Below are 57,671 nucleotides of genomic sequence, written 5' to 3'. Positions count from 1 at the left end.
GGCGGCCGTCTGGTGCGCAACAATTTCAATCTGCGGCTGCGCGGGGAGCATGGCGAGGGCAATCTCTACGGCTTTTATCACGGCGCGGGCGGGCAATTGATCGACAACCACACGCGCATCGATCACCTGATGCCGAACTGCCCGAGCAACGAGCATTACAAGGGTATTCTGACGGACCGGGCCCACGGCGTGTTCAACGGCAAGGTGATGGTGCACAGGGCTGCGCAAAAGACCAACGCCTACCAGCAGAACCAGTGCCTGCTGCTCTCCGACGAGGCAGTGATCGACACCAAGCCGCAATTGGAGATTTTTGCAGACGATGTCAAATGCAGTCACGGCGCCAGCGTCGGTCAGCTCGATGACGACGCTGTCTTCTACCTGCGCAGCCGCGGCATCGGCGCGGAGGAGGCCCAATCGCTGCTGCGCTTTGCCTATGCCAGTGAAATTCTCAACCGCATCCAATCCGAGCCGGTGCGGGCGCACGCCGAGAATCTGGTCAATACCTGTCTGCGCACCGACCACAGCATGTGAGCATGGCATGGCCGCCCATACTTTGGAAGCCCGCATGAGCCCGCATTCAACCGCCGCCGCGCGTCTCGAGGTGGAGCGCATCCGCCGCGATTTCCCGATTTTGCAGAGCCGGGTGCGCGGCAAACCGCTGGTCTATCTCGACAATGCCGCCACCTCGCAAAAACCGCAGGTCGTGATCGACGCGCTGGTGTACTATTACTGCACGCAAAACGCCAATGTGCACCGCGGCGTGTACTATCTCAGCGAAGCCGCCACCCGGGCCTACGAGGGCGGCCGCGAGACCGTGCGCCGCTTTCTCAATGCCGCCTCCACACGCGAGATCATTTTTGTGCGCGGCGCCACCGAGGGCATCAATCTCGTCGCGCACGGCTACGGCCGCCGGCATCTACGCGCGGGTGATGAGATCATCATCACCGCGATGGAACATCACTCCAACATCGTGCCGTGGCAGTTGCTGTGTGAGGCAACCGGCGCGAAGCTGCGCGTGATCCCCATCAATGGCGACGGGGAGTGGATTTGGGAGGAGGCAGTCAAGCTCTTCAATCCCAAAACCAAATTTGTCGCGGCGGTGCACATCTCCAACTCCCTGGGCACCATCAACCCCATCGCACGCCTGATTCGACTCGCGCACGAATGGCAGGTGCCGGTGCTGGTGGACGGTGCGCAGGCGGTGCCGCATCAGCCCGTGGACGTCGCCGCGCTTGATTGCGACTTCTACACTTTCTCCGGCCACAAGGCCTTTGGGCCGACGGGCATTGGCGTGCTTTACGGCAAGGAGACACTGCTGGAGAAGATGGCGCCCTACCAGGCCGGCGGCGACATGATCAAGTCCGTCACCTTCGCCAAAACCACCTACAATGATTTGCCCTATCGCTTCGAAGCCGGCACGCCGAACATTGCCGGCGTCGTCGGGCTGGCGAAAGCGCTGGAATATCTTCGCAACGTGGGCTATGACAAAATCGCCGCGCATGAGCAGGAGCTGCTGGACTATGCCACCGCCGCCCTGGCCACCCTCAAGCCACTGCGCATCATCGGCACCGCCCGCACCAAGGCAAGTGTGGTCTCCTTCGTGCTCGACGGCATTCATCCCCATGATGTCGGCACCATTCTCGACCGCGACGGCATCGCCATCCGCACCGGCCACCACTGCACCCAGCCGGTGATGGAGTTCTTTAATGTTCCGGCGACCTCCCGCGCCTCTTTCGCCTTCTACAACACCACCCGCGAGATCGATGCGCTGGTCGAGGGCCTGCACAAGGTGATCAAGATCATGGCGGCCTGAGGCTCGACTCCGGCCGGCCGAGGAAGAATCCATGGACGAGCTGCGCGAACTCTATCAACAAGTCATACTCGACCACAACAAAAACCCGCGCAACTTCGGCGAGCTGGCAAACGCCAGCCATCATGCCGAGGGCTACAATCCCCTGTGCGGCGACCGGATTCATCTGTTTCTGCGCGTCGCCGACAACATCATTCAGGACATCCGCTTCACCGGCCAGGGCTGTGCGATTTCCAAGGCCTCGGCCTCGATCATGACTTCGCTAGTGAAAGGGAAATCCACCACGCAGGCACAGGAGCTGTTCGACAAATTTCTCCAGCTCATCACCAGCGACCCGACGCAACCCGTCGAGGTCAGCGGCTTGGACCGCCTGGTGGTGTTTGCCGGCGTGCGCGAGTTTCCCCTGCGCGTCAAGTGCGCCAGCCTGGCCTGGCACACCCTCAAGTCCGCGCTCAGTGAAAGCGGCGCGGTGGTCACCACGGAATAATGGTGGAAAGCATCAGCATGGACAATGGCACCGAAAAAGCCCGGCTGCGGGAGGAAATCATCAAGGTTCTCGAGACCTGCTACGATCCCGAAATTCCGGTGAATATTTATCAACTGGGTTTGGTCTACAATATCGACATCAATGATGCCCACGAGGTCGACATCCAAATGACGCTGACCTCCCCGATGTGTCCGGTGGCCGGCTCTCTCCCGATCGATGTTGAAAACAAAGTCAAAACGATTCCCGGCGTGAAGGACGCCCGCGTGCAAGTGGTATGGGAGCCGCAGTGGCATCCCGGCATGATGAGCGACGTCGCAAAGTTTGAGCTCGGCTTCTTGTGAAACAAGTGCGCGCCTCCCCGCTTTCCTGACGATCCCCGCCTCGCGTTCTCCCTGCCCCTTTCCTGATCAAAACCGCCACAAAAGATTGGACCACCGCGGTGCGCAAGACGGCCCGGCAATCACACCGGTGTTTTGTTGCGGCGCTGCGCCGCAGTGGCGTGCCGGTGGTTTGGTCCTGAATTTGGCATGCGGGCTTGTTGTTGCCCGCGAGAAATGACTCGTTCACCAAACTCCGTCAGTTATTCTGTTCGAAGTCAAGCAAAACCTTTTTCGAATGTGCAGCAGCGCTGACTGCGAAATAGGCCCATTTGCCGAATGGCGTCACGGCTTTTCTCTCACGAAAATGCGCTCTCACGAAATGTTTTTTTCGGCGGGAGTTCTGCTTGGGTGGCCCGCATATAACCACCGGTGCCGGCGAAGATTTCCGGCAAACGACCGGCGAAACAGGACGCGCGTGCTCCAGGCAGCGCAGGCGGCAAGCTCGCTACAACAGCCGGGGATGACGGATGCTAAAGCTGCAAACGATTGCCGAAATGATAGAGGCGTAAAAACTCCAGGGGTTTTGCCAGCGGCGGGGAAATATGGGAGAGCAGATCGATGGGCGACAGGCCGATACCCACGAAGTATTGCGGGGTGACTTGTGGCCGGAAGGGGCGGCGCACGCCATAACCAAAACCGAGATGAAACGGCAGGCCGAGCTTGCGGTTGAAATCGTAGGTGAGCCAGTGGGTCATGCGCTCGTAGCGCTTGACTGTCTTGTGGCGGAAGGGATCTGCCGGCGTGAGATAGCTGAAGCGCAAATCGAAGTCGCGCAGGAAACCGACGCGCGCCTTCGCCAGCGCGAAGCCGATGCCGGCAAAGTTGGCCACGAGATCGGAATAACTGGCTTCGTCATGCAGTCGACGGCCATCGACATACTCGAGTGCGGTCATGACCACTGCTGCTGTGCCGGCACCGATCCAGTCGGCGGTGGCCGGTGGCACGCCCGCCCAGTTGTAAATCCCGGCGACCGCCTGGGTGATGCGATAGCCGCCCTGAAAATGCAACAGCTCATCGAAGAGCAGCGTGTGATCCTTGGTCAAATCGTTGCCGATTTTGAACGGCTGCCCGACGCGGCCGAACAGGCCGTTGTATTTCACAAAGCCATAACCGCCAATTCCCAGCGTGGCGGTTTGCACCAGGGCCAGACGCTCCCATCGAATGCCGGGCATGGCATCGGGGCGTGTGTGTTTGAGCGGGGAGAAAGGTTCGCGAGCGTGCGCTGTTGGCGGTTGCAGCAGGCGCTGTGGCGTGTACGCAGAAGTGGCCGTGCCGTGGCGAAATTGTGCCAGGCCGGAGGGAATCTCGAGGTCACGCGTGAACTGGCGCGGCGGCTCAGCCTGCCGGAATGCGGGCAAAGCCGGCGCGGACGCGGGCACTTTTGCATCGGAGGCGACGGGCGCAGCCGCCGGTGGTGCCACTTCCGTTGCCGGAGTCGCAGCCGGTGGTGGCGGCACCGGCACCTCATGAATGCCGGCAACCAGCAGCAAGAGCCACAGCAATACCTGTCGTGGCACAGACACAGCCAGGCGCCGCAGGTGCGATGTGCCTATGGACTGTGACGCCAGGCAAAGTGTGCCTGATGTGCAGCGCTGTTGTTTCCTGTGCCTTGGTTGCTGCCGCGAGAGGGCTGCCCGTGCGTGGCGCGGCGTAAAACGCCGGCGGCGTGAAGGCCGCCGCCGCGCGGCGCGCTTTCTTCGTCGGGCGGAAGGTGCCATGGCAAGACGGGTCATGCTGGACAGCGGGCAACTTGTGATTGATGCGGGCGGCGAAATGAACCGGCTTCGGTATGGGAGGTGATCAGAACGGAGGTGATCGCACGGCGGTTGTCCCCCAGCACAGGAGTGGTACCAAATATAGACGGGCGTCACTCAGATGCAAGGCTTTCTTTGGGAGAATTTGACGGGGGTGGGGTATTTTTGCACGGACAACAAAATTGGAAGACCGTCACACCTGCATTCCCAACGCCTTCATTTTTTTGTAGAGATGACTGCGTTCCAGGCCCAGCAGTTGTGCGGCGCGGGTGACATTGCCATCCACAGCTTGCAGGCAGGCCGCAATATAGTCGCGTTCGGCCTGTTTGCGCACTTCCTCCAGCGAGGTGCCGAGCGGCGCTGCCGGCCGCAGGCTGCTGTGTGGCATTTGCAGCGAAAGCGGCACATCTGCCGCGGTGATGGTCTCCTGCGGCGTCATAATCACCAGCCGCTCGATGGCATTCTTCAACTCGCGGATATTGCCGGGCCAGGAGTAGTCCATGAGTTTTTTGATGGCGTCCGGTTCCAGACGTTTGCGCTTGAAGCCGTTTTCCTGGCAGAAACGTGCGACGAAATGCTCGATGAGCAGGGGAATGTCGCTGCGCCGCTCCCGCAGGGGCGGCATCACAATGGGCACAACGTTCAAGCGATACCACAAATCTTCGCGAAACCGGCCGTGCCGCACCTCCTGCTCGAGGTTCTTGTTGGTGGCGGTAATCACCCGCACGTCAACGCGCCGCGTTTGGGAACCGCCCACCCGCTCGAATTCGCCTTCCTGCAAAACCCGTAAAACCTTGGCCTGCACTTTCAGGCTCATGTCGCCCACTTCATCGAGGAAGAGCGTGCCGCGATCGGCGAGCTCGAATTTGCCTTCGCGGGCGGCGGTGGCGCCGGTGAAGGCGCCCTTTTCATGACCGAACAATTCGCTCTCGATCAAATCCTCGGGGATCGCCGCGCAATTGACCTTGACAAAGGCGGCGCGGCTGCGCTCACTCGCGGCGTGAATGGCGCGCGCGGCCAGTTCCTTGCCGGTGCCGCTCTCGCCCAGAATCAGAACACGCGTATTGACCGGCGCCACCCGTGCAATTTGTTCACGCACCTGCTGCAGTGCGGGACTGTCCCCCAACATCTCAAAGCCGGCGGCAAGTTCACGACGCAGGCGGGCATTTTCCTCCAACAACCGGCGCTGCGTCAGCGCATTGTTGACCGCCAGCAGCAGTTTCTCCTTCGCAATCGGCTTTTCCAGGAAGTCATACGCGCCCTCGCGCGTGGCAGCCACCGCATTTTGAATCGTGGCATTGCCGGAAATCATCACCACCACCGGCCGGTGCGGCAGCCCTTTGAGTGACTGCAGAAACTGCATCCCGTCGCGATCAGGCATGACGATGTCGAGCAACATCACCTCATATTGCCGCTCGCTGAGAAATTTTTCCGCCTCGGCAGCCGAGGCCGCCAGGGTGACGGCATAGCCGGCGCTTTGCAAAATCATTTCCAGGGAGCGGCGCAGGTTGGGCTCGTCATCGACGACCAGGATGTGGGTGACATGCATGTGTGGCTCGCAATCAATTGCCCCGCTCAGGGCACTTGAAATCCCAGAATTGGCCACAAGAAGTGGATAAAGAGATTGAAGACGATCCAGCCCACGAAGTTGAGCATCAGGCCAGTGCGAACAGTGTCACTCACGCGCAGGAAACCCGAGGAGAAGGCTATGGCGGTGGCGGGAGTGCCCATCGGCAGCATGAAGGCCAGCCCGCTGGGGATGGCAACCACCATGGTCATCACGCGTGGATCAATGCCAAGATCGCGGCCCATACTCAGGGCCACCGGCATGAACAGGGCCACCACCGCGGAATTGCTGATGACTTCGGTGAGCAGGATGGAGAACAGGGAAATGGCGGCCATCAGCATCACCGGTGAATGCACAAAGCTGCCAAACGTGTGGTGTGCCAGCCACGCCGCGCCGCCGGTTTTTTCCATGGCATAGCCCAGACAAATGGCGCCGCCGTACATCAAGAAGATGCCCCAGTTCACGTCTTCCTCCACTTCCCGCCATTCCGTCAATTTGAACACGAACGCCAGCACTACGGCGATGATGGCGATGTTGGCCAGGCCGAAGTCCCGGCCCACGCTCATCCAACAGAGAATGGTCCCTAGCACCAGCAGGCCGACCGTCAGCTCCCGACGCTTCAGCGGGCCAAGCTGCTGACGGCGCTGCGCCAGCAGTTCCTGTACTTCTTCGACACTTTCCACCTCGGGCGGATAAAACACCACCAAAACAGAATAGGCGGCCACCAGCAACAGCAGCATCGTCGGCAGCGCCGCCAGCGCCCACGGCAGGAAATCCACGGTCAGGCCGGTGGTTTCCTTCAAAATGCCGACAGCCAGCGGCGCGCGACCGCCGCCCAGGAAAGTGGTGATGCCGCCGATGATGCAACCGTATGCCATCGCCAGAAAAAGCGCTTTGCCGAAACGGCTGGTTTGCGGCGTCAACTTCAGGCAATCGCCGATCTCCAGCACGATGGGAAAAATCATGGCGGCCACGGCATGCTCCGACATCCAACAGGAGAGAAACGCCGGGAAGACCAGCACCCCGAGCAGCAGACGGCGCGGCGAGGTACCAAAGCGCTGCAGCACGGCCAGTGCGATGCGGCGCGACAAACCACTGCGCACGAAGGGGGAAGCCAAAATAAACGCCCCGAGAATGAAAAACACCACCGGGTTGCCGAACAGCGCGAAGGTGGTTTGGGAATCGAGCACGCCGGCAAGCGGAAACAAAATCACCGCCAGCAGGCTGGTGATCATCAGCGGGATGACGTTGGTGACATAGAAGAGAATGCAAACGGTGAAGATGCCCACGGCTTTCAGGGCCTGCGGCTGCAAATTCGCCGGCACCGGCAGGGAGGAAATCGACCAGTAAGCCAGCGCCGCCACAACAAAGACGGCTGACCGGTAAAGCCGGTTTGTCCAGACACTGCCGGGCGAGTCTGTGGGAATGGGTTTCATGCTTCACCCGCTGCCATTACGTTGCATGACCGACCTGCCCTTCAGGTGCTGTTGCCGGCCGCCGCCCCACGCAAGGCTCGCTGCCACGCCGGGTTGCTGTCACAGTCCATAATACCACGGGATCAGGTATTCCAGAAAACCGGCCATACAGAGGGCACTCATGAAATTCAGCGCCAAACCGGCGCCTGCCATCACCCCCAACGAGACATTTCTCACCCCGCCATAGAGCAGCGCGTTCACCGGCGTGCCGAGTGGCAACATAAAGGCATTGGTGGAGGCCAGACCAACCGCCATAAGTGCGACCATCGGATTCAAACCCAGGTGCACCGCCAGGCTGTGCACCAGGGGAAAGAGCACTACCGCAATGGCGGTGTTACTGAACGCTTCGGTGGACATGGTGGTAATGAAACACAGCAAGAAGTACAAAACAAAGGGCGACAGCCCTGCCGGAATGAGTTTCACCAGATGGCTGGCCAGCCATTCCGGTACGTCGCAAGACATCAATGCGCCACTGACCGCCAGGATGGCAGCCACAAAGGCAAAGGCACGGAGCGGCAGCTCATGCAAGATGTCGGCGAAGCGCAGCAGTGATTCGCGCGGCTGGTGGGGATTGCGAAACAAAGGAGCGAACAGCAGCACGAGGAAGGCCAGGGTAAAAATCGCAGCGAGCTTGTCCCACGAACTCCAGCTCAGTTCGAAATTCATGACGGTGATACGCCAGCCGGGCAGGGGCAGCATGAGCTGCAGGATCGAATGCAGTGCCCAGAAGACGAACCAAATGGCGATCGTCAACCCGGCGAGGCGCACCCTGCCACCCTGTGGCGGCCGGAGGGGAAATTCGGGGAGGTCGAGGCCTTCTCTGCGCTGCGCCTTCGGCACGAACAAATATACGCTCTGCGCCCAGGCCAAAAAAATCATGATCACCACCAGCGGCAGACTCCACCCGAACCAGGAAAGAAAGTTGATTTTTTCGCGGCCGGCTACTTTGAAAAGTTCCAGCGCACCCAGCATGAGTGCATTGGCCGGGCTGCCGACCAGCGACCCCATGCCGCCGATGTTGCAGCCGTACATTACCGCACACACCATGATGGTGGTCAGCCGGCGTGCCAGGCGGGCGTCGTGATGCTTTGCTAAACTCCCGGCCAGGGTGTTGAGCATGGGCAGCAGTGTGAGGGCGGTGAGGAAGTTGGGCGTGAGCATCGACACCACGGTGGCGGCAATCATCAAATACAGCAGAAATCGCTTGAAGGAATCACGGCGCGCCTTGAACAGCCGGGCAAAAAAGTGCTCAATCAAATGGTAGCGCACACTCATGCGCGAAATGAGGAAACCGGTGAGAAAAAGAAACAGATAAGACATGTCCACCTTTCGAGTCAGCGGGCGTGGCAACGTGGGACAACAGACGGAGGACTGCCAGCCGTGACACTACAATGTTCCGGCTGTTGTTCGTGCAAGCATGCCGGCACGACGCAAGACGCCCAACCAGTGCCACAGGCAATTGCCAAACACGATGACGGCGGACAGCATGATCACCGCGGTCAACACCGAATCGACATAACCCTGCAGCGCCCTGGCCGGCGTGTGCGTCAACGGCCAAAAGTTGTCGGTGATGTTTTGCCAGCCCGCCACCAGCGTGGTCGTGCCGACAAAGGTCAGTGGCATCAGGGTGACTCAGGCATAGCGCGCGCGGCCGGTATTGATGATGACGGTGGTGCCGACCGCCAGAGCGATGGCGGCCAGCAGTTGATTGGCCACCCCGAACCTCGGTCAGATTTGACTGATGCTGCCGGTGAAGATGAAGCAGGTCCAGGCGGCACACACCAGGGCGCTGGAGAGAATCGTGCCCGGCATCCAGTCGGTGCGCTCCAGCGGTTTGTAGAACTTGCCCAAAAATCCCTGCACCAGGAAGCGGGCCACGCGCGTGCCGGTGTCGATGGTGGTGAGAATGAACAGCGCCTCGAACATGATGGCGAAGTGATACCAGTAGGCCAGCAAATGTTTCATGCCGGGCAGGGCGGTGAAAATTTGCGTCATGCCCACCGCCAGGGAAACGGCGCCACCGGTGCGCCCCTGCACCGCCTCGCCCACTTGCTGCTCGAGCCCGGGCAGATTCACCACGCTCATGCCCAGGCTGGCAAATTTCTCGACCGGCACATTGATGGCGAAATAATCGGCGGGATGCAGGGCGCTGGCGGCAAGCAGCGCGGTCACGCCCACCAGACTTTCGATCAACATCGCGCCGTAGCCGATGGGGCGGGCATGCGTTTCCTTGTCCAGCATCTTCGGCGTCGTGCCCGAGCCGATCAGCGCGTGAAAGCCGGAGATCGCGCCGCAGGCGATGGTGATGAACACAAAGGGGTAGAGCTTGCCCGGCACGATGGGGCCGCCACCGGCGATGAAAGAGGTGAGCGCCGGCATTTTCAAATCCGGATGCACCACGAAGATACCGATCACTAGAAAAGCGATGGTGCCGATTTTCATGTAGGAACTCAAATAGTCGCGCGGGCAGAGCAGCATCCATACCGGTAAAATGGAGGCGCTGAAGCCGTAGACGGCAATCGCCAGCGTGATTTCATGCTTGGGCAGGGTGAAAAACGGGGCGAGCGCGGAGTCGGAGACGTGGCGGCCCGCCACCACGGCCACAATCAGCAGGATCACGCCGAGGGCGGAGGCCTCCGCGATTTTGCCCTTGCGCAGACGGTACATGTAAAGCCCCATCGTCAGCGCGATCGGGATGGTCGTGGCAATGGTGAACGTGCCCCATGCGCTGTCGTGCAGGGCATTGACCACCGCCAGGCCGAGGCCGGCCAGCGCCATGATGATGAAGAGAATGGCTATGGCAGTAACAGTGCCGGTGACCGGGCCGATTTCCGTGCGGGCCATCTCCGTCAGCGACTTGCCCTCGTGGCGGACGGAAGAGGCGAGAATGATGAAATCATGCACGGCACCACCAAGACACACGCCGACCACCAGCCACAGGAAACCGGGCAGATAGCCAAACTGGGCGGCAAGCACCGGACCGATGAGCAGGCCGGCGCCGGTGATCGCCGCGAAATGATGGCCGAACAAAACCCATTTGTTGGTGGGGACATAATTCTGCCCGTCGTACAGGCGATGAGCGGGAGTAAGGCGTTGATCGTCAAGCGTGAGAATCTTGGCTGCAATGAAGGTGCTGTAGTAACGGTAGGCAATGGCGTACATGCCGAGCGCGAGCAGAATGATGGGGAGAGCATTCATTTTTCATTTCCAAACACATGCGCAAAGCCGGTGATCATCTCGTGAGAATTCGCATGCGCAGCATCGCGTTCCGGCCGGCTCGAAACCGGCATGGCGGTTACGGGAAAACGGCAAACCACGACCGGCAACAACTGATCGTGGTTTGCGCCGCCTTTCCGGCCTCAGTCTTTGCGCTGCGGCGTGGTCAGCACTTTGATGAAAAAGTTAATCGAGAAAAAACCGATGATGCTCCAGGCCATGAGCATCGTGATCAAACCGGAAGTTGACATGCCGGGTCTCCTTATGCGTTGCGGCTGCGGCGCTGCCAGGCCTTGCGGACGGCCAGCGCGATGCCGGCAAAAACGATTAACAGCAGCGTGCGGGTCATATCGACGATGAAGACGCGGGTCGGCTTGCCATTTTTGAACCAACTGGTGTCATCAAAACCGATGTGCAGGATTTTACCGAGCAGACTGCCGGCATCCAGCGGCCAGCCTTCGCCGCGCAGGAGTTTGCCGAATGCCCCCGGCCAATCACCGCCTGCCGGGCTGATCAGGGAGCCGACAAACACCGCGGTAATAAACACTGGCGTGATGTATTTGATGACGAACTTGAAAAACAGCGGCACCTTGATGTCGGCGCCGCGGTTGATCTCCGCCCAGCCCTTGTCGATGCCGAATACCCAGGCAAAGGCGATGATCTCGAACATCGCGAAAATGACGAGCGAGTAGCTGCCGACCCAGTCATCATATTCGCCGAACGCACCATAGCCGAAGAAGAAGATCGTCGGCAGCGCGAGCAGGAAGGTGAAGAAGCCGAAAAACAGTGCAGAACGTTTGCGCGTGTACTTGAATTCGTCCTGCATGAACGCCATCACCGGCTGGCCCATGGCCAGCGAACTGGTGATGCCGGCAAAGAACAACAGGCCAAACCAGGCCAGCCCGGAAAGCGCGGCGAAAAACGGGCCCCAGTTTTGGAAAAGATTGGGCATGGTGCGGAATGCCATGGTCAGGCCGACATTGCCCGGGGTTTGAATCCATTCCAGGCTGAAGTAGGCCACGGCGATCGGGATGACAATGGAGCCGCCCAGCACCACTTCGACAAACTCGTTCATCCAGCCTGCGGAGGAGGCGTTGAGGGCGATGTCGTCCTTCTCGCGCAGGTAGGCGGCGTAGCAGTGAATCGAGCCCATGCCCACTGAAAGCGTGAAAAAGATCTGACCGGCGGCTTCGATCCACACCCGTGGGTTCGCCAGCGAACCGAACTGGGGCGTCCACAGGTAATTCAGACCGATGATGGCATCGTTGACCGCGCCGTGCTCCCCAGCATCGAGCGTGAGGGCACGAATGGCGAGAAAAATGGCGAACACGATCAACATCGGCATGCCGATCTTCGCGGCGATTTCGACGCCCTTGCTCAGCCCGCGCGAGAGAATCCAGACATTCAATCCGAGCGTGATTAGAAAGAAAAAGATCGCCGTCGGTGGAAAGTTGAAAAACGACCCGTTGGTGGTGCCCACATAGTTGTTGAAGAAGGCCGACACTTCCCCCGGCTGCAAACCGGAAAAAGCGCCGGTGAGCGAGTACCACACATAGCCCAGCGTCCAGGATTCCAGATAGGAGTAGTAGGCCGCCACCACCAGATTGGTGAAAATGCCGAAGACGCCGGTGTACTTCCACCACCAGCCGCCGCCCAGGGCGTCCATCATGCCGGGCGCGCTGTGATGGCCATACTTGCCGCCGTGTCTTCCGATCGCCCACTCGACCCACAGCAGGGGCACCCCCATCAGCAGAAACGAAACGAGGTAGGGGATGATGAAGGCCCCGCCGCCATTGTCCACGGCGCGCGCGGGAAAGCGCAAGAAGTTGCCGAGACCAACAGCGTTGCCCGCCATCGCGAGCACGAGACCGACGCGTGATCCCCAACTTTCTTTAAAGCTCACTGGCTTCCTCCCTTGGGTTAATGGTTAGAGTGAATGGCCTGAGAGGCGCTGCCTGTGCGCGGCGGCGGGCGTGATCACCTGCCGCCGGAAAACGGGCGCGGGCGCCGACCGGTGTTCGAAATGGCGATAGAATAACGAATTGCACCGATGCAACAAAGCGAAAAATAACGACGCCCGCCAAGCGCGCCCGGCGTCAAACCGTCAGCTTCCATTCCCGCAGGCGCTCGAGATACTCGTAGTTCGTGAGATCGAAGTGAATCGGCGTAATCGAAACCAGATTCTGCCGCACGGCGCCTTCATCGAATTCGATGCCCTCGTTGGCTTCGATTTTGGAGCCGGTGAGCCAGTAATAGACACGGTTGTGCGGGTCGACACGGCGGTCATAGTTGTCATTGTAGGTCGAATTGCCCATGCGCGTGATGGCGATGCCGCGGATTTCACTCTCCGGCACGTTGGGGACGTTGACGTTCAGCAGGGTATCCCTGGGCAGGCCTTCCGCCAGCACCTTCTCCGCCAGACGGACGCCCAGTTTGGCAGCATAGGTGAAATCGGCATCCTTGTAGGTGGTGAGGGAAATGGCGATCGAGGGTATGCCGAGCAGCATGCCCTCGGTGGCGGCGGAAACCGTGCCGGAATAGATGATGTTGATGCCGGTGTTGGAGCCATAATTGATGCCGGAGATCACCAAGTCCGGCTTGCGCGCGAGCAGGGCGTAATAGGCGATTTTGACACAATCCGCCGGCGTGCCCTTGACGGCATGGCCGAAGAACCCGCCGAATTTTTCGAACTGCGAAACGCGCAGAGGATCGGAGAGCGTAATGGCGTGGCCGACCGCGCTTTTTTCACTGTCCGGTGCCACCACCGAAACCTCGGCAATGTGCTTCAGGGTTTGATACAAAGCGTACAGGCCGGGCGCAAAGATGCCATCATCATTGGTCAGGAGAATGTGGGGTTTCATCGTCGTCACCGATGGCCGCGCAGGCCGGACGAAACCGGCTCACCTCCCGGGTGATAACCCGGCCCGCTGACGGCGGATGAACAACTGCGGGATTGGTCCAACGACTGTTGCCGGGATCAGGCAGTTTGCAGGCCGGCGGGCCTGGCATTGACCTCTGCCCAACGCACAGTGCCGTCTTTGGTGGCATCCGCGGATTCATTCACCATGACGCGCAGCAACTTGGTGAGGTTGTCGCGCAGTGTGGGCCGGGGACAAATCAAATCGACAAAACCGTGCTGGAGCAGAAACTCGGCGGTCTGAAAACCCTCCGGCAAATCCTGGCCGATGGTTTGCTTGATCACGCGCGGCCCGGCGAAGCCGATGAGCGCGCCCGGCTCGGCAATGATGACATCGCCCAGCATCGCAAAACTGGCGGTCACGCCGCCGGTGGTGGGATGAGTGAGAATGGAAATAAATGGCACGCGCGCGTCCGCCAGCCGCGCCAGCCGCGCGGACGTTTTGGCCATTTGCATCAGGGAAAGCGCACCTTCCATCATGCGGGCCCCGCCGGAGGCGCAGACGATGATGAGCGGCTGCCGCCGGTGGAGCGATTCATCCGCAGCCAGCGCGATTTTCTCGCCCACCACCGAACCCATGCTGCCACCAATGAAGCTGAAATCCATCACCGCCAGCACCAGCCGCTGGCCCGACAGCCGGCCATAACCGGTGATCACCGCATCCAAAACCCCGCTCTTGCGCGCGGCCTCCTTGAGCTGCTCGCTGTATTTCTTGATGCCCTTGAATTTCAGCACATCGACCGGTGCAATATTGGCGTTGAATTCCTCGAAGCTGCCCTCGTCCAGCAACAGGCGCAAGTAGGTGCGGGCGGTGGCGCGAAAATGATACCCGCACTTGGCGCAGACAAAAAAATTCTTCTCCAGATCCGGCTTGTAAATGATCTCGTCGCAGGACGGACACTTGGCCCACAGGTCGGGCATGTCCTTCTTTTGTTGCGAAACCAACCCTTTGCTCTCACGCTTGAACCATGCCACCGCGATCCTCCTCTCTCAGAGAGGTTCATTCTCTCTGCAAGTTCTTCCGCATGACCACCGCATCTTCGCCATCGCGAACATAATAGCCCGGCCGCACACCCTGCACCACAAAACCCAGGCTGGCATACAGCCGCTGCGCCGCCAGATTGGAACGGCGGACTTCGAGATAGGCTGCGGTGCACTGATGTTGCCGTGCCTGCTGCAAGGCGTAATCAAGCAGCAGCCGCCCAAAGCCACGGCGGCGGAGGCCTTCTTTGATGGTGACATTGGCAATCTCGCACTCATCTGCCACCAGCCAAAAGACGATAAACCCGGCGATTTCTCCGGCACATTCCAGCACGATGGCATGTGAGACGGCCGATCCCAATTCGGCCCGGAAAGACGCTTCCGGCCACGGCTCGGTGAAACTGTGCGCCGCAATCGCGGCGACTTGAGGCACATCCTCGCTGCACATCGCACGCAGAACGATTTCGCCTTCCCGGCTGTGCGGCAAGGCCGCACCAGACGCGCGTGCGAGCGTGCGCAACTTCATATTCGAGGATTCCAACCTGCGGTCTCGAAAAAGAAAACTGACGGTGCCGTAATCACCCGCAAACGCAGCCGTTTCCACCTCCGGCAGTCTGCCGGTGAAGTCCTTTTTTCGCCGGCAAGGCGAGTGGCGGCAGCCCTCACCATTCGAAACTCTGCACGACGATCACGCCCTTTTCCCGGGCGAGTTCGAGAAATTTCCCGGTGGCGTAGTGAGTAACCAACACCTTCACGACCTCGCACGGGCCATATTCCGCCAGGACGGCCTGGACTTTTTCATCCAATTCGTCGAAGACATCCGGCTTGCGGCCCTCCCGCCGTTCGTCGAGGCGCACCTTGGCCTCGCCAACAAGCAGAACTTCCCGGCCTTCCTTTTCGCCACGGCTCAAGAGATTGATTTCTTTGCCACCCACCTCCGCCCGGATAATTTTGTCCTTGACTGTAATGCCATGGTCGCGCAACAAAACGGAGGGTAACATCCGAAAGGCCTCATTTTCGAAGGCATACCCGAAGCTGCGCGCCAAACCGCCAAGCTCATTGCGTGTTTCGTTCAGTCCAACCGCAAGTTTTCTGACTTCGATCTCGGTTTGCCTTTGCGCCTCCGCAAGCTGCTCCAGCCGCCGCTCCGTCCGTTGTTGCGCCTCCGCAAGCTGCTCAACTCTGCGATCAGTGTTTCTCTGGGCTTCGGTGAGTTGTTCGAGTCTCTCTTCCGTCCGTTTCTGGGCAGCAGCAAGATCCCGGACAATTTCTTTTAATTCGCTGAAATCTTCCCGGGTGACGTGCGCTTCCCGGATGCGTGTATCAATAAGCTGGACGATTTCCTGCTTGACGGCAGAGGTCAATACGAGTTTTTTGGATTTGGATGTCTGCATGTTCATCTCAGAAGGCCGGTGGCTTTGCTCCCTGGTTTTCAGGGATGACCACAAGCGTGCGGCGCAGGGCGCAATTTAGCACATCACGAAGTGGATTGCAATTTCAATCTTGAATTGCTGCTGCCGGGGCAGTGGGCATGCCCGCGATCATCTGCCAATAACCAGCCTGAAAGTTGATATTCCAACCGGTTGCAGCCGTGCGTCCTTTAATGAATTTCAACAAGAGGAAGGAACAGCGGTGGCGCGCACGCCTGGAATAAACTCCTGAACATACATTGGCTCCAACTCCCCGGCGGAAACGGTTTCACCCAACGCCAGTTTCATCTGCCCCAGCCAGGCAATGACACCACCGCCGAGGCGCGCGCTGCCCTCCGGCAGGGCGATCCAATCCGTGCGGGCTTGCAGCAGGCCGGCATCGCGCAACATCGGCACGCCGTCACCACACAGCAGGGCAGCATCCTGCAGAAACGCGGGGAAATTCGCGACCACCATCACGTGGTCAGGCACCAGACGCTCCGGCAGGCCCGCCGTCCAGCAAAACTTGGCAGTATAGATTTCGCTCTTGCGCGAGCGGGTCACCGGCACGATGATCTCTCCCGGCCGGCGGACAGCAGCGCGCGCGGCAAACGCCTGGGCCTGCAGCGTGCTCACAGCGATCATTGGCTTTTGCTCCGCGAACGCCAGGCCCTTGGCCACTGCAATGCCGATACGCAAACCGGTGAATGAACCCGGACCGGCCGACACCGCAATGGCAGCGATCTGTTCAAGCGGCCGGTTCGCCTGCCGGGTGAGATGGCGAATACTTTCGCTGAGCACCCGATCGTGATGGTGTCCGAGGTCGAACCAAATTTCTGCGAGGAGACGATCCGCCTCCGCCAGGCCCACGCTGCAAATCGTGCCGGCTGTCTCGATTCCCAGGACCGTCATCGTGCCTGCTCCTCGCGCGTGGCGCGCTCGATCACAATCAATCGTCTTTCCGGCTGACTGGCAAAATCCGGCATCTCGAAACGCACTGCCAGCGGTTTGTCAGGCAGCAGCGGCCAGGCGAGTTGCGGCCATTCAATCAGGGATATGCCCCTGCCCTCCCAGTATTCTTCGAGCCCGAGCGCGGCAATCTCCGCCGTGGTGTGCATGCGATAGAAATCGAAGTGATAGATGGGCCAGCGGCCGCCCTGGTAGATGTGCATGAGCGTGAAAGTGGGGCTGGTCGCCTTTACCGGCACACCGAGTGCGGCACAGAAACCCTGCACGAAGGTGGTTTTGCCACTGCCCAGGTTGCCCACCAGCAGGATTACTTCACCCGGCGCCGCCAGGCCGGCCAGGAGTGCGGCAAGCCCGCAGGTCTCGGCAGGCGAGTTCGATTCGAGTCGCAGGGCACGCTCGCCGGCGAGCACTGCTGACAACTCCAGCGCGGAAACTTGCAGGGCATTCATTGAAACCGGCTTGTCCTTTGAGAGTGCTTGTGCACGTTTAGCGGGAGACTGGCGGCCTGGCTTGCGTCGACCGCGCGGGCGCCATCAACGCATCGCCAGCGGTTCCAGGCGCACAACCGGCAGGATCATCTCTTCCATGGAAACACCGCCGTGCTGCAGGCTGTCACGATAGTAATTGAGATAATGATGGTAGTTGGTCGGATAAACAAAATAGTAGTCTTCCTTGGCGAACAGGAAGTTGGTGGTCATGCTCAGGCTCGGCAGTTGGTAGGTTTCCGGCTTGTGCACGATGATGGCTTGTTTGGGATCGGCCTTGAGACTGCGCCCGAATTTGTAGCGCAGATTGGTGGAGGTTTCGCGGTCGCCGATGACCTTGGCACCCCGCATGCCGCGAATACTGCCGTGATCGGAGGTGATGATCACCGTGTTGCCACGCTGCGCCAGCTCGCGCAGAATGCGGTAAAGCGGGGAATGCTCGAACCAGGATTTGGTCAACGAGCGGTAGGCCGCCTCGTCCGGGGTGATTTCACGCAGTACTTCGGAGTCACTGCGGCTGTGGGCGAGAATGTCCACAAAATTGACCACCAGCGCCAGCAATGGCAATTCGGCATAGGAGGCCATCTGCTTTTCCACCGCCCGCGCCTCGCTTTGCTCGAGAATCTTGATGTATTTCAGCGGCGGCTTAAGGCTGACGTTGAGGCGGTGGAGCTGGGCTTCCAGAAAAGCATGCTCGTGGCGGTTGAGGCTGCTGTCGTCGTCCCTGTCGAAAGCCCAGAGCTCGGGATGGGCGCGCTGAATCTCGCGCGGAAACAGACCGGCAAAAATGGCATTGCGCGCATAAGGCGTGGCGGTCGGCAAAATGGCGAGATAGTGCGTCCGGCTGACGGTGAACAACTCGCGCAGCAGCGGCTCGATGGTGAGCCATTGATCCAGGCGGAGATTGTCGATGACCACAAAGGTCACGCGCCGGCCCTCCCGCACGGGCGGAATCACGTGCTTTTTGACAACATCGATCGAAAGCGGCGGTCGCTCCCGGCCCGCGGCCCATGCCGGATAATTCTTCTCGATGTACTTGCCGAATTCCGCGTTGCATTCCCGCTTTTGATCGGCCAGCGTTTGCCGCAGACCGAGATCGTCGTGCCGGTCAAGCTCGACCTCCCACTCGCACAACTGCACATAAATGTCGATCCAGTTTTCCCAGGTGAGCGGGCCGAGCAGGCGCTGTGAAATCGTGTTGAATTCCGCGATGTATTCCCGCGAGACGCGCGCGCCCGTGATTTTGCGCCGGTCGAGAATCTTCTTGCAGGTCGACAGGATCTGGCTGGGATTGACGGGCTTGGTGAGATAATCGTCTATGCGGCTGCCGATGGCTTCTTCCATCAGCCGCTCTTCCTCATTCTTCGTCACCATCACCACCGGCAGCGCGGGATTGATTTCCTTGATCTCCGCCAGGGCCGACAGACCGTCCTTGCCCGGCATCATCTCGTCCAACAAAACCAGGTCAAATGACTGCTCCCGAATCAGTTGAATGGCGTCATCGGCATTACTGACGGGATGGACGGCATACCCCCTCTTTTCCAAAAAAAGCATGTGTGGTTTGAGCAACTCGATCTCGTCATCAACCCACAAAATTTTGCTGCGCGCCTCGCTCATGTTTTGTCCTCTTGGGAAACCCGGTTACTATCCCGCTGCCGTCACGTCCATGACACGATTGCCTGCCAGGTCTGCCCTGATCCGGTTTTTGGCCTGCTGAGCAACTTGTAACGGGATTGGCTTCATCAAACGCGGCGAAAAAGTAGGGAAGTTCCCCAAGATAGTCAATGAAGAAGTTCCACCGCATCAAACGCCAACGCCGAGAGATCTTCCCATGGGAAAAACGACTCATCCGATAAAATCCTTCTTCTCTCCCGGGATTGATCCTCGCCATTGATTATTCCGCATTGTCTGAGTGAGATGCTGGATATCTGCCTGACACATTGCGTCAAAAGTACACAGCCGGGTTGCACCACCTGAAGTTTTCGATTGTTCGGCAGGAATGACAGGCCGTGTCTCTGGCACGCCGGCAGGCTTGCGCATGGCCAAACAAACTGGTAAAAAATGCGAAATAAGCCGAGTCTGGCTTGTCCCGCGCTGCTCTTCTGTTTCAGCTTGTCACTTTTATTTCACCCTGCTGAGAATCAGCGTGGACAGTGGAGCGTGGCGGTGCGCTGGCACAGGCCTTGCGTGAGACGGATGCAAATCAACTCTGATGCGTCGATCAAGCGGCAGGTTGCACGCAAAAGCAGCCTGCTGCCGTGCAGGTGTTTCTCTCATGTTCAGTGGCAGGAGACGTGAAATGAAAAAATTCATCCTTCTGCTCGTGATGGCCGCGTTGCTGCCGGCCGGTCAGCGGGTGGAGGCGCATCATCCGCCCACTGCTCGTGTCGAAGTTTGGTCGACACACGGCGGCGGCGACTGGGATGATGCCGAAGCGTATTTCGAGGTGTTTTTGCGGGTGAGCGATCACGGTTACGTCACTGTCTATCAAATCGACCCGTACGGGCGGGTGGAAATCCTCTATCCGCTGGCACATCATCACCAGCGATTACTGCGCCCGAACCGGGTGTATTGCCTCGGTGATTTGGCGGATGACATTTGGCTGGATTATGGCGATTGCGCGGGGCAGGTGCAGATCGGTGTCATCTTCACGCCGGAGCCCGTCTACCTGGCGCCATGGCTCACCCGCAGTTTCTGTGAAGCGGGATTGATCATCGGGCCCGTGCAGGTGGTTTACCGGCAATATGACTTTCCGCGCATCTTCGCGCGTGTGGAGGCCGACCTTCGTCTTCATCTTGGCCCGCGTTGCGCCCCGGCCTTCCTGGTCACGCCGATTGCCGTGCGGCCGCGCATGGTCTATCGCGGCCGCCCCTCTCACCATCACCGGCCAGCGCCGCTTCCCCCAATGAAGAAACGGGAAAATGACCGGCGTGGCTACTGGACACCACCGCGCGAGGAGAGAGACTGGCGTGGCTCTCCTGCCGAGGCGCCGCCGGACCGCCACCCGACCGTGGCGCAGCGCGATGACGCCGGACACTCTGTTGACACAATGGCGAGGGCGGCCAAAGATTCCCGGCAAAGCCGGCGGCAACCGCGTCACGAAATAAAAACTGTGGCGGCGCGACCGATACCGGATGAACACGACACGCCCGCGCCCCGGCAAGCACGGCGCGCCGTGAAAAGGGATTGAAAGCTTCGACTTCACGCACGCTGCACGGCCGAGGGCCACAGCACCAATTTGCCGCCTTCGGTTTCAAAACCCTGTTGCAGGAACGCATGCGCCAGTTCACTGCCAGCAGCCGGTGAGCCGTCGATCTCCTGCACCTCCAGGCGTGGTCGTGGCCGCAGCTCCGGCGGCAATTGCAACCATGCCTGGAGCTGCTGGAGCAATGCCGGCGCCATTGCATCGTGCCACCCGGCGCCGCGCCACAAACGGCTGGCGAAATTCTCGAGGTAAGCCACCGGCCGCTCTTCATAGAACAGCAAATGATGTCCAGGGCCGCGGGTCACTGCAATCTTCCCGCCATTTCTGCCCGTGAAATTCCACTCGACCGTGCCGCCCAAAGGCAGCGCCGGATCCATGGTGCAGACCAGCACGGCAGGCAGCGGATCGTCATGCTTCCCCGCCTGCAATTCCTCCAGCAAGTCGGCGGCAGCGGGCAGCGCAAATTGCACGCCGGACAAGCCATCAATGAAGTAACCACGGAGAATCTCACCCTGCCACTCGAGACGCTTGAGCCAGTGAAAGAGCTGCGGCCAGGGCAACAAGCCGTTTTCGCGGCGATACCCTTCCTTCACCACAATGCCGTGACGCTGCAACAACAGCCGCGCCTGTTGCGCGGCACGATCCGTGGGCGCCCTCTCCTTTCCCAGCACGCCAAATGAGCTGGTGAGAAACCAGCGGCCTTCCGGTTGCGCCGACGCAACGCGTTCGCGCCACATTCTGGGAAACCCGGGCTGGGGCCGGCGCAGCCGGTCGGCCGTTGCCCATGAAGGTCGTGGCACCAAGTCGGGCGGTGACGTCCCCGCTGTCGGCGCGGCAGGGGCCGACTGCAGACATTGCAGGAACGCACGGTAATTGTCGCAGCTCACCAGACCGAGATTGACCAGCGTGCGCAGCGCTTGTTCGATTTGCAGCGCAGACAAACTGGTACCAATCAGCAAGTCACGCTTCAGACTGGCGCCATTCTCCTGCAGAAATTGATAAATCGTTCCGGCAGCCTCGTCGAGACCTCCGGCGGTTTCGCGCAACGCCGGTTTGCTGAGAAAAGTGCCGCCTTCACCGCGGGGGATGAACATCACATGGCGGCGGCCTTCCTCGCCGGTGCGGCGCGCCACGACGATGATTTCGCCGGCCGCGATCATTTGTTCGAGCGCTGCCAGTGCCGCCGGAAGCTGTTCGCCCCCCAAACGGCTGCGCAACACTTCGCGTTCAAACATCTGCAGGGGAAACTGACAACCGCTGTACTTGCGCAGCAGTTCCTGCAGCGATTGCCCCGTCAGAGCGAACTTGTGCCAGCGCAACAGCAGGCGATAGTAGACCTCCCGACTGGCGGGCACTCGCGCCGCACGGCGCAGGGCAATGGCGCGACGATAGAGTTCGGCAAAATTGTGGCGGTCACACCATTGCTCGCCTGCCACTCCAATTATGAGCTGGCCGCGCACGACTTCCCGCTGGCGATGCAACTGCGCCAGGGCCTGCTGCAGCAGTTCGGCGGGCAGATGCCGCACCAACCCGGAGGGGAAAGGCGTCTCCTTCGCCGCCAGTTCTGCCAGCGGAAGCGGGCCGTGGCTGCGCAACAGCCGCTGCACCAGCGTAAGCACGCTGGTGAGCGTGAACGGTGCCTGGAAGAGCGGTGCGTCAGTGGCGGCAACCCAACCGGCAAAAGGAGCCGGCAGGCAGAGGATGCGTTGCTCTTGCTGCAACTGTTCCAACCAGGGGGAAATGTCGCTGCGGCTGCGGCGTTGCAGCTCCCTCCCCGGCAACGGGCCGAGCTTTTCGATGATGACCAACAGGTCTTCCGCGGAAGCCGCCTGCGTCTCCGGTGTCACGCACTGCCAGCGCGCTTCCGCGGCCGCCACCAGCTCCGCCGTGAGCAGCGTGGGAATGGTTTCGCGCGCAAGGATTTCCGCAAGCAATGCGCTGCTTGTTTCGGCGGCTTGCGCCGGCGCACGATGGCGGTCGAAGTCGTAAAGATTTTCCGCCGTCAGACGGTACATCAGGCCGGCAGCCATGGGCGACGGCCGCGCCGTTTCCACCACCTGCAGCCGCAGCTCCTGCGCCTGCAGGGCCGCCAGGACCTGACGCAGCGCGGGCAAATCGAAAAGGCCTTGCAGACAATCACGATAGGTTTCAAGGAGAATGGGAAAATCGGGGAACTGGCGCACCATCTGCAGCAGATCGGCGGCGCGCAAACGCTGCAGCCAGAGCGGCACTCGTTTGCCGGCACGCGAGCGCGGCAGCAACAAAGCGCGCACGGCGTTGTGGCGGAATTGTGTGACAAACAGGGCACTGTTGCTGACACGTTCCAGCAGGCTTTGCTCGATGACATCCGGAGGCAGCCGCAGGAGCTCAGCGGGGGCCGGCGGCTCACTGGTATCGGGCAGGCGCAGCACGATGCCGTCGTCGTTGTAGCTGTATTGCACTTCTGCCTGGTGGCGTTTCTCCAGCACGCGGCACAGGGCAATGGCCCAGGCGCCGTTGACCCGGCTGCCGAAGGGCGCATGCAAAATCAGGCAGGACTCTTCGGCATGATCGCGATACCACTCGGCGACGATTTGCCGGTCGGTGGCGATGGCGCCGGTGCACTCCCGCTGGCGGGCAAAGTAGTTCGCGAGATTGGTGGCGATGGCGGCATCGCTGCAACCCTGCTGTTCGAGCCAGGTCACACAGTCGCCGCGGTCGAGATGTTCGAGCAATTCCCGGCGGAACGCAGCGATTTTCAGACTGGTGGCATAGTCACGAAAGAGATGCTCGCCGCGCCAGAAGGGCGGCCGCGGCTTGAGGGCACGCACCGGCGAGACGATGAGACGGTCGCGCGCGATGGCCTCGATGCGCCACTCGCTGCTGCCCAGATAGAAAACGTCGTGCACGCGCGATTCGAAGACAAATTCCTCCTCCAGCTCACCCAGCTTGGTGTTGCTGTCCGCGAGATAGACGGCATAATAGCCGCGATCGGGAATGGTGCCGGCATTGAGCGTGGCGAGCAGGCGCGCGCCGCGGCGGGCAAGCAACCGGTCGTTGATGCGATCCCAGATGAGTCGGGGCTGCAAGGCGTGCCGCGGCGTCTCGGCGTAGCGGCCGGCGAGCATCTCCAGCACGTTGTCAAACATCGCCGGCGAGAGTTGGCGGTAACAATAACTCTGGCACACCAGGCGGTACAGCGCCGGCCGCGGCCATTCGCGCATCGCCACTTCGGCGACGAGCTGCTGGCTGAGCACATCCAGGCAATTCTCCGGAATCACGGTTTCTTCGATATCGCCGGCGTGCATGCAGCGCGCGAGGGTGACACTGTCGTCCAGATCGGCGGGATACAGTGGCAGCAGCCGGCCCTTGCTGGTCGCGCTCAGCAAATGGCCACTGCGGCCGACGCGCTGCAACCCGGCGGCGACCGTGCGTGGGGATTCGAGCTGCACCACCAGATCGATGCTGCCGATGTCAATGCCGAGTTCCAGCGAGGCGGTGGCAATCACCGCGGGAATCTCACCCGCTTTCAGCCGTGCTTCGATCTCATGGCGGCGTTCGCGCGCCAGGCTGCCGTGATGCGCGAGGGCGATCTCGGCTTCCGGGTCGCCGGTGGCGTCGCGGTGTTTTTCATTCAGCCGGCGGGCGATGCGCTCGGATTGCGCGCGCATGTTGACGAACACCAACGTGGTGCGGTGAGCGCGGATCAAGTCGTAAAGTTTATCGATCACGGCGTGCCAGACAGTGGCGTCGGGCAGGTCGCCAAAATCCGGCACGGGTGAGATCACCTGCAAATCCATCTCCTTGCGCCCGCCGCAATCGATGATGGTGACGGGCCGCGGCACAGGGCGATCCTCCCCCGGCCGGAAAACCTGCCCGCCAAGATAGGCGGCGATGCGCTCCAGCGGCTTTTGTGTGGCGGAGAGGCCGATGCGCACCGGTTCCTGCGTGCACAGGGGCATCAGGCGCTCGAGCGACAGGCTGAGATGGACGCCGCGCTTGTTGTTGCTGATTGCATGAATCTCATCGACGATGAGATAACGCAGGCCGTGAAACAACTCCCGCCCGGCGGGCGCAGTCAGCAGCAGAAAAAGCGATTCCGGCGTGGTGATGAGCAAATGCGGTGGCCGCCTGAGCATGGCCTGGCGTTCACTCGCAGGTGTATCGCCGGTGCGCACCAACGCACGAATGGGAGGCGGCGCATAGCCCAAAGCCCGGCTGACTTCCTGAATGCCCTGCAACGGCTGCTGCAAATTGCGGTGAATGTCGTTGTTCAGCGCCTTGAGCGGCGAGACATAAAGGGTGTGAATCCCTTCGACATTGCGCCCGAAGTCGATGGGGGATTGTTGCAGTCCGCGCCGGAATAGATCATCGAGGCACCACAAAAACGCCGCAAGGGTTTTGCCGGAGCCGGTGGGGGCGAGGATGAGCGTGTGGCGGCCGGCGGCAATCACCGGCCAGCCCTGCGCCTGTGGCGGGCTCGGCGCGGCAAAGTTTTCACTGAACCATCGCGCGATGACGGGATGAAAGGGAAGGTCTGGAAGCATGGTGAGGTTTCAGAATGAGTTTGAATTCGCAACCACTCCCTGCGTCCCGCGGCAGGCGTGCAAGGCCTGTCAAAACTCGGGACCAGCCGCAGCTTCGGGGTTTTTGTGCAGCGGTTGAGTTTTGCGCGGCAGGGCTTCACGTGTTCAGTCGCACAAACCTCCAATGAACGGCCCCGGCCAAACCACCATCCGGCGGGCTGCAGGCAATATAACCTCGCGGACAAGTCGGAAGCAAGCCGGGGGGGGTACTGGCGGGCCGCCAGCCTGGATGGCAATCTCGTCACCGTCAGGGTTGTTTTGGAGAGCAAATATTCGTTAATTGGCGCCGGCCATCAGATCGCGATTGGCTGGTGAGGTATGCCGGTGATTGGCAACCCGGACCGGGACAACAGTCAAAAAGCCATCAGGGATAAAAAACGACCGGGAGTGGATCATGCAATGCTATTCTTGCGGGACAGAAATTTTGCTGGAGGGAAAACCGGGCCGGCGGGACACCTGCCCGAAATGCGCAGCTTACTTGCATTGCTGCCGCAATTGCCGGTTCTATGATGTCAACGCCCACCACCAGTGCCGCGAGCCGCAGGCGGAATGGGTGCAGGACAAAGAGATGGGAAATTTTTGCGATTATTTCGAGGCGGCGGCCGTGTCGCTCCCGCCGCGCATTGATCGCGCGGCTGAAGCCAGAAAAAAGCTGGATCAGCTTTTCAAAAAGTAGCCTGCCCGCCCGCGAGGGACACGTTCAGCCTGCCCATAAACGAGAAAGCCATTCTGCTCTTTTTCCGGCAAAATGGCTTCTCGTTCACGGCATAAGTACCCTTCCTGGCACTTCCTTGAGCCACCCTTGCGGGCGATCGTTATGGACAAGAGAACGGGACGAACCCAGCAGTGTCTGATATGGGCCGTCCCGTACCCCCATTCACCCCCACGCCCCATAGCATCGTGAGATGGCGATGCGCGGTTTTCATCTGGGAGAGATCAAGCGACAGCATCGCCATTCATCACCATAGACACAGGAAAAGCCGGCACACTCACAGCACTCTCAGAAAAATTCCTCTTGCATTTTCCGTGCGCGCGCCCGCCAGGCCGGGGCATCATGCATCTGCTGATAACGCAGCCATATGCGCTGCGCTTCCTGCCGCCGGCCCAGCCGCTGCAACAACACCGCCAGATTGTAATGCGCGGCGGCCGAGGTCGAATCCCTCGCCACGGCCTCGTTGAAATATTGCAATGCCAGTGCCGTATCGCCCGCCGCCTCGCTCACCACCCCCAGATCATTCAGCAGTGCGGCATCGTTGTGCGAGTTTTGCAGAAGTTCGCGCAACCCTTGCCCGGCGGCTGGGAAATCACCATTGAAATAGGAGAGCAGCGCCAGCCCGTGTTTGGCGATTGGGTTGTTGTGACTCCACCACAAGCTTTTTCGAAACGGCTGCGTGATGGCAGGGTTTTCCTCCGCCGGGGCTGCGCTGCGCGGTGCCAGCTCGGCCGGCATGAAATCCCCCGCCATCCGCAACTCGCCCTGCCGAATTTCATAGTGCTCCGCCAACCGCTTCATCCCCACCTGTGCCAGATGGTTGCTGCGCCAGGCAATCAGCTTCGGACCCGCCATCAAGCAAAGCACCAAAACAGCGGTGGCTGCCAGGGCGAATCGATGCTGCCGCAAATCCATTTGTTGCCACAGCGTCTTGAGTGCCCTCAGCCATTCCGACTGCCCGTGGGCCCGGACTGAGACGCCCGCGCGTTCTCCGTCAGTTGTCAGGCATGCGCGCCTTGCTCCTTCGGCCAGATCGGCATGCCACTCGCTCTGCAGGCTTTCAAGCACGGCCGGCTCCACGATTTTTTCACAATCGTCAGTGCTGGCAAATTCTCCACGGATCACTTCCGCCAGCACCTGACGGCATGTGGCGCAATTGCTCAGGTGCTCTTCCACCTCCCGCTTCTTGAAAAAGGGCAACAGTCCGGAGAAATACAGTGCGAGGGTTTCGACTTCGGGGCAGGGGGCAGCCGCTTTTCGTTCACTTCGCGGATGATGCTGCGGAGCAATGGCAACAAAACACGCGGCCAGTTCGTCCAATTTGCGGCATTTTTCACACCGGACAAGGTGCTCGGCCATGGTTTTAGCCTTCTGCTGATCGAGCATCCCGCGATGCCGACCGAGCCAGGCTACCAGATGAAAATGCTCATCCACACCCAATCTCCCATTCGGAAGGTGCCATACGTTGTGGCGGAAGAAACTTCATTCCCCCCGTCCGGACAGGAGCCCAAGGATCGTTGCGCGCCGGCTTGGCTGCCCTGCAGCGGGAGAAACTGGAAAATGGAGGGAGGGCCGTGCCCTTTGCACCAGCACGGCCATAAATCAGCGAGCGCTCTATTGTTGCCAGCAAAACCGTTGATGATGGAGACACAGCGCGATATCTTTTGTCTCACGTCTTACAAGACACCAAAACCCCGGTTTCCATCACAAGAAAAGTCCGGGAGGCAGGTTGCCTGTCACGACCGGTTTACAAAATGCGCCAGCCGCTGCCGCACGCGGCTGAGCGCAACTTCCACCGCGTGCGCCGTCATTGCGATACCCGGGAAAGAGGCGATCTGTTCGACACTGAGACCGTCAAAGTAGTGGAGTTGAAACAGGAGCTTGTCACGCGACTTGTTGGGGCCGCGCAAAGCCAGGTCCAAAGAATGGTTGATTTGATCGTGCAGCTCCAGCATGCGAATTTTTTCGTCGGTCGTCAACTCATGCTCGCCAGACTTCCGGCCCTGTAATTGCCGCTCGCAGTCGAAATCGCTGCCGGCGTCGAGCGAGAAGTTGATGGGCGGCCGCTTGCCCGCGCTGTTGTTGCGCAGGTGATTGAGCGTGAGGTGCCTGGCAATAACACGCAGATAACGAAACCAGGCTGCTTCAGTGAAGCCCTTGAACATCTGGAAGGCTCTGCCATTGTGCTGCAGCAGCCGCAGATAAACATCCTGAACGATGTCGTCCACGGTTGCCGGCAATCTGGCGGCATACTGCCGGTTTTGTTGTTGCAACGTCCGCAGAATGCTTTGGCGAATGGCCCCCTCATAGCGTCTTGTGAATTCGCGCCATAGAACCGGATTATGGGGATCATTCGCACACCGCCGCACCAAATCCAGATCAGAGCCGTCAGTAAACAAAAGCGCCATGCCCAGGTAAATGACCATCCAAACCGCATCCGGCTTGCAGCACAGGATGATGATCACGAAAACGCATAGGAGCAGGTTTTGACGGGAAAAAGCCTCGACGTGCAGGCGGGAAGATGATTGCCGGAAACGGTGAAATCCGGCAGTCAGGCGTTTCAGGGCGTTCAAGAGTTCCTCCTTTGAGCAAAACAGGCGTTTGCCAACCCGGAGTTGTGTCAAATCGCACCTTTCGTCGATTGGAAGCGCACGACCTGGACGGTGATTTTAGTTCTTTTAGAATGAATTTCAAGCAGGATTATCGAAATCTTTTCACTGCATCGTCGCAACGGCGGCGACCCGCGCAAGCGTCGGCCGGAACACGGTCATTTTTTGAGTTCAACCTGGAACGATGCCAGCCGGGATTTGCGTATCCGCTCTCGTAACGCAGACATCTTGTCGGCGTTACGTCAAGCTCGAGGAAGGGTGGTCTTCCTTTTGCGGTGCGCGTGCTGCCCGGTGTACGCCTCGAACGCTTTCTTGGCTTCCGACCGACGTAGATCGTCTGCCTTGTCACGTTCGCAACACTCGGCAAGGGTGGTTGGCTGGACCTTGCCCTGCAGAGATTTTCACTCGGCCAGAAACTTGGTTCTATGTTGATTTGTGTGGGTAACGAATGGCAAGAGCCCGGCCGCAGGCTTGGCACCAGAACGCTTCCCCAATGTCGGCGCCTGCCAGTCCCTGTTTTCTCCCACGAAATTGCACTCCCACGAAAGGGCTTGCCATGATTTTCGTGGGGGCTCTTGTTTGCCGGAATGTCGGGAACACGCCGGGCAGGGACTACGCCCCCGGGCTTTCCTGGCTAACGCCGGTTGCCTTCGCCGGAGAGTAATGCCACAATTTTCAGGAAGTGGATTGATGCCGATCACCGCCGATAAAAATCGGCATAAATCCGGGTTGCTCCGCCCCTGGAGAATGCGGTCGTGGCCGCGTGCCGCGTTGCGATTGACCCACACTGATCAGCATGGAACCAGAAACGTTAAGCTGCCCTGATGCCTGAGCGCAGGCTGCCAGCCTGCATTACGACATTCCCGGCCATCAGGTCGCCACGCTGGTCGCGGGATGACGTGCAGCAGGCAGACATGAGGTGATGTTCGATGCCAGCGAATTGCAAAGCGGCTTTTATCTTTATGCCCTGCAGGCCGGAGACTTTCGTGAAATGAAGGAGATGTTGCTGATCAAATAGCATCAAATGACCAGAGGATGGTCCAAGGGATTAGTAGGATTGCGTCTATCGGGCATTTTCCCAAAGCATGTTTGGTATTACTTTCCCGTTCTCGGGTGTGCTCTAACATGCTTCGGGGTCCGGTTATCCCTGGGCGGGTCGCTCGCCAGCGTTGCCCGCTTGTGTTTCACCGGACGTATGCAATCTATCACTTTGTGGATTTGAGTCAAGCGAATTGTCTTTTTGTTCTGTGATCTTGCCCGTGTGCCGCACTTTCTCGGGCAACAGATCGATATACTGCTGCACGACACGCTTGGAGAGTCGCGCGAGCTGTGAGATCTTTTCGAGAGTGGTCACTTTGCGGGTCATGCGAATGTGCTTGCCGGCCGGCTCATGGCTGGCGACCGCTTCGTAAGCGATCTCGCCGGTGGAAAGCGTGACATTGGCATGCTCCTGAAAGTAGAGCGCGAATTGCTGATAAAACGCTTCCGCGATGATGGGAGTGAGGTTGAAATCCGCGGCGAGCTTTTGGACAATGGCGGCACGGGCATCTTTAGATTTTAATCGCAAGATGCCAGAGGAACCTTGTGGATCAGCCATAGGAATGCTCCTTTCTGGATTGTTAGTGCAGGTTCAACAGAAAGATAGCTGCTCCCATGGTCATATGATACAAACTTTAAACAAGGCCATTTGGCCACCCCGCGGTTGGCAAAAATGCTGTTGCCACTCGCGGCATGATTGCGTAGATTTTTGAAACGGAGCGCCGCTTCAAATGCGCCTCGACAATTTTTTGCTGCAACAGGCTGCAGGTGCTGCTTTGCAGGCGAGGGATGACGGCGTGGGCCGCAACGGTGCAGGGCGGGCGAGGTTGTGGAGGGATGTCATGAAATACACGATGGCTGTGCGATGGTGGCCGGCAGGCGCGGCCGCAAAAGAGGTGCGGGCGCTCGCGCCCGGGTGGCAGATTGCCTGCCACGAAGCGGGACTCTTTCACGTGGCCGCACTTCTGATGGTGGGGTGGCTGTGTCTGGCCCCACCGCTGGCGGGACAGACGCTGATCCAGCGTGATCCGGCGATAGTGGCGATGCTGGCGGAAGTTTCGCGGGAGCGCCTGGAGGCCAATATCCGCGCGCTCGCCAGTTTCCACACCCGCCATTCACTGAGTGATACTGTGAGTGAGCAACGCGGCATCGGGGCAGCGCGACGCTGGATCAAGGCGGAGCTGGAGCGCTACTCCCGCCAGAGCGGCGGCCGGCTGGTGGTGGCATTCGATCCCTTCGTGGTCGAGGCTGATGGCCGCCGCATTGCGCAACGCACCGTCATGCAGAACGTGCTGGCGCGTCTGCCGGGCAGTGATCCCGCAGACACGCGCGTGCTCATTATCAGCGGCCATTACGACTCGCGCGCCTCCGATCCGCTCGATGCCACCAGCCAGGCGCCGGGCGCCAATGACGACGCTTCCGGTACCGCGGTGGTGATGGAGCTGGCGCGGGTGATGAGCCGGCACGCTTTTCCCGCCACCCTGGTGTTTGCGGCGGTGGCCGGCGAGGAGCAGGGGCTTTACGGCTCGAGTCATCTCGCGCAACGCGCGCACAGCGAAAAATGGAACGTGATCGCGATGATCACCAACGACATTGTGGGCAACACCCGCGCCAGCGAGACCGGCCTGCATGACAACACACACGTACGCGTTTTCAGCGAGGGGGTGCCGGCCGCGGAAAGCGAGGCCGAGGCACGCCGGCGCCAGGCCGTGGGCAGTGAAAATGACAGCCCCGCGCGCCAGCTTGCCCGCTATTTCAAGGCGGTGGGCGAGCGTTACGTCGATCTCATGAATGTGATGCTGATTTATCGCCGCGACCGCTTCCTGCGCGGCGGGGATCACACCCCCTTCAGCCGCCTGGGCTTCACCGCGGTGCGCGTGACCGAGATGTACGAAGATTTCACCCGCCAGCATCAAAATGTGCGAAGCGAGAACGGCGTGGCCTACGGCGATCTGCCCGACTTCGTCGATTATCCCTACGTCGCACAGGTGGCGCGTCTCAATCTTGCCGTGCTCGCCAATCTTGCTCTGGCGCCCGCGGCACCGGACTCGGTGGTGATTCTCACCCGCGAGCTGACCAACAAAACCTCGCTGCGCTGGCGGCCGCCGGCAACCGGCCGCTCGCCGGCGGGCTATCGCGTGCTCATGCGCGAAACCATCAGTCCTTACTGGCAGCACACCTTCGAGGCCGGCAATGTGACAAGCTGCACACTGCCCTATTCCAAGGACAATTATCTGTTTGCCGTACAGTCCATTGATGCTGCCGGCCACGAAAGCCTGCCGGTTTTTCCCACGCCTTCGCCCTGAACCCTGCCGGCTGATACAGGCAGCCGGGAACAGGCAAGAGGCGGGATAAAATAGTGGCTGTCCGAAAACGTTCCCACCCCGGCTGAGCCGGAGTGTCCCAAACAGTCGGAAGCGTGCAAATGCAGCGTATTTGAAGCAACGGCCAAGCCCTTGCTGGAACCGCTGTTGCAAAGTCAGTAACTTCGGACGGACACGAAAAACGGATCATCCGAATTTTGCGTACATTTTGCGACAACAAGATGAAAAGAATCGCAAAATCAGTAACGGCGTTTGCCTTCAATTCAAGAGGAGATCAATGAGGAGGCGCGATACACATGTCACCCCGAGGGGGTTTCATTTAGGCGAACGGCACTTCGCTATAAACATCTCACTCCTATCGGAGTTCATCAGATGCAAAGAACAGTCGGGTGGCCATGTACGCTTGAGTCGGATGATCTGAAAAACTTCGCATTTCATGCCGTTCAACAGACAGGAGCGACTTTGTCCCCCATCCGGCTGGCGCGACCATCCTTGAACAACGCCTTCTCGCAGCGGCCCTGGCGCGAACGCCGGCGCTTTGCCACGGCGGTCTTTTTTCTGTTTTGCGGTGTCGGTGCGCTGAGCGTGCTGGTCAATCACGCCGCGGTGCCCATGCCGGTGTACTTTGTGCTGGCAATGATGCTTGCTTCCGGGCTGTTTGCCGGCAGCTTTGTGCTGTTCTTCGGCCGTCTCTTGCCCATGATCCTGTGCCTGGCGGTATTTTTGACGGCCATGATACTGCTCACGAAATGGGGTTCGCACCTGCAACAACGAGAGCTGCCGCACACGCATGAATTAACGGCCGGCGCAGCAGGCCACCAAACGCAGCCGGCAGCCACAGTGTGGCAAACTTCTCTGCGCCGTGCGCTGGTGCGCGACACCCTGCTGACACTGCTGATGATTGTGTTGAGTTACGTCACTTTCATCGATGCCTTCAATAAAGAATGGGAGAAACGCGCGACGGTGGAGTCGGAATTGCGGGTGGCACGCCGCATCCAGCAGAACTTGCTGCCGCCGCCGGAAAAAATTCTCCCCGGCTGGCGTTTGCACGGCGTGTTGCAACCAGCCGCCACCGTGGCGGGCGACTATTTTGATTATCTGGAATTCGCCGGCGGTGCAAACGCCGCGCTGGTTGCCGATGCCTCCGGCCATGGCGTGGCGGCCGGCCTGCTGATGACCATGCTGAAGGGCCAACTTTTTACCCTGATCACCGAGCCCTATGAGGCCGCGGCACTTTTCAATCGTCTCAACGACAGTGTGCGGCGGCTGGCACCCCGCAACATGTTCGTCACCGCTGTCATGGTGGTGCTGACGCAGGATCACTCCGGCGGCATCGAAGTGGTAACTGCCGGCCATCCCCCGCTGCTGTATCTGGATGCCGCGCGCGGCCGCGTGACCGAGCTGGGCACGCCCGCAGCCGCCCTGGGCTTGCACGCCCGCCTGTCTCCCGCTCCGCAGCGTTTCACGCTCAACCATAATGACCTGGTGTTGCTTTACACCGATGGCGTGGTCGAGCAAATGAACGCCGCCGGCACACAATGGGGGATCGAACGGCTGAAAACCGAATTGCAACAGCATCACCATCTGCCGCTGGCCGAACTGTGCCAGTGCCTGCTGCAGGCGGGTGCGGCTTTTCGCGGCCGGGTTGCGCCCCATGATGACATGACCCTGCTCGCCATCCGGCGCGAGCCCCGTCTGTCCGGAAAAAGCTGAGGAAACACTGACAGCAAGGATTTCGCCACCATCGCCCTCCTCAACCACGAAAGGCGCGGGCTGCCAACCTGCAGGCAGACTGGATGTCTGCACTACGTTTTCATCCCAATGGGTGCCCATACATGCATGGCAAATTGCCCCGGAGTTTTCACAGCAACAAGTGTTGTGAAAAACTCGGCCCCGCCGAGGTTGGAACGTTTTCAGATTCCAACAGATTGTGCCCGTCCCCAAAGAAGTGACTCCCCCGGACACCGGGGATTGGGGAGAGATACGCGTTCGCTTGGGTTTGTCAGCGGAGAGATCGAACGGGAGATGGCAGGAGGGGCATGGGCTGGCCGGCGTGGCAAAAAGCGCCGGACTCGGCAGAACGGGAAACAGCACCCGGGTGGAAAAGCACAACCCCGCCGGCCTGCTGCCGGCGGCATGGCGGCAGTGACGGGCGGGGTTGGGAGGGAAAAACGAATGCGCGTTTCACCACTTACACATACACATCGTACGGAAAATAGCGTCGGTAGATCAGATTCGAAAAAGCAGCGGCCTCGTTGACGTAAGGGTTGATCTGATGCTTGCGGAAATACTGCCGGATCAAGCGATGGGCTTGTGACCATTCCGCCGCGGCATCGAGCTCGTGCAAAAGCTGCTCATAGGCTGCCGTGTCGCCACTGAAGACCTGTCTCACAAAGCGCTGCCGCTGCTGGGGGGTAATCAGTTGTGCCAGGCTCATCTTTGTTCCAGAATGAGATTCATTGAGGCCGGAGGTTCTGATGACAAAATTCTCCGTCTCGGCCATTCTTCGCATCAACACGCGAGACTCCTTTCACGGGAAACAAAAGAAAAGGACGATCATCCCTGGAACAGTTGCGTTGACTACTCCTGCTTGAATAATCAAAAAAACGGTGGTTGGAAAGTGGTCAAAAGATGAGGTGGTCTTGCATCGCGCAGCTTGACACGTTGATCGCTTTCTCCGCCGGGGCTATGCGGCCGGAAGCATGCGGGTGGGGTCTTCCGGCAATCCGGGTAAGTGCAACAAGGGCGAAGACGGTTGGGTCGATTTGGGGGTGCGTGCCAAACCTCTTCATCATCATAACTCCCACGATTCCTTCCCGGACACTCCCGGGCACGCGTCGGGCAGGAGCTCCCCGCCGCATAAACTGCCTGACCCGCACATCCGGCCGGGTCAGGCAATATCCAATCATCACCAAACACACTGCAACAGGCAGGGGGAATCACAATTCAAACGCCAAAAACTGGGTACCGGCATCGCGCGCGATTTGCAGAAGCACGGTGTCGCCTTTTTTCGCATCGCGCAACACCTCCTGAAATTCCGTCACACTCTGCACGATGCGGCGGTTGACCTTGAGAATGAGGTCACCCTCCCGCAGGCCGGCACGATAGGCGGAGCTGGCAGGGTTGATTTCCGTGACCACCACGCCGCGACGGCGGTTGTCCAGATTGTAGCGTTCGGCGAGGCGGCTGTTGAGTGTTTCAACGGTGAAGCCCAGCCATTCTTCCTGTAAGCGCCGGTTGCCACGCTGTCCCAAATTGGCGGGTTGCTCGCCCAAAGTCACGCTGATCTCCCGCATGCGGTTGTCCCGCAAAACACTGAGCGTCACCTGCGTGCCCGGCGCCAGGGCCGCGATATCGGCGCTCAGTTGGCTGCTGTCCTTCACCTTGCGGCCGTTCAAGGCGAGGATGACGTCTTCCGGCCGCAAGCCCGCGCGTTCGGCCGGGCTGCCTTCCACCACTTCGCTGACAATCACCCCCTCTGGCTTGTCCAAATTCAGGCCTTTGGCGAGTGCTTCATCCACGCTCTGGATGCTGACGCCCAGCCAGCCGCGAATCACCTTGCCGTGCCGGATCAGCGATTCCATCACGCTGCGCGCCATGTTGATGGGCACCGCGAAACCAATCCCTTGAAAGCCCCCGCTGCGCGAGGCGATGGCGGTGTTGATGCCCACCAGCTCGCCGTCGAGGTTGATCAGGGCACCACCGGAATTGCCCGGATTGATCGCTGCGTCGGTTTGAATGAAATCCTCATATTGCGCCAGGCCGACGTTGGAGCGGCCCTTGGCGCTCACGATGCCCTGCGTGACCGTGCTGGCGAGATTGGCGCTCAGCGGGCTGCCGATCGCCAGCACCCATTCGCCGACACGCAACTTCTCGCTGTCACCCAGACGAATCGCCGGCAAATTACGGGCAGTCACACGCAGCACGGCGATGTCCGTCTTGGGATCCGCGCCGATCACTGTCGCCGGCAGCGTGCGGCCGTCAATGGTGCGGATGTTGATGCTGTCGGCCTCGGCAATGACATGATTGTTGGTCAGGATGTAGCCGTCCGGACTCACAATCACGCCCGAGCCCAGACCCTGCTGGCGAAACTGCTGCTCCGGTGCATTGCGCTCCTGACGCCGGCCGCCAAAGGGCGAGTCTTCCCCGAAGAAATCGCCAAAGGGATCAAAAAAGAAGGGCATCGCAAACGGGCTCCGCCCGCGCAGGCGGTACACTTTCTCGGTAAACACCGTGACCACGGTGGGATTCACGGTGGCGGCGATGTCGACGAACGCATTGTTCAAATCCCGCAGGGTGGTGATGGCCTTGTCGCGCGCCGGCGGCACGGTTGCCAGCCCGGCAGGCTCTTCCTTGCCGAAGGCTCTGGCCTGCGGTCCGGCATGGAAGTTGGAAAAAACCAGGCCTCCCATCACCATGCCGATCAGGACAAAAATCAGACTCGGGTACTTTCGCGCCTTGCTCATGAGAGCGCTCCTTGGAATTTTTTAAAGGTCAAAACGGAATTATCGCCGTGCAATACCCGGCGGTGGCCTGCTCGTGGCAGAAGCAAAGGATTAGACTGCGACACCTGGCAAAATGCCTTGGCCCGCTGCCGGATTTTGCGGCCGCACGACTTGCGCGGCTGACAATTTTTTGCTTACTTCCAGGCAGCGCATCCTGCAGCCACCCTTGCCGGAGGCCGATTATGAACACCGCAACCACTACCGAAAAAATTCGCCTGGGGATCAGCTCCTGCCTGCTGGGACAGAATGTGCGCTTCGACGGCGGCCACAAAAAGGATCATTACATCACCACCACCCTGGCGCAATTCTTCGAATGGGTTCCGGTGTGCCCGGAAATGGAAATCGGGCTGGGCGCGCCGCGGGAATCGCTGCACCTGATCGGCAAGCCCGAGGCGCCCCGCCTGGTCACCACCAAAACCGGCCGCGATTACACCGAGACCATGCTGGCGTATGCCCGTGCCAAAGTCGCGCAATTGGAAAAACTCGAACTGCACGGCTATCTGCTCAAGAAGGATTCGCCCACCTGCGGCATGGAACGGGTGAAGGTTTATGACGACAATCATGTGCCCACCAAAACCGGCACGGGGCTGTTCGCACGGGTGTTGCTGGAAAAGATGACCCTGCTGCCCGTGGAGGAGGAGGGCCGGTTGAACGATCCCCGCCTGCGCGAAAACTTCATCGTGCGCGTGTTTTGCCATTACCGCTGGCGGCAATTGCAGCAGCGGCCCCTGCGCCGTCATGCGCTGGTGCGCTTTCATGCGCAACACAAGTATTTGATCATGGCCCACAGCCCAAAACACCTGGTGGAGCTGGGCCGGCTGGTGGCCGGCGCCAAGAGCCTGCCGCCGGGGGAATTGTCGGCGCGCTACGCCGAACTCTTCTTCGCCGCGTTGCGGCGGCCGGCCTCATCGAAAAAACACGCCAACGTGCTGTATCACCTCTCCGGCTATCTCAAAAAACTGCTCGACGAACGTGACAAACAGGAACTGCAGGCCGCGATTGCAGATTATCAAGCCGGGCTGCTGCCGCTCATCGTGCCCATCACCCTGCTGCGGCATTATGTGCGCAAATTCACCCTCGAATATCTGCAGGAGCAAATCTATCTCAATCCGCATCCCAAGGAACTGATGCTGCTCAACCACGTTTAGCCTGAAACCAGCCGACCTTGAGATAGTCATCCCCGGCGAAATCCGCGCTGCTGGAGATTTGCCGCCGCAAAGTGAAGACCTCCCCAAACAGACGGAAGAACTTCGCGGGAGAAAGCCCGTGATAGTTCGTGCACGCCAGCAAATGGCCGCCGGCACGCAGCACGCGGAAGAACTCCGGGATCATGCTGGCATAGCCCTTCTCCAGTGTGAAACGGCTGCCGGACTTTTGTGTGGCATAGGTGGGCGGATCGCAAATGATCACGTCGAAGGAGCCCTCCTTCTGTTTGTGCAGAAAACGGATGGCCTCCTCGCGGCGCTGGCGCACCACGCTGACTTGATTGAGCACCTGATTCTCGCGCGCCCACTGCAGCCACTTGGCACTGGTGTCGACTTCAATGACGCGGCCGGCACCGGCACGTGCGGCGGCAATCGAAAAGCCGCCGGTGTAGGAAAACAAATTCAGCACCTGCGCGCCGCGCGCGAGAAGCTGCTTCAGCTCCTGCCGTGCCTGCTTCATATCGAGAAACAGGCCCGTGCTGTGGCCTTGCTCGAATGACACGACGAATTGCAGATCATATTCGCGAATCGTGAAGCGCGGCGGCGGCGCATTCCCGAACAACAAGGTGGCACGAGGGTGGGCGGGGTCCGGCTCGGCAGTGGCGTGGGAAAGATTGTCGGGCCGGAAACGGGCCAGCGCGCCCTGCACCGGCAGGGCGGCCGCCACCAGACCTTCAGCCACGGCGTGCGCCAGGCCGGCGAGTTTTTGTTCGGGGAAATTGGCGTAATAAATCAACAACAGATAGCCGTCATAATAGTCGATGGTCAGGCCCCGGCCCAGCTCATGATGGCAAAGACGAAAGGCCGTGCATGTCTCGAAAAACGGTCGGCGATGCGCAAGCATGGCCGCGATCGCCGAGGCCAGTGGAGTCATGGTCAGGTCAAATGCTGTTTCGAATCAAACCCGCGGTCACAAAATCTCAGCGCAGCCAAGATTGGAATGGATTCTCCTTCAAATGGCAATGCCATTGCGCCATCAGCCTCCCGGCGCTCGTTGCGTGTTGTGCAATAGTGCGGGTTGTGGCGCACAAAATCAAGCAGGAACTCGAAAGCACGCCGGCGCCCGTGCTTCGGCGAAATGGCGCTTGCTATTCTCGCCCGCCGTTTTTATCATTTCAGCCAGATCCAACGCGGGCATGACGCCCCAGCCACAGCCACACGCTGGGGCATTCTCGTTTTGGGAGCTGACCGCAGGAGCCCTGATGAAACAAGTCGTCTTCGGCAAAACCGACCTGCTGGTCTCGGAGATGTGTCTCGGCACGATGATGTTCGGCGATCGTTGCAGCGAGACGGAAGCCGATCGCATCCTCAGCCACGGCCTCGAGCAAGGCATTAATTTTCTCGACACCGCGGCGATGTATTGCGACGGCCGCACCGAAGAAATGCTCGGCCGGTTGTTGCAGGGCCGGCGTCACCGCTTTGTGCTGGCCTCCAAAGTGCACAAGGGGCTCGAGGCGGAGGCAATCATTTCCAGCCTGGAGGAGAGCCTGCGCCGCCTGCAAACCGACTATCTCGATTTGTATCTCATTCACTGGCCCAAGCCCGGCATGCGTTTGGAGGAAGTGATGCGCGCGCTGGATCATGTGGGCCGGCAGGGCAAGGCGCGCTGGGTGGGATGTTGCAACTACCCAGCCTATTTGTTCGTGCTGTCGAATGCCGTGGCAGCACAGGCCAATCTGCGGCCATTCGACTGTCTGCAAATTCCCTACAACCTGATCGAACGCGGCGCCGAGGTGGAAGTGCTGCCCATGGCACACGCGCTGGGCGTGGCGGTCATGGCTTATCGTCCGCTCGCCATGGGCTTGCTGACCGGCCGCTATGCCGGCACCGAGGAGCTGCCGGCAGATTCGCGTGCGGTCAACGATGAGCGCATCGGCCGTTGGCTGGCGGCATACAGCGAAGACCTGGCCCGTCTCGCCGAGTATGCCAGGCAGAACAATTTGAGCCTGAGTGATGTGGCGCTGGCCTGGTTGCGCGCCTCGCCGGCCGTCACCTGCCCGGTGGTTGGCGTCAGCTCTCTGGCGCAATTGCAGGCGTGCCTGTCGGGATTTGCCCTGGAATTGGAGCCGCAGGAGCGCGAACTGATCGGCAATCTGCTCCGGACGGAGGTGCGGGAGGAGGCCGGTGGAGCGTACAAAGCGCTGCGGCGCAATCTCACGCTCGTGTCGCTGGGCGGGCGCGCAGCCGCGCAATGATGCGCTTCTGCCCGACGATCTTTCGAGCAATTCGTTCCCGCAACGGCGGAACAGTTGCAACCAATCCCGCGGCATTGGCACGTCATGCGGCATGCCTGCCGCGCGGTTCAATCAGGGTGCAACATTGGCCAGATAAACCCGAGGGTATGGGCGGGGTGATGCCTGCGTTACGCATGGGGACGTAGCGTAAAAATCTGGTCAGCAGCAGCATCTTGTCTGCGGGCAGGAATGCCTGCGCGACAGCACACGCTCACGTGACTGAGGGATTACCGAGCCGGCAATATTTTGCTTTGGTCTTTGGGGTGGTTGTGAACCTGTTTTTTTGACAGCAGCAACAATGCCAGACACGAAACCTCTCCGCTTCGGCTTTGTCGGAGCGGGGCGCATGGCGCGCGTGCATGCCCAGGTTTTGCGCGAACTGGGCGGCACCGAGATGGTGGCGTGGTCGGCGGGTCACTGGCACAACGCTGTCAGGGCCGCGGCGGAATTTGGCGGGGAGGCCATGATGACGCAGGACCTGCTCAAACACCCCGGCCTTGATGTCATCCTGGTCAGCAGCCCGACGGCCCTGCATCACGAGCATGTCATCGCCGCGCTCGCCGCCGGCAGGCATGTCTTCTGTGAAAAACCCATGGCACGCACCGAAAGGCAGGCGGAGGCCATGCTCAACGCCGCGCGCCAGTCCAGCGGCTGCCTTTATGTGGGGCACACGCTGCGCTTCTTTCCACACTACGCCAAGGCGCGCGAGCTGCTGCGTGCCGGCGTCATCGGCACACTGCACAAAGTCACCTGCCGCCGCTTGAACGCGATGACCGCCGAAGACCGCAGCTCCTGGTTTTTCGATTTCAGCCAGAGCGGCGGCTGCGTGCTCGACCTGATGATTCATGATTTCGACTTCCTGCAGTGGTGCCTGGGCCGGGCCACCCGCGTGGAGGCGGAAACCGTGCCCAGCAAGGATCCCGCGGGCTGGCAGCATGCGATCGTCCATTTGTATTTCAAAGGCGGGGCGCGGGCGGAAGTCGAGGGCAGTTGGCTGCACCATCGCCATGAACGCGCGCTGCTCTTCTCGGGCGAGCTGGGCCGCATCACCATCGATGCGGAGGACGGCCTGCTGCATGTGGAAAACAACCGCGGCCGCGAGCTGGTGCCGGTGCCGACGGGCGACGGCTACCGCGCGCAAATGAGGCAGTTTCTCGATCATGTGCGCCACGGCACGCCCTTGCTGGTGACCCCGGAAGACAGCTACCACGCGCTGACGATCGCGCTCACCGCCCTGCGCAAACTCGGCAAGCAATGACAACCGTGCCACGGCGGCTCATTGCTGAATCATCCTCACATTCTTTCTTTTTAATTCTCGCCATGCCTCATCTTGCCCTGCTCGGCGGCACGCCGACGCGCACCAGACCCTTTCCGAAATGGCCGACCCTGCGTCCCGAACATGCCGCCGCACTGCAGCAGGCTTGGGAAAGCGGCGTGTGGGGCATTCGCAGCCCGCATATCGCGGAGTTTGAAAAACGCTTTGCGGAATTCCAGCACGCCAAATATGCGCTGGCCCTGTGCAATGGCACCGCCAGCCTGTGGGTCGCGCTCAAAGCCTGCGGTGTCAAGGCCGGCGATGAAGTCATCCTTCCACCCTACACGTTCATTGCCACGGCCTCCGCCGTGTTGATGGCCAACGCCATCCCGGTTTTCGTCGATATCGATCCCGACACTTACAATCTCGATTCCCGGCTCATCGAGGCCGCGATCACCCCGCGCACGCGCGCCCTCATGCCGGTGCATCTTGCCGGCCAGCCCGCCGATCTCGACAGCATCCTTGCAATTGCCGCCCGCCACGGCCTGAAAGTGATCGAGGATGCCGCGCAGGCGCATGGCGCGGAGTGGAAAGGCCGGCGCGTGGGTGCACTGGGCGACCTCGGCTCATTCTCCTTTCAATCCTCCAAAAACATGACCGCCGGTGAGGGTGGCGCACTGGTGTCGGATTCCAAAGAGTTGATGGATCTGTGCTTCTCCTACTACAACTGCGGCCGCGTGCGCGAGGGTGCCTGGTACGAGCACCGCGTGCTCGGCTCCAACATGCGCATGACCGCCTGGTCGGCCGCCGTGCTGCTGGCGCAATTTGCCACCATCGAGCAGGACATGCAGGTGCGCGACCGCAATGCGCACCATCTCGATCAGCGGCTGTGTGAAATTCCCGGCATCCGGCCGCTGCTGGTGCACCCTCATGTCACGCGCCACGCCCGCCACCTCTACATCTTTCGCTATGACGCCGAAGCTTTCGGCAATCTGCCACGCGAAAAATTTCTCCAGGCGCTGCAGGCCGAGGGCATTCCCGCCTACAAGGGCTATTCCCCGCTGTACCGTGAGCCGCTCTTCGCCCTGGATCCGCGCGAGTATCCCTGGATTGCCGAGCGCGATTACGCCAGCCTGCATTTGCCGGTGTGCGAGCATGCCTGCAATGAAGAGGCGGTGTGGCTGGCGCAAAATGTCCTGCTGGGCACCGAGGCGGACATGGAAGACATCGTGCGCGCCGTCGCCAAGATTCATCAAAATGCCGCCGAGCTGCACCCGCCACAGTTTGCGCTCGAAACCGAAGTCACACCGGAGGCGGCTGCCTGAGGCGGGGCTTCCCGACATCAGGCCCAGCGCCGCCCATTCCGTTCATCCGGCCGGCCCGGCGCACGGCGCCACCCTGCTGCCACGGCGGAATTCACTCTCAACCCGGAGAAAATAATCATGAGCATTATCGATGATCCGCGTATCGCGCGCATTCTCACCCTGCCAGAAGGCAGCCCGGCGGAGTGGAGAAACGATCTGCGCCGGCTGGAATCCGCTGACACGGCCCTGAGCCGGGAATCCGCAGGCGAAGCCTCGATCAAGGCGGTGCAGCGCCTGCTGATCTTTCTGGGCTATTCCACCAGCACCGCCGGCGCTTTTGTGATTGACGGCGATTTCGGCCGCGGCACCAATCGCGCCGTGGCACAATTCCAATTCGAGCAGGGTTTGAATCCCAACCTGCAGCGCAGCATGCTGTGCTATGACTGCACCTGGCAGACGGCAAGCAAAAACATCGTGGCGATTCCCGACACGCGCCTGACCTTTGCCACGCTGGAGAAGATGCTGCAAACCGCACTGCACATGATCGCAACCGGAACTGTCATGTGCGGCGATTTCGAAGAGGCGCTGTTTCATCTCAATGGCCTGCATCGCGGGCAGTTTCTCACCTGCCAGGAAATTCTCGAGCGCTACGGCACGCTGGTCAATGCCGCGATTCAACGGGTGCGCAGTGAGCAGGGCTTCGACCTCGTGCCGGAGTGGATTCTGGCCATCATCAAGCAGGAAACCAGCGGCGTGGTGCGGCCGCGCTTCGAGCAGCATTATCTCTCCCGCTTCAACCAGCAGGAGCCGCAAACCGCTTTCCGCGAGCTGCGCCACCGCGCGATGAGTTTTGGTCTGGGCCAGATCATGGGAGAGAATTATTGGCGCGTGGGCGCGCCCTCGGCCGCCGCCATGTTCATCAGCCCGCTGGCGGAACAGGTTCTGTTTGTCGCACGTTTTCTGGCACAGCGCCGCGAGGTCGTGGCCAAAAGACATCCCGGCGAGGCTGATTTTCACATCCTGTCGCGCTTCTACAACGGTCCCGGCTATGCCTCGCATTTCTATCACGAAAGTCTGGCGACCTGGTTCAAGGAGTTTCGCCTGCTGCTGGGTTGAGTGAACCGGCCGGCGGGGGCGCGGCAACCGAAATGGTGCAGCGGCCATCGGCACCCACCCATCTTCCACCCCAGTGAACGGAGGCAATATGACTGAACACAACCGTGAGGAAACTGCCAAGCTGGCGCGTGGCGCCAAATGGGTGATCCGCCAGCTCATCCTCGAAGTCGAAAGCCGGCAGACGGAGATCGAATTGTTCGATGCGGAGGCGCAGGGCTTCGCCGTGTCCTACCGCCTGCTGGCCGGGGAGGATTCCGTGGTGGAGGAATTTGCCCAAAAATTGGGCATTCAAAAACACGGCAACCGCCTGGAGGTGAAGCATGGCTGAGCGCAAAGGCGTGCTGGCCTGGCTCATCACCGTCGCAGTGGTGCTGGTGGGACTGGCGGTCGTGTGGAGCATTTGGAATTCGCTGCGGGATACACGGGCCAAACTGCAGGCGCAAACTCGAAAGCTCGAAGAGCTGCAGCGCAAGGATGCAGCGTTGCAACGCTATGCCGACAGCCTGGACGCGGTCATTGCCGATTCCCGCCGGCGCGAAGCCGAGCTGGCAGCCGCGCGCGAAGAATTGGCGCGGCAACTGGCAAATTTGGAAAAAGAATATCGCCGCGCCCTGGCCCGCCTGGACAAATTGTGGACGGCAACCGAGGTCAATCATGAACTCGATCGGGCTTTTCCGCATTGGGCCGGCCAGTTTTGGGAAGCCACCCGGCCGGACGGCGTGCACGCACTGCTCGCCCCGCGTTTCTTCGGCGCCGAAGTGGCCGAAATCAAAACCGAGTTGGACAAGCGCCAGCGCGAAGTCGCCCTGAAAGACAGCACGATCACCAACTGGCAGCAAACAGCCGCGGAGAAGGATGTTCAAATTCAAGCACTCACTTTGAAGGCCGACAGTCTGCGCAGCACCTACGACAACCTCATGGCGGAATATCTGGAGCTGGACAAAAAATACCGCAAGGAAGTCGTCAGTCACTGGTTCAAATTCACACCCGGCAACGCTCTGAGCGCGGCCGTGGGGTTTGGCGCCGGCTATCTGGTTGGCAGGAAATAGCAGGCCGCCTCATCACTGGAATTGCAGGGGACAGCCTGCGGCAACACCACAACAAATTGCCGGCGGGCGGCAGGCTGCGGGCAGCCATCATCCCAACTCGAGGTCTTGCAGGCAAGACTTTTTTAAAATGCGGCCAGTGCTCAGTTGTCGGCAAAATCCACTGCCGTCTCCCCGGAGGGACCTTTGGTGAGCACAGGGCGCAACTGCGGTCCTGAAACCGGAGGCTTCCGCCATGACAGGTTGGAAAAGCAGCGACATTGTTCCCCTGGAGGAGTGCCAGCCGCGGCACAGCAAAGCCTTCTGAATTGACAACCGGGAATCACCCCAATCAGCCCATCCTTCCAGCCCTCGAAAGAAGGCGTGCCGCCCGACGGAACAGCCACGACCTTTCATCCAAACGAAGAGGCGGTACAAAATCCCTCTCCCTGCGATCATGGCGAAAAAGAAATCCCGCCACCGCGCGTGACATGGCAGTGACGGGATGCTCGTACTCCCAGACTGAAAAGCGCTTCGCCGGGCCCCTCGCCCGTGTTCACTCGCCGCCCGGCGGCCGCCCCCCACTTTTGCCTTCCAGTGATCGCGTCGTCTCCCCCTGGCTCATCGCCTCGATGCGCCTCTGGCGCTGCATGGGATTCTCCGGCTCGCCCTCGCGCTGCTTGAACAATTGAAACCGCGTCGGCGTTGGCCGCGGCGGCCAGTAGTTGTTGCTCATGTCGGTGTCGGCAGTCTCCAGAAACGGATCGAGCGTGATGCTGCGGATTTCATGCCGGGTGGCGAACACCTTGCTGATCTGCTTGTCGTTGTAACGCCAGATCTCCGCCGGCAGGCGCTGCACTTCCCTGGTGCCATCGTCATACTCGAATTCCAGAATCAGGGGCGTCACCAGGCCGCCGAGATTTTGAAAGTGCAGCTCATAATAATTGTAGCCGGCGCGCAGCAATTGCTTCTCCGCTTCATCCAGGGTGCTGAGATAACGCTCGTATTCCCTGCGGTCGAGAATCGACACGGCAAAGGGATCATACTTGTTGTAGAAGTCCTGCAGGCTGGGATCGCGCTCGACCATGGCCGGCCTGCCCGCCTGCTGGTCGCGCAGCTCACCGAGAAATTGCGGCTGCTGCTGCCGGGTGGATTTGGCCAGCGGTTTCTCGAGGTCCGGATCCTGCGTGTCGATTCTGTACCATTTCACCGCGGCCAGCGCCACGTCGACGTGGTCGGTGGAATAAAACCAGCCGCGCCAGAACCAGTCGAGATCGATCCCGGAGGCGTCCTCCAGCGTGCGGAACAAATCCTCCGGCGTCGGCTGCTTGAACCTCCAGCGCTGCGCATAGGTTTTGAAGGCGAAGTCGAACAGCTCGCGCCCCATCACGGTTTCGCGCAGGATGGTGAGCGCAGTGGCGGGTTTGGCGTAGGCATTCTCCCCGAACTGCAGCAGCGATTCGGAATTGGCCATCACCGGCGTCTGCTGGTTGCGGTCACCCTTCATGTAATCGACAATCTTGGCCGGCGGACCGCGCCGCGAGGGATAATCGTGCTCCCATTCCTGTTCCGCCAGATATTGCAGAAACGTGTTGAGTCCTTCATCCATCCAGGTCCACTGCCGCTCATCGGAGTTCACGATCATCGGGAAGAAGTTGTGCCCGACTTCGTGAATAATGACGCTGATCATGCCGTACTTGGTGCGCTCGCTGTAGGTGCCATCCGGTTCCGGCCGGCCGCCATTGAAACAAATCATGGGATATTCCATGCCGATGCGGTTGGTGTGCACCGAAATCGCCACCGGATAGGGATAGTCAAAGGTGCGGGCGGAATAGGAACGCAGGGTGTGCGCCACCACTTTGGTGGAATACTGCTGCCACAGCGGGTTGCCTTCCTTGGGATAAAACGACATGGCCATCACGGTGCGCTGGCCGAATTTGACCGGCATGGCATCCCAGAGGAATTTGCGCGAGCTGGCAAAGGCGAAATCGCGCACCTGCCGGGCGTGGAAGCGCCAGGTCTTTTGGTGCGGGCTGCGGGATTTTTCCGCCGCGCGGGCCTCGTCTTCCGTGACAATCATCACCGGCGCCGTTGCGTTTTGTGCCTGTTGCCAGCGGCTGCGCTGCACCGGCGTCAGGACGGCGGCGGCGTTTTGCAGCTCACCGGTGGCGGCCACCAGGTGATCGGCCGGCACGGTGAGGCTGACGGTGTAATCGCCGAAGCACAGGGTGAATTCGCCGGCACCGAGAAATTGCTTGTGCTGCCAGCCCTGCGCGTCGTTGTAGACCGCCATGCGCGGATAGAACTGGGCGATGGCATAGAGATAGTTTCCGTCCGCAGGAAAATACTCATAGCCGGAGCGGCCGCCCAGCTTCATGCGGTCGTTGATGTTGTACCACCATTTGAGTTTGAGCACCGCACGGCCTTGGGGCAGCAGCGGCTGGGGCAGATCGACCCGCATCATGGTTTTGTTGATGACAAAAGGCAGATCACGGCCGGCCGCGTCGCGCACGTAGTCGATTTTGAAACCGCCGTCAAAATCGAGATGGAGGCGCTGCAGCTCGCGGAAGCTCATGTTTTCGGAAAGGCTGCCGGTGCGGGTCTTGTCGGTGTCGGAATCGCGTGCCCACAGGTTTTGATCAAGCTGCAGCCAGAGATAGGTCAGGGCATCGGGGGATTGGTTGTGGTAAATGATCGTGCCGGTGCCGAACAGGCGCTGGTGCTCGTCGTCCAGTTCGATCTGCAGATCATAGTCGGCGCGCTGCTGCCAGTAGAGATGGCCGGGCGCGCCGGAGGCCGTGCGGTAGACATTCGGGCTGCGGAATTCTTCGTACAACTGCCGGAATTTTTTCTCGGCCTCGTTGGGGAGGTTTTGGTTTTGCGCCCGGCCGGCAGCCGGATGGCCCGCCACCAGCCATGCACACGCCAGCAGCAACAGGCTGTGCTTCATGTTCAGCTCCCTTGCGTCTGGTTTGAACGTGAGCAGGCGGCTGCGCTTGCCATCACGCATACAGTCACATGCCAGAAAAATTCGCCTCGTGCCGCGATCTCCGGCGGCAGCTCTGCCTGCTCACTTTGAAAAAAAATCACTTGACAGTTTGTCGCTTGCGGATAGATTGGAACCGATGACTGATCGCTGCCTGCCGCCAGTCCAATGAACGCGCACACACGGCGCAGCATCCCCACAGAAAGTCAACTCTTGACATGGTAGCCACTAAAGCTAAACGAAATTTCTCACCATGCAAGCCGGAAATGCCGGGGCGGCGGTGGTGCGCGCGCCTGGCCGGCATTCAGCTTGGCCTGCTGTCCGGCGTTCTCCTGCTGGGCGTTCGCCATCCTTTTCATGTCAGCGTCTGCCAGGTGGATCACAATCCCCAAACCCAGGCACTGGAAATCACCTTCCGCCTCTTCACCGATGATCTCGAAGAGGCGCTGCTGGCACAGGGCACGGGCCGGCTGATGCTGGGCGACTCACGCGAAGCGCCGGCAGTGGATCGTTACCTCTTCAATTATCTCAAACACGCCGTGGTGTTCGTGGTCAACGGCGACACCGCCCGTTTTCAATATGTCGGCCGGGAAACGGAAACCGATGTCACCTGGTGCTATGTCGAGATTCTCAAAATCGCACAGGTGAAAAAAATTGCCATCACCAACCGGCTGCTGCATGAGCTTTTCGAAGATCAAATCAATCTGGTGCACGTCAAGGCGGGCGGCAAACTCAAGAGCCTGCAACTGCGGCGTGGCCATGCCACCGACACGCTGGAATTCTGACGGCTGCGCCTCCTTCGCGTCCGGCGAACCACAGGAAATCAAACATGCCCACTCCCCTCAACATCTTTCCAGTTGATGCCCGGACACTCGGGATCGACTGGGATGACGGCCGCCGCACGACTTACAGCTTGCGGTTCCTGCGCGGCCGTTGTTGTTGCGCCGCCTGCGTCGATGAAGTCACCGGCCGGCGCCGGGTTTTTCCCGAAGACATTCCCGAGGACATCCGTGCCCTGGAGGCCAGACCAGTGGGCCGCTATGCCGTTCAATTCCTCTGGTCCGACGGGCATGACAGCGGCATCTATACTTTCGACTACTTGCGAGGTCTTGAGCAAAAAAGTTGAAACTTGTCACGGAATGTGCTATCTTGGCGGGCCGATTGCCAGCCGCCTGGCGCACCGGTGACCATCCGGTGGCAGGCCTGGAGCGAGCTGCGGACATGAGCGCAGACAACCGGCAGAAAATTCGCACGCAACGACAGCGCAAACATGAAGATCTATCTTGAAACCTACGGCTGCCAGATGAACGAATACGACTCGGAGGTGATTCGTTCAGTTCTGCGCCAGCAACAACACGAGTTCACCGAAGTCGAAGCCCAGGCCGACGTGGTTTTGCTCAATACATGTGCGATCCGCGAAAATGCGCATGAAAAAATTTTCCACCGCCTGGAACACCTGCGCGGTCTCAAGCAGCGGCGCAAGGGCAGGCTCATCGTGGGCGTGCTGGGCTGCATGGCGCAAAACCTGCGCGCCGAGCTGGCGGAGCGCGCCAGTGTCGTGGATATCGTTGCCGGCCCCGACAGCTACAAACGGCTGCCGGCCCTGATGGCTGCGGTGCGGGAGGGTCGCGAAAAAGCCTTCGACTTTTCGCTGTCAGAGTACGAGACGTATGCCGATATTGCCCCACAACGCCGGCCGGGGGTGAACGCGTGGATTGCGATCATGCGCGGCTGTGACAACTTCTGCACCTTTTGCGTGGTGCCCTACACCCGCGGCCGGGAACGCAGCCGCGAGCCGCGCAACATCGTGGCGGAGGCGGAACGCATTGCCGCCGAGGGTTTCAAGCAGGTCACCCTGCTCGGCCAAAACGTCAACTCCTACCGCTACGAGCACTATGATTTCGCCGACCTGCTGCAGATGGTGGCGGAGGTCGAGGGACTCGAGCGCATCCGCTTCACTTCGCCGCATCCCAAGGATTTTCCGCGCAAGCTGCTGCAGACGATGGCACGCCATCCCAAGCTGTGCAAGCACATTCATCTGCCGCTGCAGGCGGGCAGCAACGCCGTACTCGCACGCATGAATCGCAACTACACGCGCGAGGAGTTTCTGGCTTTGGTCGCGGAGATTCGCGACATTTTGCCGGAAGTTTCCCTGACCACCGACATCATCTGCGGCTTCTGCGGCGAAACCGAAGCCGATTTCGAGGAAACCCTGCAGGTGGTCGAGCAGGTGCGCTTTGACTCGGCCTTCACGTTCAAATACAGCCAGCGCCAGCATACCATCGCCGCGCGCAAATATGCCGATGATGTCCCGGAGCAGGTCAAGACCGCGCGCCTGATGCGATTGAATGAATTGCAGCGCGAAATTTCCCTGGCACAAAACGCGCGCGAAGTGGGCCGCGTGCATACCGTGCTGGTCGAGGAAGTGAGCAAGAAGCGGCCGGACGAATGGCTGGGGCGCACCGATCAAAACAAGGGCGTGGTGTTTGCCGGCCGGGTCAAGCCCGGTGATTTGGTGCGGGTGCGGATCGTGTCTTACGGCACCAATACCCTGCTGGGCACAATCGTGGGGGATTATCGTCACCGCTTCCCGATTCAGCAGGAGGCGCCGGTGTGTTGCGCTTGAAGGACTTTTGGCGCGGCAATGCGGGATAGCTTGCAGTGTTCTGCCCGGCCAGGCGGGCATCGCAGGCAAACACACAACCTGGACACGGGCTTTAAAAAACACTCCGCCAAATCATTCGTGAGGATTTGGCAAACGCTGACCGGACAGGCCGTCTGAACTCGGGATTGGTGCCGGCGGCATGCGGGCGCTATTCCGCAAAGGCCTCATCATCACCCTGCGTCTGCGCGAACATGTCCACTCTCAACCCCTTCGATTTTTACAACATTGAAGCCTCCCTCTCGGACGAGGAAAAAGCGGTGCGCGACCAGGTGCGCGAGTTCGTGCACAAGGAGGTAAAACCCGTCATTCGCGACCATTTTCGCGAGGGCACTTTCCCGCGCCAGCTCATCAAACCGATCGGAGAGATGGGCCTGCTGGGTGCCAACTTGAGGGGCTATGACTGCCCGGGCCTGAACAACGTCGCCTACGGGTTGATCATGCAGGAATTGGAGGCGGGTGACAGCGGCCTGCGCAGTTTTGCCTCGGTGCAGGGCGCGCTGGTGATGTATCCGATCTGGGCGTTTGGCAGCGAAGAACAAAAGCAAAAATATCTGCCGCGGCTGGCGCGCGCCGAGTTGATCGGCTGTTTCGGTTTGACGGAGCCGGACTACGGCTCCAATCCCGCCGGCATGATTTCACGTGCCGAGCGGCGTGCGGATGGCTTCGTGCTCAACGGCCGCAAAATGTGGATCACCAACGGCACACTGGCCGACGTCGCCGTGATCTGGGCCAAGCTCGACGGCACGATACGCGGCTTTCTGGTGGAAAAAGGCACCCCGGGCTTCCGCCAGCAGAAAATCCACGGCAAGCTCTCTCTGCGCGCCTCCGACACCGCCGAGCTGCTGTTGGATGATTGTCATGTGCCAACCGCGGCCATGCTGCCGCACGCCGAGGGTCTGAAAGCCCCTCTGAGCTGCCTGAGTCAAGCGCGCTACGGCATTGCCTGGGGCGTGTTGGGCGCGGCGCTGGCCTGCTATCAAGAGGCGCTGGCTTATGCCAAAGGCCGCATCATGTTCGACAAACCGATCGCCGCGTTCCAGTTGATCCAGGAGAAATTCGCGCACATGGTCAGCGAGATCACCAAAATGCAGTTGCTCTGCCTGCATCTCGGCCGCCTGAAGGATCAGGGCCGGGCGCAGCCGGCACAAATCAGCCTGGCGAAGCGCAACAACTGCCATCACGCGCTGGAGATTGCGCGCCTGTGCCGCGAAATTCTCGGCGCCAACGGCATCATCGACGACTATCTCGCCATGCGCCATGCGGTCAATCTGGAAAGTGTGAAAACCTACGAAGGCACTCATGAAATTCACACCTTGATTTTGGGCCAGGCGGTCACCGGCATGGCGGCATTTCATTGACGCCCGGCCCGCAAGAGGACTCATTCTCCGGTAGGAGTCGTGCGCGAACCAAAGTCTGATTCATCTTTTTAGGAGGAAGTGTGAAGCCGTACGATCAACTCAGGGATGATGGCATGCCCCGTTTCACGCTCGAACAGGCCAATTTGCTGTTGCCCAGGCTGATCGAGCTGACCGAGCAGGTGATCGAAGCATTGCAGGAGGCCAAGGATCGGATGGAGGCCGAGCAGTTGTTCAATGAGGCCGACGCCCAGCAGAGCTACGATCTGCAGGTGGCTTTGACACTCGAGCGCTGGTCCCAACAGGTGCTCAAGCTCGGCGCCTATCCCAAGGGCTATTTCACGGTCGATTTCAAGAGCATGATCCCGGAAACGCTGCTGTGCTGGACCTATGGCGAAACGCAGATCACGCACACGCACAAAGTCTGGGAAAATTTCAAACATCGCCGGCCCATCGAACATCCGGAAGTTTATTCGTTCGCCTTTTCGCTGAACTGAGTGCCACACTGCCCGCAGGCGAAGATCGGGCGGGCAGTGTTCTCCTTGCCCGGCGAACAGAAAGGTCTGGCTCAAATGTGTGCAAGTGATTCATGAAAACGGATTCCCCCAGCCTGCTTCGTCACCCCCACCAGGAAATTTCCACCCCCGCACGACTGCCGGCAAAGGGGCGTCAGGTGCTGCCCTGGCTGCTCAGTCTCGTGTTGCTTTTTCTCATTTTTCGAATAGCCGCCTTTGTGCGCCAGCCGCCGGTCGCCGAGGTGGCGACCGTGAAGCAGGAAACCGTGGTGCGCGTGCTGGCGCTCAACGCCCGCGTCCGGCCGCGCTACACCAACCGGATCACACCGGTGGTTTCCGGCCGCTTGGTGCGGCTCAACCGCGAGGAAGGCGAAGCGGTGCAGCAGGGTGAAGTGCTGGCGCAGATTTTCGACGAAGCGGCCACCGCCGCGCTGCGGCAGGCACAGGCCGCGGCAGCCACCGAGCAGGAGCGCTGGTTGCAGGCCTGCCGTGATTTCGAGCGCGCCCGGGAGCTGCACCAGGCCGGTTTGATTTCCGCGGAGGAATTGGAAAAGGCCCAGCTCACGCGTGCGCAGTTCGAAAAGACGCTGCAGCAGCGGCAGGCGGTGGTGGCCGAAGCCCGGGCGCGACTTGCGGATTACCTCCTGCGCGCCCCCTTCAACGGTTACGTTCTCGCACGACCGGTCGATCCCGGCCAGATCGTGACCCCCGGAACCGTGATCTATGAAATCGCCACCACCGAACAACTCGAAGTCGAAGCGGAAGTGGATGAACAGTATCTCAGCGAGCTCACGCCGGGCATGCCGGCGACGGTTTCCCCGCTGGGCAACAACCGCCGGCTTTATGAGACCAGGCTGTGTTACATTGCAAAAGGTGTGAACCCCCAAACCGGCGCCGCCATCGTCCGCTTCTGCTTTGTCGATGCGCCGCCGGCCTGGCCCATCGGCCTGTCACTGGACGTCAATCTCACCGTGGCCCGCCATGAGAATGCGCTCACGGTGCCGCGTGCCGCAGTGGCCGGCTTCGGCAGCGCACCGTATGTTTATGTGGTGCGGGAGGGCCGTGCGACGCGGCGGCCGGTGCAGGTGATCGACTGGCAAGCCGAGCGGATCGTGGTGCTGAGCGGCCTCGCCGCCGGCGAGACCGTCATCATGAATCCGAGGATGGTATCCGATGGTATGGCAATTCGGCCGCGACTTTCTCAAACCGCGCTTTGAACTGAAAGTTGCCTGGCGTTACCTGTGCAGCAGTCCCCTGCAAACCGGTTTGATTCTGCTCGGCATTGTGGTCGGCATCGTGGTCTACACGTTCATCGCGGCCCTGATCAACGGTTTGGCGACGCGTCTGACCAACGACGTGGTGGGCAATCTCGCCCATGTGACGCTGGAGCCGCCGGAACGCGAGCCGGCGCTGTTGCGCATGCCGCCGGAGGGCCGGCCGCTGGTGGCGGTGCAGCGGCTAAATCAACAGCGCACGGAAATCACCGGCTGGCGGCATCTGGTGGCGACGATCGCGCAAACCCCGGGCGTGAGCGTGGTGGTGCCGCAGGTGATCGGCAACGGTTTCATCCAGCGGGGGGAAAAGATCGCGCCGGTGAACATTACCGGTTGCGAGCCGGAGAATCTTTCCGCCATCATCGATGTGGCCGGCGGCTTGGTGCGCGGGCAGGCTGTGCTGGCGCCCGGGGAGGTGCTGATCGGAGTGCGGCTGGCGGAAGAGCTGGGCGTCACCACCGGCCAGCGCCTGCTGCTGCAGAGCGAGCGCGGCCGCAGCCGCGCCCTGCTGATTCGCGGTCTCTTTGACGTGGGCAGTGCCAGCGTCAACGAGCGCGTGGTGTTTGTCGAGCTGGGCACGGCGCAGGCGTTGCTGGACTTGCAGGGCAGCGTTACCCAGATCGCGGTGAAGTTGCAGAACATTTTCACCGCACAACAACTCGCCGTCCGGCTGGCCGGCAGCACCGGGCTGCAGGCCAGGAACTGGATCGACGAGAACCGGCGGCTGCAGGAGGGCCTGCGTTCGCAGGGCATGACCGGTGATCTCATCAAAATTTTCAGCCTGCTGGTGATCATCATCGGCGTGGCGAGCAAGCTGCTGCTCGCCGCCGTGCGGCGCAGCCCGGAAATCGGCATCATGCGCAGCATGGGCGTGGGCCAAACCTCGATCATTGTCATTTTTCTGTTGCAGGGCTGGCTGCTGGGCCTGGTCGGCTCCAGCGTGGGTGCCGGGGTGGGCTGGTTTTTTTGTGAATTTTTGCGGGTGGTGACGCTGCGGCCAGACGGCCGCGCCGGCCTGCCCGTTGATCCGGCGCAGGGCGAGTACGGTCTGGCCATCATCCTGGCCACGGTGTTCAGCACGCTGGCGGCGATTCTGCCGGCACGCGCCGCTGCCAAAGTCGATCCGGTGGAGGTGTTGCACCAATGAGCGCACTCGTGCTGCGTGCCCGGCAAATCGTCAAAACCTTTCACGACGGCGAGCTGGAAACCCAGGTGCTCAAGGGCATTGATTTGGATATTGCCGCCGGTGATTTCCTGGCGCTGATGGGGCCCAGCGGCAGCGGCAAGAGCACTCTGCTCGCCATCCTGGGAACTCTGTTGCGGCCGACCAGTGGCACGCTCGAAGTGGCCGGGCAAACCACCGCGGGCGTTGATGATGCCACCCTCACCCGTTTCCGCAACCGCCATCTGGGCTTCGTTTATCAATTTCACCATCTGCTGCCCGATTTCACCGCGCGGGAGAATGTGCTGTTTCCGGCGCTCGCTCATTATGGCCGCGAGACCGCCGCGGCGCGCCAGCGTGCCGCAGCGCTGCTGCAGCGCGTGGGCCTGGGCCACCGCCTCGATTACAAGGCTGCCAAGCTCTCCGGCGGCCAAAAACAGCGGGTCGCCGTCGCGCGCGCCGTGATGATGAAACCCGAACTCGTTTTGGCAGATGAACCCACCGGCAATCTGGATCGCGAGGCGGCCGGCGAGGTGATGACACTGTTGCACGAGATGCGCGACCAGGAAGGCACCGCCTTCCTGATCAGCACACACGATCCCCAGATTGCGGCGCGCTGTGACCGTGTGATTCAAATCGTCGACGGACGCATCCAATCCTGAAAGGCGGCGAACGGTCGGATGTTCAAGCTCATTTTCTTTTCTCTCTTCAGCCATCTCGCCATTGGCAGCCTGCTGCCGTTGTTTTTCATTGCCCTCGAAGAAATTGGCACGCTGTATTTTCGGCTGGTCAGCCTGCTGGCGGCGCTCTTTCTGGGCTTCGCCCTGCTCGCCCAACCCTTCAGCGCTGCACAGCCGGCCGTGATGTCAGTGGCCGGCCTTTCCACCGGCTGGGTGCTGGGGTTGCTGGCCGCCAGTCTCGTCATCCTGCTGGCCGGCGCGTTGTGGATCCAAACCCTGCGCAAGCGTTATCTGTGGCCGGCGTTCGGAGCCGGGGTGCTGGCGCTGCTGGCGGGCGCCTTCTTTTTTCCCGCAGCTGCCGGTGCCGCACAACCCGCCTTGCCCTTGAAAGCCCTGAGCGTTGCGGGCTCGGCTTTCCTGTTGGGCAGCGTGATGACGGCCATGATCACCGGACATTGGTATTTGGTGAATCATCGCCTGACGATGCAGCCGTTGCGAATTGCCTCCCTGCTGTTTCTGGCAGCCGTGATCCTGCGGACGCTGTTCGTGACCGGTGTGATGTCATTCCATGCGCTGGCTGAGGAGACGACAGCCGCCGCACTCACCCGCCATTTGCTCGGCCTTTCCGGCGAGGGCTTGATCTTTTGGGCGCGGGTGGCGATCGGGCTGGTCGGGCCGCTGATTTTCGGTTTCATGGTCCAGGCAACGGTGAAGCTGCGCAGCACGCAATCCGCCACCGGCATCCTCTATGCTGCCGTGGTGATGGTGTTCATCGGCGAGGCATTTTCGAAGTTTATCTGGTTCTTCACGGGCATTCCGGTTTAGCCTGTAGCGGTTTCCCCAATTGTGCATGGTAATCCCTCGGTAACGTGTGGCGTGGCGCCGACATTCCTGCCGGCAGACGAGAGGCCCGGGCTGCACCCCCACATGTAACTGAGGCATTCCTGCGCATGGGTGCAGGCTTTTTGAGATCCTTGTTGCCGGCCCCGCCGGTGGCGCGAGTTTCCCGCATTCAGTGACTGCAGTTTTGCCGGATCGCGCATGCGTGTCTGCCCCATAGCCCCGTCTCATCGCAAAGAGGTTCCGACAACGGCTTGGCCGCAGCCTTGAAAACCGCAAAGGCCCCCCACTGCCAGATGCCTTGCCCAAGCCCGTCTCTGGCGGGAGGGAATCTTGTCTGCCGCCACGAATTATGTCTTGATTTTCGGGTGTTAACGACCTATATTTTTCGCACTTTTGAACAAGCAGGATGCCTGGAGCGTGGCCCTCAAACCGGCATTCTTTGGCCTGGGCGCAACGCAGAGACAACAAGACGCGTTCGCCCGTACGGTTGCAAAAGAGGCGGGATGACGGCTGCGGCTCTGGCGCGAAGGCATCAGCTCATCTCAGGAGAGACCACCATGGAACTGAAAACAGAAGAGCTGACCTTCCGGTTGCGCTTGGAATTGATGGTATGCCTGTTCAACGGCCAATCGCTGCGGCCTCTGTTGGACAAGCTGACCACCGCACAACTGGTGCAGGCGCACAATTTTCTGTGGAACAAGCTGGTGGAGTTTCATTTCAAGACGCAAAAGGGCGAGTTTCATCGCGAAGCAGTCACGCGCAAAATGCTCCCCTCCGCCAAATATCAAAAGCTGCAAAACTGTGACCTGCGTCTGGATTACTGCAAGGGCGTCGAGTGCGTGTGGTCCAACCCGGCGTGTGCGGGCAACAAGATCAAGAACAACATGGAAGTCATGGCCGAGCATATGCGGGGCTATTTGCGCATGCGTCCGGTGACGGCCACTCCCGCCGTGGCGCATCAATACGCCGTCATTTGAGACGGGCGGAGAGGCCAGGGAGCGGAATCGCCCGCGGATTCCTTTCGCGATAAAGCGAGGCAGATCATGGGATCATTTGGAATATATGGTGCGGTCGCGCTGACGGCCTTTGTGCTGGCCTGGTTTCTGGCCAAATTCGTCATCCATCGCCGGCTTGCCCGGGCGCGGGCAACGGCAGCCGATCTTCTGGCGCAGGCCGAGAAGGAAGCGGAACGCAAGAAACAGCAAATCCTGGTGCAGGCCAAACAGGAGTGGTATCGCGAGCGCGAAGAGCAGGAACAAAAACTCAAACAGCGCCAGCGCAAGGTGGAGCAAAACGAAGAGCGCCTGGAGGAGCGCGAAAGAAAGCTCAACCGCCGCGATGAGGCACTGCGGCAGCGCGAGAGCGCCTTGCAGCAGCGCGAGAGCGAACTGGAGAACCACCGTCTCTCGCTCAAAGCCAAGGATGCCGAGCTGGAAAAGCTGATTGCCACCCAAACCCTCGAGCTTTCCAAAATCACCCAGCTTTCCCTGGAGGAGGCGAAACAGCGGTTGATGGAGAATCTGCGGCAGGAATTCAATCGCGAGGCGGCGGAGCTTTACAAAAGCATTGTTGATGAGGCCAAGGCCAACGCCACGCGTGAAGCCAAACGCATCCTCACCATGACCATCGAGCGCATTGCCTCCG

Annotated in this window: 47 protein-coding genes and 1 pseudogene (2 of these 48 cut by a window edge); 26 read left to right on the top strand and 22 right to left on the bottom strand. The window is 60.4% G+C overall.

What is annotated here, in order from left to right; genetic code table 11:
* The 4 genes in view from sufD to ONB52_18305 are tightly spaced (at most 34 nt apart) and all read left to right on the top strand, a layout consistent with a single transcriptional unit that may run on beyond the window.
* A protein-coding gene (sufD, locus tag ONB52_18320) for a Fe-S cluster assembly protein SufD (protein ID MDZ7418088.1) crosses the window boundary here: on the top strand, positions 1 to 531 show its end. Its footprint begins 813 nt before the window's first position; 531 of the gene's 1,344 nt are visible here — the last part of the coding sequence; the start codon falls outside the window, past its left edge; the stop codon is at positions 529 to 531.
* A 34-nt stretch (positions 532 to 565) separates the two neighbouring features.
* Entirely contained in the window at positions 566 to 1,813 is a 1,248-nt protein-coding gene (locus ONB52_18315) for a cysteine desulfurase (protein ID MDZ7418087.1), read from the top strand.
* Positions 1,814 to 1,844: 31 nt separating this feature from the next.
* Complete coding sequence (locus tag ONB52_18310) at positions 1,845 to 2,297, top strand: SUF system NifU family Fe-S cluster assembly protein (protein ID MDZ7418086.1); 453 nt, start codon at positions 1,845 to 1,847, stop codon at positions 2,295 to 2,297.
* Between the two features lie 17 nt (positions 2,298 to 2,314).
* On the top strand, positions 2,315 to 2,638 hold the full coding sequence (locus tag ONB52_18305) for an iron-sulfur cluster assembly protein (protein MDZ7418085.1): 324 nt from the start codon (positions 2,315 to 2,317) through the stop codon (positions 2,636 to 2,638).
* 509 nt (positions 2,639 to 3,147) lie between these two features.
* On the opposite strand, the gene ONB52_18300 is transcribed toward ONB52_18305, so the two are convergent.
* The 14 genes and pseudogenes from ONB52_18300 to ONB52_18235 all read right to left on the bottom strand — a co-directional run bounded on the left by ONB52_18300 (position 3,148) and on the right by ONB52_18235 (position 19,067).
* Positions 3,148 to 4,194, bottom strand: coding sequence for a hypothetical protein (locus ONB52_18300; protein ID MDZ7418084.1), 1,047 nt, complete (start codon positions 4,192 to 4,194; stop codon positions 3,148 to 3,150).
* 430 nt (positions 4,195 to 4,624) lie between these two features.
* Positions 4,625 to 5,980: a sigma-54 dependent transcriptional regulator gene (locus ONB52_18295; GenBank protein ID MDZ7418083.1), complete on the bottom strand. Its 1,356-nt coding sequence runs from the start codon at positions 5,978 to 5,980 to the stop codon at positions 4,625 to 4,627.
* 26 nt (positions 5,981 to 6,006) lie between these two features.
* Entirely contained in the window at positions 6,007 to 7,434 is a 1,428-nt protein-coding gene (locus tag ONB52_18290; protein MDZ7418082.1) for a DASS family sodium-coupled anion symporter, read from the bottom strand.
* A gap of 99 nt (positions 7,435 to 7,533) precedes the next feature.
* Positions 7,534 to 8,799, bottom strand: coding sequence for an SLC13 family permease (locus tag ONB52_18285; protein ID MDZ7418081.1), 1,266 nt, complete (start codon positions 8,797 to 8,799; stop codon positions 7,534 to 7,536).
* A 60-nt stretch (positions 8,800 to 8,859) separates the two neighbouring features.
* Positions 8,860 to 9,096 carry a hypothetical protein gene (locus tag ONB52_18280; GenBank protein MDZ7418080.1) on the bottom strand — a complete coding sequence of 79 codons (237 nt, stop codon included), beginning with the start codon at positions 9,094 to 9,096 and terminating at the stop codon, positions 8,860 to 8,862.
* A 9-nt stretch (positions 9,097 to 9,105) separates the two neighbouring features.
* Positions 9,106 to 10,671: pseudogene (locus tag ONB52_18275) on the bottom strand (carbon starvation protein A).
* Positions 10,672 to 10,951: 280 nt separating this feature from the next.
* Complete coding sequence (locus ONB52_18270) at positions 10,952 to 12,592, bottom strand: sodium-dependent transporter (GenBank protein MDZ7418079.1); 1,641 nt, start codon at positions 12,590 to 12,592, stop codon at positions 10,952 to 10,954.
* Between the two features lie 193 nt (positions 12,593 to 12,785).
* Positions 12,786 to 13,550, bottom strand: a complete 765-nt coding sequence (surE, locus tag ONB52_18265; GenBank protein MDZ7418078.1) for a 5'/3'-nucleotidase SurE — start codon at positions 13,548 to 13,550, stop codon at positions 12,786 to 12,788.
* A gap of 116 nt (positions 13,551 to 13,666) precedes the next feature.
* Entirely contained in the window at positions 13,667 to 14,581 is a 915-nt protein-coding gene (accD, locus tag ONB52_18260) for an acetyl-CoA carboxylase, carboxyltransferase subunit beta (GenBank protein ID MDZ7418077.1), read from the bottom strand.
* A 25-nt stretch (positions 14,582 to 14,606) separates the two neighbouring features.
* Entirely contained in the window at positions 14,607 to 15,113 is a 507-nt protein-coding gene (rimI, locus tag ONB52_18255; protein MDZ7418076.1) for a ribosomal protein S18-alanine N-acetyltransferase, read from the bottom strand.
* A gap of 136 nt (positions 15,114 to 15,249) precedes the next feature.
* Positions 15,250 to 15,981: a hypothetical protein gene (locus ONB52_18250; GenBank protein MDZ7418075.1), complete on the bottom strand. Its 732-nt coding sequence runs from the start codon at positions 15,979 to 15,981 to the stop codon at positions 15,250 to 15,252.
* 216 nt (positions 15,982 to 16,197) lie between these two features.
* Entirely contained in the window at positions 16,198 to 16,908 is a 711-nt protein-coding gene (gene tsaB / locus ONB52_18245) for a tRNA (adenosine(37)-N6)-threonylcarbamoyltransferase complex dimerization subunit type 1 TsaB (protein MDZ7418074.1), read from the bottom strand.
* Complete coding sequence (gene tsaE, locus ONB52_18240) at positions 16,905 to 17,414, bottom strand: tRNA (adenosine(37)-N6)-threonylcarbamoyltransferase complex ATPase subunit type 1 TsaE (GenBank protein MDZ7418073.1); 510 nt, start codon at positions 17,412 to 17,414, stop codon at positions 16,905 to 16,907. The genes tsaB and tsaE overlap by 4 nt, the downstream gene beginning before the upstream one ends.
* A gap of 84 nt (positions 17,415 to 17,498) precedes the next feature.
* The gene (locus ONB52_18235) at positions 17,499 to 19,067 is read right to left on the bottom strand and encodes a response regulator (GenBank protein ID MDZ7418072.1); all 1,569 of its coding nucleotides are present in this window, start codon (positions 19,065 to 19,067) and stop codon (positions 17,499 to 17,501) included.
* 682 nt (positions 19,068 to 19,749) lie between these two features.
* Here ONB52_18235 and ONB52_18230 point away from each other — a divergent pair.
* The gene (locus ONB52_18230) at positions 19,750 to 20,640 is read left to right on the top strand and encodes a DUF4384 domain-containing protein (GenBank protein ID MDZ7418071.1); all 891 of its coding nucleotides are present in this window, start codon (positions 19,750 to 19,752) and stop codon (positions 20,638 to 20,640) included.
* Positions 20,641 to 20,651: 11 nt separating this feature from the next.
* Here the strand turns inward: ONB52_18230 and ONB52_18225 are convergent, their stop codons facing one another.
* Positions 20,652 to 25,181 (bottom strand): DEAD/DEAH box helicase, encoded by a 4,530-nt coding sequence (locus tag ONB52_18225; GenBank protein MDZ7418070.1) that lies wholly within the window; start codon positions 25,179 to 25,181, stop codon positions 20,652 to 20,654.
* A 433-nt stretch (positions 25,182 to 25,614) separates the two neighbouring features.
* Here ONB52_18225 and ONB52_18220 point away from each other — a divergent pair, with 433 nt between their 5' ends.
* On the top strand, positions 25,615 to 25,896 hold the full coding sequence (locus tag ONB52_18220) for a hypothetical protein (GenBank protein MDZ7418069.1): 282 nt from the start codon (positions 25,615 to 25,617) through the stop codon (positions 25,894 to 25,896).
* A 324-nt stretch (positions 25,897 to 26,220) separates the two neighbouring features.
* Here the strand turns inward: ONB52_18220 and ONB52_18215 are convergent, their stop codons facing one another.
* The 3 genes from ONB52_18215 to ONB52_18205 form a co-directional block, all read right to left on the bottom strand.
* Positions 26,221 to 26,787 (bottom strand): tetratricopeptide repeat protein, encoded by a 567-nt coding sequence (locus ONB52_18215; protein MDZ7418068.1) that lies wholly within the window; start codon positions 26,785 to 26,787, stop codon positions 26,221 to 26,223.
* An 881-nt stretch (positions 26,788 to 27,668) separates the two neighbouring features.
* Positions 27,669 to 28,505 carry a sigma-70 family RNA polymerase sigma factor gene (locus tag ONB52_18210; protein MDZ7418067.1) on the bottom strand — a complete coding sequence of 279 codons (837 nt, stop codon included), beginning with the start codon at positions 28,503 to 28,505 and terminating at the stop codon, positions 27,669 to 27,671.
* A gap of 1,177 nt (positions 28,506 to 29,682) precedes the next feature.
* Positions 29,683 to 30,138, bottom strand: a complete 456-nt coding sequence (locus tag ONB52_18205) for a hypothetical protein (GenBank protein MDZ7418066.1) — start codon at positions 30,136 to 30,138, stop codon at positions 29,683 to 29,685.
* Between the two features lie 283 nt (positions 30,139 to 30,421).
* On the opposite strand from ONB52_18205, the gene ONB52_18200 reads away from it, so the two are divergent.
* Entirely contained in the window at positions 30,422 to 31,885 is a 1,464-nt protein-coding gene (locus tag ONB52_18200) for a M28 family metallopeptidase (GenBank protein MDZ7418065.1), read from the top strand.
* Between the two features lie 480 nt (positions 31,886 to 32,365).
* The gene (locus tag ONB52_18195; GenBank protein MDZ7418064.1) at positions 32,366 to 33,616 is read left to right on the top strand and encodes a PP2C family protein-serine/threonine phosphatase; all 1,251 of its coding nucleotides are present in this window, start codon (positions 32,366 to 32,368) and stop codon (positions 33,614 to 33,616) included.
* Between the two features lie 478 nt (positions 33,617 to 34,094).
* On the opposite strand, the gene ONB52_18190 is transcribed toward ONB52_18195, so the two are convergent.
* Together ONB52_18190 and ONB52_18185 are read right to left on the bottom strand one after the other, a co-directional pair.
* Entirely contained in the window at positions 34,095 to 34,421 is a 327-nt protein-coding gene (locus ONB52_18190) for a hypothetical protein (protein ID MDZ7418063.1), read from the bottom strand.
* A 421-nt stretch (positions 34,422 to 34,842) separates the two neighbouring features.
* The gene (locus ONB52_18185; GenBank protein MDZ7418062.1) at positions 34,843 to 36,369 is read right to left on the bottom strand and encodes a DegQ family serine endoprotease; all 1,527 of its coding nucleotides are present in this window, start codon (positions 36,367 to 36,369) and stop codon (positions 34,843 to 34,845) included.
* A 221-nt stretch (positions 36,370 to 36,590) separates the two neighbouring features.
* On the opposite strand from ONB52_18185, the gene ONB52_18180 reads away from it, so the two are divergent.
* On the top strand, positions 36,591 to 37,556 hold the full coding sequence (locus ONB52_18180; GenBank protein MDZ7418061.1) for a DUF1722 domain-containing protein: 966 nt from the start codon (positions 36,591 to 36,593) through the stop codon (positions 37,554 to 37,556).
* On the opposite strand, the gene ONB52_18175 is transcribed toward ONB52_18180, so the two are convergent.
* Complete coding sequence (locus ONB52_18175; protein MDZ7418060.1) at positions 37,543 to 38,487, bottom strand: class I SAM-dependent methyltransferase; 945 nt, start codon at positions 38,485 to 38,487, stop codon at positions 37,543 to 37,545. The genes ONB52_18180 and ONB52_18175 overlap by 14 nt on opposite strands.
* A 328-nt stretch (positions 38,488 to 38,815) precedes the next feature.
* On the opposite strand from ONB52_18175, the gene ONB52_18170 reads away from it, so the two are divergent.
* From ONB52_18170 to ONB52_18145, 6 genes are all read left to right on the top strand, one after another.
* Entirely contained in the window at positions 38,816 to 39,808 is a 993-nt protein-coding gene (locus tag ONB52_18170) for an aldo/keto reductase (protein ID MDZ7418059.1), read from the top strand.
* A 337-nt stretch (positions 39,809 to 40,145) separates the two neighbouring features.
* Positions 40,146 to 41,105, top strand: a complete 960-nt coding sequence (locus ONB52_18165; protein MDZ7418058.1) for a Gfo/Idh/MocA family oxidoreductase — start codon at positions 40,146 to 40,148, stop codon at positions 41,103 to 41,105.
* A 62-nt stretch (positions 41,106 to 41,167) separates the two neighbouring features.
* On the top strand, positions 41,168 to 42,427 hold the full coding sequence (locus ONB52_18160; GenBank protein ID MDZ7418057.1) for a DegT/DnrJ/EryC1/StrS family aminotransferase: 1,260 nt from the start codon (positions 41,168 to 41,170) through the stop codon (positions 42,425 to 42,427).
* A gap of 117 nt (positions 42,428 to 42,544) precedes the next feature.
* Positions 42,545 to 43,522 (top strand): N-acetylmuramidase family protein, encoded by a 978-nt coding sequence (locus tag ONB52_18155; protein MDZ7418056.1) that lies wholly within the window; start codon positions 42,545 to 42,547, stop codon positions 43,520 to 43,522.
* A gap of 88 nt (positions 43,523 to 43,610) precedes the next feature.
* Positions 43,611 to 43,850, top strand: a complete 240-nt coding sequence (locus tag ONB52_18150; GenBank protein ID MDZ7418055.1) for a hypothetical protein — start codon at positions 43,611 to 43,613, stop codon at positions 43,848 to 43,850.
* Entirely contained in the window at positions 43,843 to 44,571 is a 729-nt protein-coding gene (locus tag ONB52_18145) for a hypothetical protein (GenBank protein ID MDZ7418054.1), read from the top strand. The genes ONB52_18150 and ONB52_18145 overlap by 8 nt, the downstream gene beginning before the upstream one ends.
* Positions 44,572 to 45,103: 532 nt before the next feature.
* Here ONB52_18145 and ONB52_18140 read toward each other — a convergent pair.
* Positions 45,104 to 47,497 (bottom strand): M1 family metallopeptidase, encoded by a 2,394-nt coding sequence (locus tag ONB52_18140; protein ID MDZ7418053.1) that lies wholly within the window; start codon positions 47,495 to 47,497, stop codon positions 45,104 to 45,106.
* Between the two features lie 302 nt (positions 47,498 to 47,799).
* Here ONB52_18140 and ONB52_18135 point away from each other — a divergent pair, with 302 nt between their 5' ends.
* The 11 genes from ONB52_18135 to rny form a co-directional block, all read left to right on the top strand.
* Positions 47,800 to 48,318, top strand: coding sequence for a hypothetical protein (locus ONB52_18135; protein MDZ7418052.1), 519 nt, complete (start codon positions 47,800 to 47,802; stop codon positions 48,316 to 48,318).
* Between the two features lie 44 nt (positions 48,319 to 48,362).
* Positions 48,363 to 48,659 carry a DUF971 domain-containing protein gene (locus ONB52_18130; protein MDZ7418051.1) on the top strand — a complete coding sequence of 99 codons (297 nt, stop codon included), beginning with the start codon at positions 48,363 to 48,365 and terminating at the stop codon, positions 48,657 to 48,659.
* A gap of 144 nt (positions 48,660 to 48,803) precedes the next feature.
* Positions 48,804 to 50,159, top strand: coding sequence for a tRNA (N6-isopentenyl adenosine(37)-C2)-methylthiotransferase MiaB (gene miaB / locus ONB52_18125; GenBank protein MDZ7418050.1), 1,356 nt, complete (start codon positions 48,804 to 48,806; stop codon positions 50,157 to 50,159).
* Positions 50,160 to 50,389: 230 nt separating this feature from the next.
* Positions 50,390 to 51,556, top strand: coding sequence for an acyl-CoA dehydrogenase family protein (locus tag ONB52_18120; GenBank protein ID MDZ7418049.1), 1,167 nt, complete (start codon positions 50,390 to 50,392; stop codon positions 51,554 to 51,556).
* 80 nt (positions 51,557 to 51,636) lie between these two features.
* Positions 51,637 to 52,050 carry a DUF2203 domain-containing protein gene (locus ONB52_18115; GenBank protein MDZ7418048.1) on the top strand — a complete coding sequence of 138 codons (414 nt, stop codon included), beginning with the start codon at positions 51,637 to 51,639 and terminating at the stop codon, positions 52,048 to 52,050.
* Positions 52,051 to 52,142: 92 nt separating this feature from the next.
* Entirely contained in the window at positions 52,143 to 53,285 is a 1,143-nt protein-coding gene (locus ONB52_18110) for an efflux RND transporter periplasmic adaptor subunit (protein ID MDZ7418047.1), read from the top strand.
* Positions 53,242 to 54,489, top strand: a complete 1,248-nt coding sequence (locus tag ONB52_18105) for an ABC transporter permease (protein ID MDZ7418046.1) — start codon at positions 53,242 to 53,244, stop codon at positions 54,487 to 54,489. The genes ONB52_18110 and ONB52_18105 overlap by 44 nt, the downstream gene beginning before the upstream one ends.
* On the top strand, positions 54,486 to 55,166 hold the full coding sequence (locus ONB52_18100) for an ABC transporter ATP-binding protein (GenBank protein MDZ7418045.1): 681 nt from the start codon (positions 54,486 to 54,488) through the stop codon (positions 55,164 to 55,166). Before ONB52_18105 ends, ONB52_18100 begins: the two co-directional genes overlap by 4 nt.
* An 18-nt stretch (positions 55,167 to 55,184) precedes the next feature.
* Positions 55,185 to 56,009, top strand: a complete 825-nt coding sequence (locus ONB52_18095) for a hypothetical protein (protein MDZ7418044.1) — start codon at positions 55,185 to 55,187, stop codon at positions 56,007 to 56,009.
* Between the two features lie 575 nt (positions 56,010 to 56,584).
* Entirely contained in the window at positions 56,585 to 57,004 is a 420-nt protein-coding gene (locus ONB52_18090) for a hypothetical protein (GenBank protein ID MDZ7418043.1), read from the top strand.
* Between the two features lie 66 nt (positions 57,005 to 57,070).
* On the top strand, positions 57,071 to 57,671 hold the 5' portion of the coding sequence (gene rny, locus ONB52_18085; GenBank protein MDZ7418042.1) for a ribonuclease Y. 950 nt of this gene lie beyond the right edge of the window; the window shows 601 of its 1,551 coding nt (coding positions 1-601); it begins with the start codon at positions 57,071 to 57,073; its stop codon lies beyond the right edge, outside the window.

This window comes from candidate division KSB1 bacterium (genome assembly GCA_034506255.1).
Taxonomy (GTDB): domain Bacteria; phylum Zhuqueibacterota; class Zhuqueibacteria; order Zhuqueibacterales; family Zhuqueibacteraceae; genus Coneutiohabitans; species Coneutiohabitans thermophilus.
The sequence above is the reverse complement of the archived record's forward strand: the minus strand, read 5'-3'. Positions and strand labels throughout refer to the sequence as shown.

Bases quoted from the DNA above. Each gene is read 5' to 3' on its own strand.
- tsaB (MDZ7418074.1), bottom strand. From the start codon at position 16,908: ATGACGGTCCTGGGAATCGAGACAGCCGGCACGATTTGCAGCGTGGGC.
- ONB52_18200 (MDZ7418065.1), top strand. From the start codon at position 30,422: ATGAAATACACGATGGCTGTGCGATGGTGGCCGGCAGGCGCGGCCGCA.
- ONB52_18145 (MDZ7418054.1), top strand. From the start codon at position 43,843: ATGGCTGAGCGCAAAGGCGTGCTGGCCTGGCTCATCACCGTCGCAGTG.
- ONB52_18305 (MDZ7418085.1), top strand. From the start codon at position 2,315: ATGGACAATGGCACCGAAAAAGCCCGGCTGCGGGAGGAAATCATCAAG.
- ONB52_18110 (MDZ7418047.1), top strand. From the start codon at position 52,143: ATGAAAACGGATTCCCCCAGCCTGCTTCGTCACCCCCACCAGGAAATT.
- ONB52_18180 (MDZ7418061.1), top strand. From the start codon at position 36,591: ATGAACACCGCAACCACTACCGAAAAAATTCGCCTGGGGATCAGCTCC.
- ONB52_18090 (MDZ7418043.1), top strand. From the start codon at position 56,585: ATGGAACTGAAAACAGAAGAGCTGACCTTCCGGTTGCGCTTGGAATTG.
- ONB52_18095 (MDZ7418044.1), top strand. From the start codon at position 55,185: ATGTTCAAGCTCATTTTCTTTTCTCTCTTCAGCCATCTCGCCATTGGC.
- ONB52_18310 (MDZ7418086.1), top strand. From the start codon at position 1,845: ATGGACGAGCTGCGCGAACTCTATCAACAAGTCATACTCGACCACAAC.
- ONB52_18205 (MDZ7418066.1), bottom strand. From the start codon at position 30,138: ATGGCTGATCCACAAGGTTCCTCTGGCATCTTGCGATTAAAATCTAAA.
- ONB52_18160 (MDZ7418057.1), top strand. From the start codon at position 41,168: ATGCCTCATCTTGCCCTGCTCGGCGGCACGCCGACGCGCACCAGACCC.
- ONB52_18150 (MDZ7418055.1), top strand. From the start codon at position 43,611: ATGACTGAACACAACCGTGAGGAAACTGCCAAGCTGGCGCGTGGCGCC.
- ONB52_18105 (MDZ7418046.1), top strand. From the start codon at position 53,242: ATGGTATGGCAATTCGGCCGCGACTTTCTCAAACCGCGCTTTGAACTG.
- ONB52_18230 (MDZ7418071.1), top strand. From the start codon at position 19,750: ATGAAAAAATTCATCCTTCTGCTCGTGATGGCCGCGTTGCTGCCGGCC.
- ONB52_18290 (MDZ7418082.1), bottom strand. From the start codon at position 7,434: ATGAAACCCATTCCCACAGACTCGCCCGGCAGTGTCTGGACAAACCGG.
- ONB52_18235 (MDZ7418072.1), bottom strand. From the start codon at position 19,067: ATGAGCGAGGCGCGCAGCAAAATTTTGTGGGTTGATGACGAGATCGAG.
- ONB52_18155 (MDZ7418056.1), top strand. From the start codon at position 42,545: ATGAGCATTATCGATGATCCGCGTATCGCGCGCATTCTCACCCTGCCA.
- rimI (MDZ7418076.1), bottom strand. From the start codon at position 15,113: ATGAAGTTGCGCACGCTCGCACGCGCGTCTGGTGCGGCCTTGCCGCAC.
- ONB52_18120 (MDZ7418049.1), top strand. From the start codon at position 50,390: ATGTCCACTCTCAACCCCTTCGATTTTTACAACATTGAAGCCTCCCTC.
- ONB52_18295 (MDZ7418083.1), bottom strand. From the start codon at position 5,980: ATGCATGTCACCCACATCCTGGTCGTCGATGACGAGCCCAACCTGCGC.
- ONB52_18100 (MDZ7418045.1), top strand. From the start codon at position 54,486: ATGAGCGCACTCGTGCTGCGTGCCCGGCAAATCGTCAAAACCTTTCAC.
- ONB52_18140 (MDZ7418053.1), bottom strand. From the start codon at position 47,497: ATGAAGCACAGCCTGTTGCTGCTGGCGTGTGCATGGCTGGTGGCGGGC.
- ONB52_18185 (MDZ7418062.1), bottom strand. From the start codon at position 36,369: ATGAGCAAGGCGCGAAAGTACCCGAGTCTGATTTTTGTCCTGATCGGC.
- ONB52_18175 (MDZ7418060.1), bottom strand. From the start codon at position 38,487: ATGACTCCACTGGCCTCGGCGATCGCGGCCATGCTTGCGCATCGCCGA.
- ONB52_18220 (MDZ7418069.1), top strand. From the start codon at position 25,615: ATGCAATGCTATTCTTGCGGGACAGAAATTTTGCTGGAGGGAAAACCG.
- miaB (MDZ7418050.1), top strand. From the start codon at position 48,804: ATGAAGATCTATCTTGAAACCTACGGCTGCCAGATGAACGAATACGAC.
- surE (MDZ7418078.1), bottom strand. From the start codon at position 13,550: ATGAAACCCCACATTCTCCTGACCAATGATGATGGCATCTTTGCGCCC.
- ONB52_18170 (MDZ7418059.1), top strand. From the start codon at position 38,816: ATGAAACAAGTCGTCTTCGGCAAAACCGACCTGCTGGTCTCGGAGATG.
- ONB52_18135 (MDZ7418052.1), top strand. From the start codon at position 47,800: ATGCCGGGGCGGCGGTGGTGCGCGCGCCTGGCCGGCATTCAGCTTGGC.
- ONB52_18315 (MDZ7418087.1), top strand. From the start codon at position 566: ATGAGCCCGCATTCAACCGCCGCCGCGCGTCTCGAGGTGGAGCGCATC.
- ONB52_18250 (MDZ7418075.1), bottom strand. From the start codon at position 15,981: ATGCAGACATCCAAATCCAAAAAACTCGTATTGACCTCTGCCGTCAAG.
- ONB52_18225 (MDZ7418070.1), bottom strand. From the start codon at position 25,181: ATGCTTCCAGACCTTCCCTTTCATCCCGTCATCGCGCGATGGTTCAGT.
- ONB52_18280 (MDZ7418080.1), bottom strand. From the start codon at position 9,096: ATGCCACTGACCTTTGTCGGCACGACCACGCTGGTGGCGGGCTGGCAA.
- tsaE (MDZ7418073.1), bottom strand. From the start codon at position 17,414: ATGAATGCCCTGCAAGTTTCCGCGCTGGAGTTGTCAGCAGTGCTCGCC.
- ONB52_18130 (MDZ7418051.1), top strand. From the start codon at position 48,363: ATGCCCACTCCCCTCAACATCTTTCCAGTTGATGCCCGGACACTCGGG.
- ONB52_18165 (MDZ7418058.1), top strand. From the start codon at position 40,146: ATGCCAGACACGAAACCTCTCCGCTTCGGCTTTGTCGGAGCGGGGCGC.
- ONB52_18215 (MDZ7418068.1), bottom strand. From the start codon at position 26,787: ATGGCGGGTCCGAAGCTGATTGCCTGGCGCAGCAACCATCTGGCACAG.